50 protein-coding genes and 1 riboswitch (2 of these 51 cut by a window edge) are annotated in these 57,671 nt (G+C 71.2%); of the genes, 32 read left to right on the top strand and 18 right to left on the bottom strand.

Translation table 11 applies throughout. The features are described from left to right. Both gdhA and B5D66_RS01545 read right to left on the bottom strand, forming a co-directional pair. Positions 1-295, bottom strand: partial view of an NADP-specific glutamate dehydrogenase gene (gdhA, locus tag B5D66_RS01550; RefSeq protein ID WP_078759741.1) — the 5' end (the start) only. It extends 1,061 nt beyond the left edge of the window; 295 of the gene's 1,356 nt are visible here — the first part of the coding sequence; the start codon lies at positions 293-295; the stop codon falls past the left edge of the window. A 190-nt stretch (positions 296-485) separates the two neighbouring features. Then, positions 486-1,991 (bottom strand): LCP family protein, encoded by a 1,506-nt coding sequence (locus B5D66_RS01545; protein WP_078759740.1) that lies wholly within the window; start codon positions 1,989-1,991, stop codon positions 486-488. A 356-nt stretch (positions 1,992-2,347) separates the two neighbouring features. Here B5D66_RS01545 and B5D66_RS01540 point away from each other — a divergent pair, with 356 nt between their 5' ends. From B5D66_RS01540 to B5D66_RS01530, 3 genes are all read left to right on the top strand, one after another. After that, positions 2,348-3,253: an Lrp/AsnC family transcriptional regulator gene (locus B5D66_RS01540; protein ID WP_078759739.1), complete on the top strand. Its 906-nt coding sequence runs from the start codon at positions 2,348-2,350 to the stop codon at positions 3,251-3,253. Then, entirely contained in the window at positions 3,246-4,175 is a 930-nt protein-coding gene (gene folP / locus B5D66_RS01535; protein ID WP_200813475.1) for a dihydropteroate synthase, read from the top strand. The genes B5D66_RS01540 and folP overlap by 8 nt, the downstream gene beginning before the upstream one ends. A gap of 112 nt (positions 4,176-4,287) precedes the next feature. Beyond that, the gene (locus tag B5D66_RS01530) at positions 4,288-5,400 is read left to right on the top strand and encodes a sialidase family protein (RefSeq protein WP_078759738.1); all 1,113 of its coding nucleotides are present in this window, start codon (positions 4,288-4,290) and stop codon (positions 5,398-5,400) included. A 171-nt stretch (positions 5,401-5,571) separates the two neighbouring features. Here the strand turns inward: B5D66_RS01530 and B5D66_RS01525 are convergent, their stop codons facing one another. The 3 genes from B5D66_RS01525 to B5D66_RS01515 form a co-directional block, all read right to left on the bottom strand. Continuing rightward, entirely contained in the window at positions 5,572-6,543 is a 972-nt protein-coding gene (locus B5D66_RS01525) for an ABC transporter ATP-binding protein (protein ID WP_200813474.1), read from the bottom strand. 23 nt (positions 6,544-6,566) lie between these two features. After that, positions 6,567-7,316 (bottom strand): ABC transporter permease, encoded by a 750-nt coding sequence (locus B5D66_RS01520; RefSeq protein WP_078760020.1) that lies wholly within the window; start codon positions 7,314-7,316, stop codon positions 6,567-6,569. 85 nt (positions 7,317-7,401) lie between these two features. Further along, complete coding sequence (locus B5D66_RS01515) at positions 7,402-8,199, bottom strand: ABC transporter permease (protein WP_078759737.1); 798 nt, start codon at positions 8,197-8,199, stop codon at positions 7,402-7,404. A gap of 300 nt (positions 8,200-8,499) precedes the next feature. Here B5D66_RS01515 and B5D66_RS01510 point away from each other — a divergent pair, with 300 nt between their 5' ends. Beyond that, on the top strand, positions 8,500-9,156 hold the full coding sequence (locus tag B5D66_RS01510; RefSeq protein ID WP_159457189.1) for a TetR/AcrR family transcriptional regulator: 657 nt from the start codon (positions 8,500-8,502) through the stop codon (positions 9,154-9,156). A gap of 17 nt (positions 9,157-9,173) precedes the next feature. Here the strand turns inward: B5D66_RS01510 and B5D66_RS01505 are convergent, their stop codons facing one another. After that, positions 9,174-9,851, bottom strand: coding sequence for a FadR/GntR family transcriptional regulator (locus tag B5D66_RS01505; RefSeq protein WP_078759735.1), 678 nt, complete (start codon positions 9,849-9,851; stop codon positions 9,174-9,176). A gap of 158 nt (positions 9,852-10,009) precedes the next feature. On the opposite strand from B5D66_RS01505, the gene B5D66_RS01500 reads away from it, so the two are divergent. Further along, positions 10,010-11,266 (top strand): CynX/NimT family MFS transporter, encoded by a 1,257-nt coding sequence (locus B5D66_RS01500; RefSeq protein ID WP_078759734.1) that lies wholly within the window; start codon positions 10,010-10,012, stop codon positions 11,264-11,266. Positions 11,267-11,282: 16 nt separating this feature from the next. Here B5D66_RS01500 and B5D66_RS01495 read toward each other — a convergent pair whose 3' ends face one another. The 3 genes from B5D66_RS01495 to aceA form a co-directional block, all read right to left on the bottom strand. Further along, positions 11,283-12,143 (bottom strand): CPBP family intramembrane glutamic endopeptidase, encoded by an 861-nt coding sequence (locus tag B5D66_RS01495; RefSeq protein ID WP_078759733.1) that lies wholly within the window; start codon positions 12,141-12,143, stop codon positions 11,283-11,285. 80 nt (positions 12,144-12,223) lie between these two features. Beyond that, the gene (locus B5D66_RS01490) at positions 12,224-12,445 is read right to left on the bottom strand and encodes a hypothetical protein (protein WP_144290648.1); all 222 of its coding nucleotides are present in this window, start codon (positions 12,443-12,445) and stop codon (positions 12,224-12,226) included. 215 nt (positions 12,446-12,660) lie between these two features. Then, complete coding sequence (gene aceA / locus B5D66_RS01485) at positions 12,661-13,959, bottom strand: isocitrate lyase (RefSeq protein ID WP_078759731.1); 1,299 nt, start codon at positions 13,957-13,959, stop codon at positions 12,661-12,663. Between the two features lie 214 nt (positions 13,960-14,173). Between aceA and B5D66_RS01480 the strand changes: the two genes are divergently transcribed. From B5D66_RS01480 to B5D66_RS01470, 3 genes are all read left to right on the top strand, one after another. Further along, positions 14,174-15,610, top strand: a complete 1,437-nt coding sequence (locus B5D66_RS01480) for a helix-turn-helix domain-containing protein (RefSeq protein WP_078759730.1) — start codon at positions 14,174-14,176, stop codon at positions 15,608-15,610. Between the two features lie 161 nt (positions 15,611-15,771). Beyond that, a complete protein-coding gene (locus tag B5D66_RS01475; protein ID WP_078759729.1) occupies positions 15,772-17,007 on the top strand; it encodes an acyl-CoA dehydrogenase family protein in 1,236 nt (411 codons plus the stop codon). 637 nt (positions 17,008-17,644) lie between these two features. After that, the gene (locus tag B5D66_RS01470) at positions 17,645-19,804 is read left to right on the top strand and encodes an insecticidal delta-endotoxin Cry8Ea1 family protein (protein WP_159457188.1); all 2,160 of its coding nucleotides are present in this window, start codon (positions 17,645-17,647) and stop codon (positions 19,802-19,804) included. Positions 19,805-20,195: 391 nt separating this feature from the next. Here B5D66_RS01470 and B5D66_RS01465 read toward each other — a convergent pair whose 3' ends face one another. Beyond that, positions 20,196-20,975: a class I SAM-dependent methyltransferase gene (locus B5D66_RS01465; RefSeq protein WP_159457187.1), complete on the bottom strand. Its 780-nt coding sequence runs from the start codon at positions 20,973-20,975 to the stop codon at positions 20,196-20,198. A 238-nt stretch (positions 20,976-21,213) separates the two neighbouring features. On the opposite strand from B5D66_RS01465, the gene B5D66_RS01460 reads away from it, so the two are divergent. The 6 genes from B5D66_RS01460 to B5D66_RS01435 all read left to right on the top strand — a co-directional run bounded on the left by B5D66_RS01460 (position 21,214) and on the right by B5D66_RS01435 (position 26,087). After that, positions 21,214-21,966, top strand: a complete 753-nt coding sequence (locus tag B5D66_RS01460) for a hypothetical protein (protein ID WP_078759726.1) — start codon at positions 21,214-21,216, stop codon at positions 21,964-21,966. A gap of 169 nt (positions 21,967-22,135) precedes the next feature. Continuing rightward, positions 22,136-23,281, top strand: coding sequence for an acyltransferase (locus tag B5D66_RS01455; RefSeq protein ID WP_078759725.1), 1,146 nt, complete (start codon positions 22,136-22,138; stop codon positions 23,279-23,281). A gap of 4 nt (positions 23,282-23,285) precedes the next feature. Continuing rightward, positions 23,286-23,909: a TetR family transcriptional regulator gene (locus tag B5D66_RS01450; protein ID WP_078759724.1), complete on the top strand. Its 624-nt coding sequence runs from the start codon at positions 23,286-23,288 to the stop codon at positions 23,907-23,909. 43 nt (positions 23,910-23,952) lie between these two features. Then, positions 23,953-24,348, top strand: a complete 396-nt coding sequence (locus B5D66_RS01445; RefSeq protein ID WP_078759723.1) for a MerR family transcriptional regulator — start codon at positions 23,953-23,955, stop codon at positions 24,346-24,348. Then, positions 24,348-25,331, top strand: coding sequence for an aldo/keto reductase (locus B5D66_RS01440; protein ID WP_078759722.1), 984 nt, complete (start codon positions 24,348-24,350; stop codon positions 25,329-25,331). Before B5D66_RS01445 ends, B5D66_RS01440 begins: the two co-directional genes overlap by 1 nt. Before the next feature lie 93 nt (positions 25,332-25,424). Further along, entirely contained in the window at positions 25,425-26,087 is a 663-nt protein-coding gene (locus B5D66_RS01435; RefSeq protein ID WP_235000627.1) for a sulfotransferase family protein, read from the top strand. Between the two features lie 53 nt (positions 26,088-26,140). Here B5D66_RS01435 and B5D66_RS01430 read toward each other — a convergent pair whose 3' ends face one another. Then, positions 26,141-28,426, bottom strand: coding sequence for a HelD family protein (locus B5D66_RS01430; protein ID WP_078759720.1), 2,286 nt, complete (start codon positions 28,424-28,426; stop codon positions 26,141-26,143). Positions 28,427-28,719: 293 nt separating this feature from the next. Here B5D66_RS01430 and B5D66_RS01425 point away from each other — a divergent pair, with 293 nt between their 5' ends. From B5D66_RS01425 to thyX, 4 genes are all read left to right on the top strand, one after another. Beyond that, positions 28,720-30,936, top strand: a complete 2,217-nt coding sequence (locus B5D66_RS01425) for an anthranilate synthase component I (RefSeq protein ID WP_200813473.1) — start codon at positions 28,720-28,722, stop codon at positions 30,934-30,936. Positions 30,937-31,038: 102 nt separating this feature from the next. Beyond that, positions 31,039-31,842, top strand: coding sequence for an NAD-dependent epimerase/dehydratase family protein (locus tag B5D66_RS01420; protein WP_078759718.1), 804 nt, complete (start codon positions 31,039-31,041; stop codon positions 31,840-31,842). A gap of 196 nt (positions 31,843-32,038) precedes the next feature. Continuing rightward, positions 32,039-32,182: a GPGG-motif small membrane protein gene (locus tag B5D66_RS25615; protein ID WP_200813472.1), complete on the top strand. Its 144-nt coding sequence runs from the start codon at positions 32,039-32,041 to the stop codon at positions 32,180-32,182. A 182-nt stretch (positions 32,183-32,364) separates the two neighbouring features. Next, entirely contained in the window at positions 32,365-33,162 is a 798-nt protein-coding gene (gene thyX, locus B5D66_RS01415; protein ID WP_078759717.1) for an FAD-dependent thymidylate synthase, read from the top strand. 126 nt (positions 33,163-33,288) lie between these two features. Here the strand turns inward: thyX and B5D66_RS01410 are convergent, their stop codons facing one another. The 3 genes from B5D66_RS01410 to B5D66_RS01400 form a co-directional block, all read right to left on the bottom strand. After that, complete coding sequence (locus B5D66_RS01410; protein WP_078759716.1) at positions 33,289-33,678, bottom strand: DUF2267 domain-containing protein; 390 nt, start codon at positions 33,676-33,678, stop codon at positions 33,289-33,291. 153 nt (positions 33,679-33,831) lie between these two features. Continuing rightward, positions 33,832-34,077: a YbdD/YjiX family protein gene (locus tag B5D66_RS01405; RefSeq protein ID WP_078759715.1), complete on the bottom strand. Its 246-nt coding sequence runs from the start codon at positions 34,075-34,077 to the stop codon at positions 33,832-33,834. A 2-nt stretch (positions 34,078-34,079) separates the two neighbouring features. Then, positions 34,080-36,290: a carbon starvation CstA family protein gene (locus tag B5D66_RS01400; RefSeq protein WP_235000625.1), complete on the bottom strand. Its 2,211-nt coding sequence runs from the start codon at positions 36,288-36,290 to the stop codon at positions 34,080-34,082. Positions 36,291-38,001: 1,711 nt separating this feature from the next. Here B5D66_RS01400 and B5D66_RS01395 point away from each other — a divergent pair. From B5D66_RS01395 to B5D66_RS01355, 9 genes are all read left to right on the top strand, one after another. Beyond that, the gene (locus tag B5D66_RS01395) at positions 38,002-38,706 is read left to right on the top strand and encodes a gamma-glutamyl-gamma-aminobutyrate hydrolase family protein (protein WP_078759714.1); all 705 of its coding nucleotides are present in this window, start codon (positions 38,002-38,004) and stop codon (positions 38,704-38,706) included. Between the two features lie 344 nt (positions 38,707-39,050). Continuing rightward, a complete protein-coding gene (locus tag B5D66_RS01390) occupies positions 39,051-39,752 on the top strand; it encodes a cardiolipin synthase ClsA (protein WP_078760017.1) in 702 nt (233 codons plus the stop codon). Positions 39,753-39,807: 55 nt separating this feature from the next. After that, a complete protein-coding gene (locus B5D66_RS01385; RefSeq protein WP_078759713.1) occupies positions 39,808-42,306 on the top strand; it encodes a mannose-1-phosphate guanyltransferase in 2,499 nt (832 codons plus the stop codon). A gap of 440 nt (positions 42,307-42,746) precedes the next feature. Continuing rightward, on the top strand, positions 42,747-43,292 hold the full coding sequence (locus B5D66_RS01380; protein ID WP_078759712.1) for an FHA domain-containing protein: 546 nt from the start codon (positions 42,747-42,749) through the stop codon (positions 43,290-43,292). Positions 43,293-43,564: 272 nt separating this feature from the next. Next, a complete protein-coding gene (locus tag B5D66_RS01375; RefSeq protein WP_078759711.1) occupies positions 43,565-44,035 on the top strand; it encodes a bifunctional nuclease family protein in 471 nt (156 codons plus the stop codon). Positions 44,036-44,229: 194 nt separating this feature from the next. Then, positions 44,230-44,829, top strand: coding sequence for a MerR family transcriptional regulator (locus B5D66_RS01370; protein WP_078759710.1), 600 nt, complete (start codon positions 44,230-44,232; stop codon positions 44,827-44,829). A gap of 249 nt (positions 44,830-45,078) precedes the next feature. Then, a riboswitch (glycine riboswitch) is annotated at positions 45,079-45,167 on the top strand. Positions 45,168-45,274: 107 nt separating this feature from the next. Then, positions 45,275-48,181 carry an aminomethyl-transferring glycine dehydrogenase gene (gene gcvP, locus B5D66_RS01365; protein WP_078759709.1) on the top strand — a complete coding sequence of 969 codons (2,907 nt, stop codon included), beginning with the start codon at positions 45,275-45,277 and terminating at the stop codon, positions 48,179-48,181. A 248-nt stretch (positions 48,182-48,429) separates the two neighbouring features. Beyond that, positions 48,430-49,602, top strand: a complete 1,173-nt coding sequence (locus tag B5D66_RS01360) for a tetratricopeptide repeat protein (protein WP_078759708.1) — start codon at positions 48,430-48,432, stop codon at positions 49,600-49,602. Between the two features lie 44 nt (positions 49,603-49,646). After that, on the top strand, positions 49,647-50,249 hold the full coding sequence (locus B5D66_RS01355) for an alpha/beta hydrolase family protein (RefSeq protein ID WP_078759707.1): 603 nt from the start codon (positions 49,647-49,649) through the stop codon (positions 50,247-50,249). Positions 50,250-50,292: 43 nt separating this feature from the next. Here B5D66_RS01355 and B5D66_RS01350 read toward each other — a convergent pair whose 3' ends face one another. Both B5D66_RS01350 and B5D66_RS01345 read right to left on the bottom strand, forming a co-directional pair. Further along, a complete protein-coding gene (locus B5D66_RS01350) occupies positions 50,293-50,490 on the bottom strand; it encodes a DUF5999 family protein (protein ID WP_078759706.1) in 198 nt (65 codons plus the stop codon). A 220-nt stretch (positions 50,491-50,710) separates the two neighbouring features. Beyond that, positions 50,711-51,418 (bottom strand): endonuclease V, encoded by a 708-nt coding sequence (locus B5D66_RS01345; RefSeq protein WP_078759705.1) that lies wholly within the window; start codon positions 51,416-51,418, stop codon positions 50,711-50,713. Positions 51,419-51,595: 177 nt separating this feature from the next. Between B5D66_RS01345 and B5D66_RS01340 the strand changes: the two genes are divergently transcribed. From B5D66_RS01340 to B5D66_RS01330, 3 genes are read left to right on the top strand one after another with little or no spacing between them, the layout of a single operon-like run. Continuing rightward, positions 51,596-52,330, top strand: coding sequence for a (Fe-S)-binding protein (locus B5D66_RS01340; protein ID WP_078759704.1), 735 nt, complete (start codon positions 51,596-51,598; stop codon positions 52,328-52,330). Positions 52,331-52,333: 3 nt separating this feature from the next. Continuing rightward, a complete protein-coding gene (locus B5D66_RS01335) occupies positions 52,334-53,833 on the top strand; it encodes an LUD domain-containing protein (protein WP_078759703.1) in 1,500 nt (499 codons plus the stop codon). Positions 53,834-53,837: 4 nt separating this feature from the next. After that, positions 53,838-54,494: a LutC/YkgG family protein gene (locus B5D66_RS01330; protein WP_078759702.1), complete on the top strand. Its 657-nt coding sequence runs from the start codon at positions 53,838-53,840 to the stop codon at positions 54,492-54,494. Between the two features lie 17 nt (positions 54,495-54,511). Here the strand turns inward: B5D66_RS01330 and B5D66_RS01325 are convergent, their stop codons facing one another. Further along, positions 54,512-55,132, bottom strand: a complete 621-nt coding sequence (locus tag B5D66_RS01325) for a hypothetical protein (protein WP_235000624.1) — start codon at positions 55,130-55,132, stop codon at positions 54,512-54,514. 89 nt (positions 55,133-55,221) lie between these two features. On the opposite strand from B5D66_RS01325, the gene B5D66_RS01320 reads away from it, so the two are divergent. Continuing rightward, positions 55,222-56,487: a sensor histidine kinase gene (locus tag B5D66_RS01320; protein ID WP_078759701.1), complete on the top strand. Its 1,266-nt coding sequence runs from the start codon at positions 55,222-55,224 to the stop codon at positions 56,485-56,487. A 163-nt stretch (positions 56,488-56,650) separates the two neighbouring features. Here the strand turns inward: B5D66_RS01320 and B5D66_RS01315 are convergent, their stop codons facing one another. Beyond that, positions 56,651-56,947 carry a hypothetical protein gene (locus B5D66_RS01315; protein WP_078759700.1) on the bottom strand — a complete coding sequence of 99 codons (297 nt, stop codon included), beginning with the start codon at positions 56,945-56,947 and terminating at the stop codon, positions 56,651-56,653. 85 nt (positions 56,948-57,032) lie between these two features. Between B5D66_RS01315 and B5D66_RS01310 the strand changes: the two genes are divergently transcribed. Beyond that, positions 57,033-57,671, top strand: partial view of a response regulator gene (locus B5D66_RS01310; protein ID WP_235000620.1) — the 5' portion only. The gene runs 42 nt beyond the window's last position; 639 of the gene's 681 nt are visible here — the first part of the coding sequence; the start codon lies at positions 57,033-57,035; the stop codon falls past the right edge of the window.

Genomic DNA, 57,671 nt, shown 5'->3' with positions numbered 1-57,671 from the left:
GCAGGCCGCCCTTGTAGGGGCCGAGGGCACTGTTGAACTCCACCCGGAAGCCGCGGTTGACGTGGATGTCGCCGGCGTCGTCGGTCCAGGGGACACGGAAGATGATCTGGCGCTCCGGTTCGCAGATCCGTTCGATGAGCCGGGCCTCGACGAACTCGGGGCGCTGCCTGAGGACGGGGGCGAGGGTCTCCAGCACCTCGCCCACGGCCTGGTGGAACTCCCGTTCACCGGGGTTGCGTTCCAGGATCTGGGCGTGCAACGCCTCGATGCGCTCGTCTCCCTGGAATGTTGACATAGGTATGCCTCCGCGTCGCTGGGCGTTCCTCGCGCGACGCGCGTTCACGGCGCGTCGGCGGAAGACGCCGGATGATCGTCCCTGAGGTGCCCGGCGCCGTTGCCGACCCTGACGGGATCGTCCCGGAGCCGATCATAGGAGGCGGTCAGCGGGCGGTGGACATCGCCTTCCGCAAGACGGAAGAGAGGGATCAGGGGCAGATGCTGTCCAAGGAGGTGGCCTCGTCGCCGACCTGACGACCCGGAGTGGTGGGGGAGGGGTCGGCCTGACCGGTGTAACGCTGCCATTCGGTGCCCTGCGCGGACGGGGAGGGCTGAACCCCCGGGGAGGGGGACGGCTCGACCGCGTTGGCGCGGTCCTCCTCGGCGTCGCCGGAGGTCTGGGCCTCCTCCTGCTCGCGTACCGCGCCGTCGACCAGGCCGCGGATCTCCTCCCAGTCGGGGTAGGCCGTGTCGACCTGCGGCGGGGAGAGCTGCAGCGTCTCCATGGCCCCCTCGGTGACGGTCTCGGCGAGGTCGAGGAAGTGGGGCACCTTCGACTGCGGGATGTCGGTACGCAACGTCCGCTTGGTCGCCCCGGCCAGTTCCTGGAAACTCGCCAGGATCGTCGTGGGGTCGGCCTGCTCGGCGACGTATTTGACCAGGCACCCCTGGCGGCCCATGCGGGTGTAGTCGTCGCTGTTGACCCGGCTGCGGCCGTACCACAGCGCCTCGTAGCCGTCGAGGTGCTGGTGGCCGGGTTCCAGTACGTCGCCCTCCAGTCCGTAGGGGATGGGCTCGTCGATGTAGACGTCGACGCCGCCGATGGCGTCGATGAGGTCCTGGAAGCCGCGCATGTCCACCAGCGCGTAGTAGTCCATGTCCAGGCCGATGGCGTAACCGATGGTGCGCTTGAGGGTGTCGGCCGCGGGGTCCGGGGCGGAGGGGTTGACGGCGAGCGCGGCGGGATCGTCGGCGACGGTCTGGTAGACCTCGTTGAGCAGGTTGTCGAAGCCGTCGGGAGCGGGGTAGAGCTCGGCGAGCGCGCTGCCCTCGGGGAAGGGGACGTTCTCCAGGTTGCGGGGCAGGCCGATCAGCACCATGTCGCCGTGTTCGACGTCGATGCTGGCGACCATCATCGAGTCGGTGCGCATGCCGTAGCGGTTGTCGCCCGAGTCGCCTCCCAGGAGCAGGACGTTGATCCGGTCGCGACCGGCCCACGGGTCGTTCTCGTCGTGCGGTTCGTCCGGGTGCTCGGCGCCGAACACCGAGCTCAGCGTGTCGTAGGCGGTGTAGGAGGTCCGCATGATCGCGGCGGCGGGGAGGGCGACCACGGCGCACAGGGCGACCACCACGATTCCCGCGAGCATCCGCCCGCCGACTCCACGCCGGGAGGGACGGGTGATGACGTAGGAGTGGACGATGACGGTCATCCACAGCACCGCGATGGCGAACGCGATCGCCGCGGCGGTGAACAGCCACCGACCCTGGACCGCGATGCGGGCGCTGCGGGCGAGATCGCCGCTGAGGAGCAGGACGCCCACGACGGCCGCGCCGACGAGCAGAAGGTAGCCGCTGAGGATCACCGCACCCGCTACGCGATGTCCGTTACGGAGGTGGGCGATGCCCGGAACCAGGGTGGAACCCGCGGTCCACAACAAGGCCCGTCCCATCCCTCGGGGACGATCCTGGATCTCCTCGTCCCGTTGTTCGGCCATGGGGTTCCCTTCTGCTGCCCATCCCGAGGCGGAGCCCGGCACAGCCGGTGCGATATCAACGCTTAGCGGCCCGTCGCCGTTCCCTGGCGTGGGCGCGCCGTTGATCCGTATACCAGTGTGGCGCTTTGCCGGGGTTGTTCGAACACCTGGGGCATCGTACGACCGACTCGCCCTCTGTCTGATATGTCCCTTTGAGTGAGATGATGTCTTGTTCTCGGGCCTTCGCGAACCAAAGTCAGGCTTGTTTCTTTCGTGATCAGTAGTTAACCGCCGCCGCAACTGCCATGATCTGGCCGCAGGAGGGGGCGGCGTCCAGGGGGAGACGGGCGCCGTCATGGGAATGAAAGGCATTCATCGTGCTCGATGCGGTCGATGCCGCGCTCGTCAGGGCGCTGCAGGGGGACGGAAGAGCGACCTACCAGGCACTGGCGGATGGGGTGGGGCTTTCGCGCACAGCGGTGCGCGCTCGGATCCGCCATCTGATCGGTGCCGGAGCGATCCGGATCGTGGGGGTCCTCCACGCCGGGGTCATGGGGAGGGAAATTTTTGGACACATTTCATTGCGTGTTTCCGGTCCGGTTCGGCCGGTGATGGAGGGGCTGGCCCGCAGGGAGGCCGTGACGTTCGCGGCCCTGACCGCGGGGCGCTTCCCCGCCGTCGCCCACGTGCGGGTCGGCGATGACGCCGAGCTGGCCGCCGAGCTCGCCGCGGTGCGCGCGCTGCCGGGGGTCACCACGGCCGAGGTCTTCCGCGGCGGCCTGATCGTCAAGGACGCCTACTCCAGCGTGCGCGAGCTGCGCGATGTGACGATCGACCCCCTGGACTGGCGGCTCATCCGCCACCTGCAACACGACGGCCGGGCCTCCTACGCGGAGCTCGCCCGTCTGGTCGGACTGTCGCAGGCGGCGGCGCGCTCGCGGGTGGTCCGCCTCATCGAGGCCGGCGTGGTGCACGTGACCGCGCTGATCGAACCCTCGGCCCTGGGCGCCGACGAGCACTTCGGATTCGGCCTGTGCTGCCGTGGGGACGTCGACGCGCTCGCCGCACGGCTGGCCACCCTGCCAGGGGTCTCCTTCGCGGCCACCGGATTTGGACGTTACGACCTCGTCGGCACCGCCACCGCGGGGGACCGTCCCGCGTTGGTCGAGACCCTGGAGGCGATCCGCTCCATCCCCGAGGTGACCCAGACCGAGACGTGGGAGCATCTGGCGGTGGTCAAGGAACGCCACCGGGGAGACGGGGAGGGGAGGACCGATGGGTGAGGACGGATCCGCCGCGACGGCGGCACCGAAGCCCACGGGGACGCTGCGACTGGGACGCAGGACCTTTCCGCCGGGGGCCCACGCGGTGATGGCGGTGGTCAACCGGACGCCGGACTCCTTCTACGACCGAGGGGCGACGTTCGCCTTCGACGCGGCGCTGAAGGCCGTGGACGCGGCGGTGGAACAGGGCGCCGACATCATCGACGTGGGCGGGGTCAAGGCGGGGTACGGCGATCCGGTGCCACCGGAGGAGGAGATCCGGCGCACCGTCCCCTTCGTGACCGAGCTGCGTCGCCGCCACCCCGACGTCGTCATCTCGGTGGACACATGGCGGGCCGAGGTCGGCGAGCAGTGCGCGCGGGCCGGCGCCGACCTGATCAACGACACCTGGGCCGGCGCCGACCCCGATCTCGCCCGGGTGGCCGCCGAATTCGGCACCGGCCTGGTGTGCAGTCACAGCGGGGGCCTCGCGCCGCGTACCGACCCGCACCGCGTCGCCTACGCCGACGTGGTCGCCGACGTCGTCGCCACGGTCACCGGCCTGGCCGAACGCGCGGTGACGCTCGGCGTCCACCCGGACCGGATCCTCATCGACCCCACCCACGACTTCGGCAAGAACACCTACCACTCCCTCGAACTGACCCGAAGACTGGGCGAACTGGTCGCGACCGGCTGGCCGGTGCTGGTGGCGGTCTCCAACAAGGACTTCATCGGCGAGACCCTCGACGCGCCGGTCTCCGACCGCCTGTCCGGCACGCTCGCGGTGCTCGCGGTCTCGGCCTGGCAGGGCGCGCGGGTCTTCCGGGTGCACGACGCGGCGGCGGCGCGCGCGGCGCTGGACACCGTGGCGCGGCTGGGGCCGACGATGGCCGATCGCCCGCCCGCGCTGGAAGGCGCGGCCCGGGCCGACGGGGGAAGGTAGTCCCCGGCCGGGACGGGCGGGGACCCGGGGACGGCCCACGCCCGTTCCCGGGTCCCCGAAAATGTCACAGGGACGTGCCACAGTGTCGTGGAAGCCGATTCTGGGAGCCGTCATGCCGTTCCTTCTGCTCATCGGGACCCGCAAGGGGTTGTTCACCGCGACGAGCCACGACCGCCGTGTCTGGGAGGTGAGCGGCCCGCGATCGGTCGGCGCCGCAGCCCAAGGCGGCAGCGAGGCCGTCTACGCGATCGGTGTCGACCCGCACGACCACCGGATCCTGGTCGGGGCCGACAGCCCGCACTTCGGGCCGAGCGTGTGGTTCAGCGACGACCTCGGGGTCACCTGGCGGGAGCCGGGACGCGCGCCCATCTCCTTTCCCCCCGACTCCGGCGGCTCCCTCACCCGGGTGTGGCAGTTCGCCTTCGGCGACGAGCCGGGCACCGTCTACGCGGGGGTGGAGCCCACCGCCCTGTTCCGCTCCCACGACGGGGGCGAGTCCTTCGAACTGGTACGGGCGTTGTGGGACCATCCCCACCGGCCCGGATGGCTGCCCGGCGCCGGTGGGGCCGCGGTCCACACCGTGCTGCCCGGACGGGTGGACGCCGGGCGCACGGAGCGGGGGCTCATCACCGTCGCCATGTCCACCGGCGGGGTCTACCAGTCCCGTGACGACGGTGTCACCTGGACGCCCGCGAGCCGTGGCATCCGCGCGGGCTTCCTCCCCCAGGAGTACCCCGAGCACGGGCAGTGCGTGCACAAGGTGACGGTCGCCGCCGACGGCGTGTTCTACGCCCAAAACCACCACGGGGTCTACCGCAGCGCCGACCCCGCCTCGGGCTGGACCTCCATCACCGCGGGGCTGCCCTCCGACTTCGGCTTCGCCATGGTCGCCCACCCGCACCGTCCCGGGACGGTGCTGAACTTCCCGGTGATCAGCGAGGCGTGCCACCTGCCGCCGGACCACCGCCTGCGTCCCTACCGCACCGACGACGGTGGCGACCTGTGGCGGCCGGCCGCCGACGGACTGCCCACCGAGCCCTACTACGGCATCGTGCTGCGCGACGCCGCCTGTACCGACGGCGCGGAGACACCGGGGTTCTACTTCGGCACCCGTAGCGGTGACGTCTACGCCCGCGTCGGCGACGACACGCCCTGGCGGCCGGTCACGGCCCACCTTCCCGACGTGCTGTGCGTCCGCGCGGCCCACGTTCCCGACCGGGGGTAGACGCGCGGACAGCGGCGCGCCGCCGTTCCCGCGCGGGCGCCATGGGCCGCGCGCGGCCGTTGCCGGTCCCGCGCTCCACCGAAGAGGGCGGGGCGCCGTGCGGTCTTCCCGGCCGCTACGCCGGGGTATCGCGCGCGGGGGCCGGTCCCGGCGGCGGGGACGAGGCCGTCCTCAGCCGTCCTTGCCCAGGGACGCGGTCCTCTCGCGCCGGTACAGACGCGCGACCACGTCCTCGATCTCCGGTTCACGCAACATCAGGTCGGCGATCCGGTGCGTGGCGCTCACCGCCGCGATCACCTCGGCCGGGTTCGCGCTCAGCTCCAGCCACTGGCGTGGTCCCTCGACCCGGGTGGCGGTGGCCCCGGCCACCTCGATCGGGGGTGCCGGCGCGGTCAGGTCCACGATGAGGGTGCGCGGGGAGGGGGCGGTGGCGCGCAGGGCGGACAGGTCCCCGTCGAAGGCCAGCCGGCCGTGGTCGATCACCATCACGCGGCGGCACAGCCGCTCCACGTCCCCGAGGTCGTGCGTGGTGAGCAGGATCGTGGTCCCCTGCTCGGAGTTGAGGCGTAGCAGGAACTCCCGGATCGTGGACTTGCTGACGACGTCCAGCCCGATCGTCGGCTCGTCCAGCACCAGGAGCCGCGGGGCGTGCAGCAGTGCCGCGGTCAGGTCCCCGCGCATACGCTGCCCGAGACTGAGCTGGCGTACCGGGGTGGCGAGGAAGGGGCCCAGCTCCAGCAGCTCGGTCAGCTCGGCCAGCCGTCGCGCGTGGTCGGCGGCCGGCACCCGGTACAGGTGCCGGGTCAGCGCGAGACTGTCGCGCAGGGGCAGGTCCCACCACAGGGTCGTGCGCTGACCGAAGACCACGCCGATCCGGCCGGCGAGCCGGGTGCGTTGTCGCGACGGCTCCAACCCGGTCACCCGAAGGCGGCCCCGGCTCGGACGCAGGATGCCGGTCAGCATCTTCATCGTCGTGGACTTTCCGGCACCGTTGGGACCGAGGTAGCCGACGATCTCTCCGGAGGCGACCGAGAAGGTCACGTCGCGCACCGCTGTGACGGTGCGCCGGACGCGGCGCAGCGGCCGGCCGGAGGAGACGGTGAACTCCCGGCCGAGGTCCTGCGCCTCGATGATCGGGGACATGGCGGTGTTCTCCTTCGCGGTGGTCAGCTTCCGGTGGAGCGGTAGTGGCGCAGTCCGCTTCGCCACAGGAGCGCGGCGACCAGGGCCAGCGCCACGGCGACGCAGGGGGAGGCGTGGCGCAGCCCTTCGGGCAGCCCGAGCGGATCGGGCCGGTCCAGCAGGTAGAGGGCGGGCTGCCAACTGACGAACGCGAGGGGCACGATGTAGGTGGCCGTGCGCACGATGTCGGCGCCGTAGATGGCGAGCGGGTACTGCGTCATGGCCTGCCCGCCGTAGGTCACCGAGTTGGCGAGTTCGCGGGCGTCGGCGACGACGAACTGGATGCACGCCCCGATCGTCCACACCGAGGCGCAGATGACGAAACCGGAGCACAGGAGCACCGGGACCAACAGCACGCGCTCGGCGGTCCAGTCGATGTCGGCTTCCCCCAGGGCCCACACCAGCGCGGCCAGGTTCGGTACCAGCTTGCCGAGCCGGCGGGGCGAGAAACCGTCCGCCGCCAACTGCGCCAACGGTGAGACCGGCCGCACCAGCATCGTGTCGAACGAACCGAGGCGGATGTGCTCCCCGAGGCGCTCCACCGCTCCCATGAACAGGTCCGCCAGGCTGAAGGCGACGCCCGACAGGCCGTAGATCAGCAGCGTCTCGTGGAGGCCGAAACCGGCCAACCGGCCGGCATGGGAGAACACGAAGAACAGCGCCGCGAGTTCACTGAGCGAGATGAGCGCCTGCGCCAGGGACAGGGTCAGCAGCGATGCCGGGTACTGCGCCATGGCGCGGGTCCAGACCCAGACCAGGCGCGGGTAGACGAGCAGGGCGGAAAAGCCCCGCAGGGAACGGGACGGCGCCGTGTGGATCTCAGCCACCCTGGACCACCACCCTGCGGGTGGCGCGGGCGGTCAACGCCGCGCACAGCCACAACAGCGCCGCCGCCCAGGCCGCCTGGAGGGCCAGCCCGCCCAGCGGGCCGCCGAGCACCCCCTCCTTGCCGAGGAAGACGTCGGCGGGGACCTGGACCATCGACGCCCACGGCAGCAGGCGCAGCGACGATCCCAGGAGGTCGGGAAAGAACGCCAGCGGGAGGAGGAGACCGGAGCAGAAGCTGCCGAGCAGCGCGGCGGCGGTGTTCACGCCGCGGGTGTCCAGCAGCCAGAATCCGGCCAGGGCGTACAGGTAGCGCAGGGCGAAGCCGACCAGCATGGCCAGCGCCACCGAGACGGCCGCCATCCCCCAGTGGGCCGGCCCCTGTGGCAGGCGCAGCGTGAAAACCAGGGCGCCGACGGCGAAGGTGGGCAGACTGCGAAAGAGCAGGGAGAACGCCGAGCGTCCGAGGTCGTGTGCCAGCCACCACGGAGCGAGGTGGGCGGGACGCAACAGGTCGACGGCGACCTCGCCGCTGCGGACGCGCTCGCCGAGCCCCAGGGGAGGGCCGAACGCCGCGACGGGCGCCAGGAGCGCCTGGGCGAGGAAGACCTGGGTCACCGCGTCGGTGGCGTCATAGCCGTTGACCTCTGGACGCGCGGCGAACACCGCCAGCAGGATCGTGGCGTTGATCAGACCGAACACGCTGTTGGTGACCAGGCCGGCGAACGTCGCCGCGCGATAGGTCGAATAGCGGCGCAGCCCGCAGGCGAACACCGCGAGATGGAGTCGCACCGTGCCGTGGCTCCTTTACCGGATGTGACAGTGAAAGAGGCACGGCCCTGCGCGGTGCAGGTCCGGGACGCCGGAGAGGAGAAGCTACCACGGTCACCGGTCTGCCGTGGCTGGAACGCCGAAAACGTGCCGCGCGCCCGAAGGGGGAATGGAAGGGGGAAGGCGGGAATTTCCGGTTACCGCCAGACGCGGGTGGCTTCATGGCGGCAGACTTTGCGCGGAAGGGCGCCCGGCAGCGATAAGGGGGACCCGCCGCAGGGGCGCGGTCCGCGCCGTGCGACCTGTTTCGGTGGAGGACGCATGAGTCAGACCGCGAAGCACCCGGCCCCCTCACCACGTGAGCGGGGCCAGGCCGCGGGCCGGCGCCCGAGGCTGTCCTCACGGGGGATGGCGACCCGGCGCCGGCTGCTCACCGCGGCCCGGCAGGAGATCCTCTCGGGGGACGGAACGCTGGAGGTGGCCGATGTCGCCGGACGTTCCCAGGTCTCGGCCGGACTGCTCTACCGCTACTTCGGCAGTAAGGACGGCCTCATCAGCGCGGTCGTCGACGAGTTCTACGACGCCTACGACGCGGCGGTGTTCACGACGCGGATAGGGGCGGGCGGCTGGCTGGCATCGGAGTACGAGCGGATCCGCAGGGAGATCGACTTCCTCTGCGACGACCCGCTGGGCCGTGTCATCGTGGGGCGCAGGTTGCGCGAGCCCGCGGCGGCGCAGACCGACGCCGAGCGGTTGGCCCGCCAGGTCGGTATCGCGGCGCGCGGCATCGAACGGGGACAGCGCAGCGGCGAGCTCGACGCCTCGGTCGATCCCAGGTACGCGGCGGCGGCGATCCTGGGAGCCTTCCGCGAGCTCATGGCGGAGGCGCTCAGCGGAGAGGGAGAGCCTTCACGCGAGGAGCTGCTGGACGTCATGTGGCGTACCGGGACGAGCCTGCTGCTGCCGGTGAAGGGGTGAGGCGGGAGGAGTCGGGGTCACTCCTTGGCCTGGGTGAGCAGGTCGTCGATGTAACAGGCCGCCTCGCGTAGCGCCCGGTCGGGGTCCCCGTCCCGGATGGCCCTGCTCAGGTTCGCGTGGTTCATCCCTTCCTCCTGGTCGGGTTCGCCGTAGGCGGTGTGGGCGATGCTGTCGTAGACGACCTGGGCGATGTCGTCGTAGAGCTCGATGAGCAGGGAATTGTGGGTGGCCTTGACAACTGCGCGGTGGAAGCTGAAGTCCGCCTCGACGAAGGCCGCCATGTCGCGTTGGGCCCAGGCGGTGTCGCGTTGGGCCAGGGCGGCCTCGATCTCGGCGATGTCGTCCTCGGTGTGGCGCAGGGCGGCCAGCCGCGCGGCCTCCAGCTCCAGGGCGCGACGCACCTCGAGGTTCTCCAGGAGCCGGGAGCGTTCCAGTCGGCGTCGCAGCGCTCCGCCCAACTCGCTTGAGGCGCGGACGAAGGTGCCGGCGCCCTGGCGGATCTCCAGGAGGCCGGCGTGCGCGAGGGCGCGCACGGCTTCGCGGACGGTGTTGCGCCCCACCTCAAGCTGTTCGGACAGCTCGGTCTCGGTGGGGATGCGATCGCCGACGGTCCACTCGCCGGAGTCGATCTGGGTACGCAGTTGGCTGATGACCTGGTCGACGAGGCCGGTTCGACGGGTTGAGGCGAGAGGCATACGCCTACCTCCTACGGGTGGGGGCCACTCCCGTGGGCCGTGCGATGCGGAGTTGGTTAAAGCCGGAGCTTAGACCAACCAGCCGACGACATGACCCCGCATGCCCAATGCGTTACCCTAATACACTACATCCTGTCATCCTATGATTGTGGGCGGAAGTGACGAGCGTGTCAGCGCCGATCGCGGGCGGATCGGAAAGAACCGGGGCGACGGCCGGCCGTAGGCCGCGACATGTCACGTGGCTGCTGGTCGCGGGCGTGGGCCTGGCGGCGATCAACCTGCGCACCGCGATCACCAGCGTCGGACCGGTGCTCGACGAGATCAGCGCGGATCTCGCCATGACACCGACGGTGGCCGGCGTGCTCACGACCCTGCCGGTGCTGTGCTTCGCCCTGTTCGGCGCGCTGACCCCCGCGCTGATCCGCCGGCTGGGGGAGCACCAGGTGCTTCTCGGGGCGCTGCTGGCCCTGGCCGTCGGGTTGGGCGTGCGGGCGCTCGCCGACGACCAGTGGCTCTTCCTGGCCTTCAGCGTGCTGGCGCTGTCGGGTGGGGCGGCCGGCAACGTGCTGATCCCGACGCTGGTCAAACAGCACTTCCCCCACCGGGTCGGCGCGATGACCACCCTCTACACCACCGCGCTGGCCCTGGGCAGCACGATGGCCGCGGCCGGTACCGTTCCCATGACCGAGGCCACCGGGGGCAACTGGCATGTGGCGGTCGGTTCCTACGCGTTGTTCGGACTGGTCGCCGCGCTCCCCTGGGCGCTGCTGCTGCGGCACGGCCCCACCTCCGCCGAGCGGGGTGAGACGCTCGGGCTGACACGGGTGCTGCGTACCGCGATGGGCTGGCAGAGCGTCGTCTTCTTCGGAACCCAGTCCATGGTCGCCTACATCATGTTCGGCTGGTTCGCCTTGATGCTGCGCGACCACGGGATGAGCGCTGCGGGGGCGGGGCTGGCCCTGTCCTATCTGACGGCGCTGTCCGTTCCGGTCTCGCTGGTGCTGCCCGGCCTGATGGCGCGGACCCGCGACCACCGCTGGTTCGTGGTCCTGTTCTTCCTGAGCTACCTGGCCGGCTTCACCGGGCTGCTGGTGGCCCCGGTCTCGGGGGTGTGGGCCTGGACGACGCTCATCGGCATCGGCATGAGCACCTTCCCGCTGGCCCTCACCTTCTTCGCCGTGCGCACCCGGACCGCTCCCGGCACGGCCGCGATGTCGGCCTCCAGCCAGAGCATCGGCTACCTCATGGCCGGGGTCGGCCCCTTCCTCTTCGGGCTGTTGCACGAACTGACGGGGGCCTGGCACGCGCCGATGGCCATGCTGATCGTCGTCGCGGCGGTCAACCTGGGCGTGGGCCTGTTCCTGGGCCGGCCCGGTCATCTGGAGGACGTGCTGCCCGCCCCGAAGGCCCCCTGAGCCGTTCGGGGCCGGGTCAGCCGCCCGGCAGCCACGACACGTTGCCGATGAGATACACCGAACCGATGAACGCGACGATGTCGATGAGCGAGTGGGCCACCACCAACGGCATCACCCGGCCCCAGCGGCGGAACACCCAACAGAACACCAGTCCCATCACCAGGTTGCCCAGGAACATCCCCAGTCCCTGGTAGAGGTGGTAGAAGGCGCGGAGCACCGATCCGGCCAGCGCGGCGCGCAGGGGCGACCAGCCCAGCTGGCCCAGCCGCAACATCAGGTAGCCGACCACGATCACCTCCTCCAGCACGCCGTTCTTCACGGCCTGGAGAACGAGGACGGGCGTCTGCCACCAGTGCCCGTTGAGCGCGCTCGGCTCGACCGTGACCGTCAGGCCGAGCCGCCATGACACCAGGTAGACGGCGAGCCCGCCCAGCCCGATCAGCGCGGCCAGGCCGGCGCCGGCCGCCAGGTCGAAACCGGGCCGGCGCAGGTCGAAGCCGATCGGCCGGGCCGATTCGCGGGTGCGGTGCAACAGGTAGACGACCAGCGCCACCGGGGCCATCGAGAACGCCAGCGAGTAGAGCTGCCGGGACAGATCGAGCCACGGCCGGTCGGCCGCGGCCTGGGATCCCACCAGGCTGGCCGTCTGCTGGGACAGCGCCGCGGGCGCGGTGAGCGAGCCGACGAAGGAGATCGTGGCGGAGACCGCCGCCGCGCCGAGCGACAACGCGAGCACGCACGCGATCTCCCCGGCCAGCAGGCGCGGGCTGAGCGGAGCGGTGCCGGGCAACGGGACGGACGGGGCCGCAGAGCCCCTGGCCTCGTCGGGAGCAGGGATGCCGGCCGCGTCCACCGGCCCGGATTTCTGTTCGGCCATGCAGGCGATTGTTCCATCCCCGGGCCGCCGAACGGCCGAGGCCGGCGCGCGCCGGGGTGACGGCGCGCGCCGGCCCCGGGTCAATCGTCGCCTTGGCCGTCGTCCTGGTCGTTGTCCTGACCGTCGTCCTGGCCCTGGTCGCCGTCCTGGCCCTGGCCGTCGTCTTGACCGTCCTCCTGGACGATCTCGTCGTTGTCGTCGTCGGTGTCGTTGCAGGCGGTCAGCGGTCCGAAGGTGAGCAGTGCGATCAGGCCGGCCCCGGCGAGGCGGCGGAGAAGGGGGGAACCGTCATGGAGCGACACGGTGCTACTCCCGTGGTCGGTGTCAAGGTGGTGCTCCGGCACCCGTGGGCGGCCGGGCACCCCCTCCCTACCCCGAAAGTCCCCGACACACCAAAGAGGCCGCCGGCCCCACGGGTGACACGGTGACCGCGGAGCCGGCGGCGCAGGGGCGACGTCCCGCCGCGCCCCAGCCACGAAAGCGGGGCGGGCCGTCGCCCGGGGATGAGGAACCAGGGTCAGTGAGCCGCTGAGAACTGGTCCTCTTCGGTGGATCCGGTGAGCGCGGTGGTGGAGGCGTCCGGCGTGATCGCGGTGCTGATCTGGTCGAAGTAACCGGTGCCGACCTCGCGCTGGTGACGGGTCGCGGTGTAGCCGTCGGTCTCGGCGGCGAACTCCGCCTCCTGGAGCCGGACGTAGGCGCTCATGCCCGTCTGCGCGTAACCCTTGGCGAGCTCGAACATCGAGTAGTTCAGGGAGTGGAATCCGGCCAGCGTGATGAACTGGAACTTGTATCCCATGTGGCCCAGTTCGCGCTGGAACTTCGCGATGGTGGCGTCGTCGAGGTGGCGCTTCCAGTTGAACGAGGGCGAGCAGTTGTAGGCGAGCATCTGGTCGGGGTACTCGGCCTTGATCCGCTCGGCGAACTGGCGGGCGACCTCCAGGTCCGGAGTCGAGGTCTCCATCCACAGCAGGTCGGAGTAGGGCGCATAGGCCAGGCCGCGGGCCACGCAGGCGTCCAGGCCGTTGCGGACCCGGTAGAAGCCCTCACCGGTGCGCTCGCCGGTGACGAAGGGCTGGTCGCGCTCGTCGATGTCACTGGTGATCAGGGTCGCGGCCTGGGCGTCGGTGCGCGCGATGACGAGCGTGGGGACTCCGGCGACGTCGGCGGCCAGCCGGGCGGCGTTGAGGGTCTTGATGTGCTGGCCGGTGGGGATGAGGACCTTGCCCCCCAGGTGGCCGCACTTCTTCTCGGAGGCGAGCTGGTCCTCCCAGTGCACGCCCGCGGCGCCGGCCGCGATCATGGCCTTCATCAACTCGTAGGCGTTGAGGACGCCGCCGAAGCCGGCCTCGGCGTCGGCGACGATCGGCGCCAGCCAGTGCGGCGCGTCCTCGTCCCCCTCCGACCAGGTGATCTGGTCGGCTCGCAGCAGCGCGTTGTTGATGCGGCGCACGACCTGGGGAACGGAGTTGGCCGGGTACAGGCTCTGGTCGGGGTAGGTCTGGCCGGCCTGGTTGGCGTCGGCGGCGACCTGCCAGCCGGACAGGTAGATCGCCTTGAGGCCGGCGCGGACCTGCTGGACGGCCTGGTTCCCGGTGAGGGCGCCGAGGGAGTTGACGTAGTCCTCGCTGTGCAGCAGCTGCCACAGCCGTTCCGCTCCGAGGCGGGCCAGCGTGTGCTCCTCGGTGACCGAGCCGCGCAGCCGGATCACGTCCTCGGCGGAATAGGTGCGCTCGATGCCCGCCCAACGGGGGTCGGTCTCCCACGCGCGCTGAAGTGCCGCGCTGGCCTCCTGCTGACGGCCGGTGATGCTCATGTGTGATCCCGCCTTCGTTCGTCCCCTGGAAGATGCTCCGGCTGGAGAGCCCCCACCGGCCCGAGGTCGGGTGGGCTCGATGGTTTGTTCCCCGCCGGTAACTATGATTGTTCGCAAAGATCCAGAGTTTTTCGAGAAGAATTCCGGCGAAGATGTGCGTTTCTTTCTCTAAGATGAAGCCATGGCGTACTTTGGGACCGAAGAAATAACGACTTTGCCCGGGGATCTCGACCTCGTGACCTTCGGGCAGCGGCTGCGTCACCTGCGCCGTACCCGCGGAATGACCCTGGCCGACCTGGGCGAACGCGTCGGGCGGGCCCCCTCCCAGCTCTCCCTGTTGGAGAACGGCAAGCGCGAACCCAAGCTCTCCCTGCTCACCGCGTTGGCCAAGTCCCTCGGCGTCTCGGTGGAGGACCTGCTCTCCCGGCAGCCGCCCAGCCGGCGCGCCCAGCTGGAGATCGCCGTGGAGGAGGCGCAGCGCGACCCCGTCTACCGGTCCCTGGCCCTGCCGCACCTCAAGATCGGCAAGCGGGTCCCCAACGACGTCCTCGAACACATCGTCGGGCTCTACGAGGAGCTCAAGCGGCGTAGCGCCAAACCCACCGCCACCCCTGAGGAGGCACGCCGCGCCAACGCCGACCTGCGCCGGCAGATGCGCGAGCGGGGGAACTACTTCGAGGCGATCGAGAAGGCCGCGCAGGAGACCCTGGACGCGATCGGATACCGCGGCGGCGCCCTGTCGCAGGGACAGATCCTGGCGATCGTCACCCACCACGGGTTCACCCTGCGCTACGTCCAGGACCTGCCGCGCTCGGTCCGTTCGGTCACCGACACCCGTAACCGCCGGCTCTACCTCAAGCGCGAGTCCCTGGGCATGCACAGCCCGCGCACGATCCTGCTGCAGACCCTCGGCCACTTCGTCCTGGGCCACGCCCAGCCCCGCGACTTCGCGGACTTCCTGCGCCAGCGGGTCGAGGCCAACTACTTCGCCGCCGCGGTCCTCATCCCGGAGTCCACGGCCGTGCCCTACCTCCAGGAGGCCAAGGCCGCGCGGGACCTGTCGGTCGAGGATCTGCGCGACGTCTACTCGGTCTCCTACGAGATGGCCGCCCACCGCTTCACCAACCTGGCGACCCGCCACCTCGACCTGGTCTGCCACTTCATCCGCAACGACGAGACCGGCATCATCTACAAGGCCTACGAGAACGACGGGCTGATCTTCCCCACCGACGACACCGGGGCGATCGAGGGGCAGCGGATGTGCCGCTACTGGTCGGGGCGTCAGGTCTTCGCCTCCCCGGACCGCTACTCGATCTACCACCAGTACACCGACAAGCCCAACGGGACCCACTGGTGCGTCGCCCACGTCGATCCCAGCCGCGAGCGCAACTTCGCCATCACCCTGGGGGTGCCCTACAAGGAGTCGCGCTGGTTCCGGGGGCGCGAGACCACGCACCGCACGAAGTCGGAGTGCCCCACCGGCGAGTGCTGCGTGCGTCCGCCGGCGGATCTGGCCGCCCGATGGGAGGGCAACGTCTGGCCGTCGGCGCGCGCCCACTCCCACGTGCTCGCCGCGCTTCCTCCCGGCACCTTCCCCGGGGTCGACGAGACCGACGTGTACACCTTCCTGGAGCGGCACGCCGTCGAGTGAACGCGGCCTCTGTCCGGGGCGGCGGGCGGTCCGTCGCCCCGGTGGGGCGGGGGTGCTGTGTTACCGTTGGTAACACATAGGTGGCCGCTCCGGCCGCCCTGTTTCGATGACCGCCACCCCACGCCCTCCCAAGGGCGTCAATCATCGAAGGACGTGCCCCCATGACGGACAGTGCCGAGACCGGCCCCGGATTCAGCCTCGACCTGGGCGAGGACCTGCGTGAGATCCGGGACTGGACCCACGCCTTCGCCCGCGACGTCATCCGCCCGGCGGCCGCCGAGTGGGACGAACGCGAGGAGACCCCCTGGCCGATCCTCCAGGAGGCCGCCAAGATCGGCCTGTACTCCCTGGACATGTGGGCCCAACAGTGGCTGGAGCCCAGCGGCGTGGGGGTTCCGGTGATCATCGAGGAGCTCTACTGGGGCGACCCCGGCATCGGGCTGGCCCTCACCGGCACACTGCTCGCCGCGGTCTCGGTCGCCAGCAACGGCACCCAGGAGCAGCTGTTCGAGTGGGTGCCGCAGATGTTCGGCACCCCCGACGACGTCAAGCTCGGCGCCTTCTGCTCCTCCGAGCCCGACGCCGGCAGCGACGTCGCGGCGATCCGCACCCGCGCCGTCTACGACGAGGCGACCGACGAGTGGGTCCTCAACGGCACCAAGACCTGGGCCACCAACGGCGGCATCGCCGACGTCCACGTCGTGGTGGCCAGCGTCGACCCCGAGCTCGGCTCGCGCGGTCAGGCCAGCTTCGTGATCCCGCCCGGCACGCCGGGGCTGTCCCAGGGGCAGAAGTTCAGCAAGCACGGCATCCGCGCCTCTCACACCGCCGAGGTCGTCCTCGACGGCGTCCGCGTCCCCGGCCGCTGCCTCCTCGGCGGCAAGGAGCGCCTTGACGAGCGTCTCGCCCGGGCCCGTGAGGGGCGGCGCTCGGGGGGCCAGGCGGCCATGCGGACCTTCGAGAAGTCACGGCCCAGCGTCGGCGCGATGGCGGTGGGGTGCGCCCGGGCCGCCTTCGAGTACGCCCGCGACTACGCCGGGCAACGGCACCAGTTCGGCCGGCCGATCGGTGAGAACCAGGCGGTCGCGTTCACCCTCGCCGACATGGCCACCCGCATCGACGCCGCCCGCCTGCTGGTGTGGCGTGCCGCCTGGATGGCCCGCAACGACAAGGAGTTCGCCCAGGCCGAAGGGTCGATGAGCAAGCTCTTCGCCAGTGAGACCGCCACCTGGGTCACCCAGCAGGCCGTCCGGCTCCTCGGCGGCAACGGCTACACCCGTGAGTACCCGGTGGAGCGCTGGCACCGCGACGCGACCATCTTCACCATCTTCGAGGGGGCCTCGGAGATCCAGCGGCTCATCATCGGCCGCGCGGTGACCGGCCTGCCGGTGCGTTGACGCCCGTGCCGGCGGCGTTGTCCCGGTAGACGTGTTCCGGGACCCGAACGGGGGCGAGCAGGTGGGGACGGCCGGTTCCCACAGGCTTGCCCCCGTGGTCCTGTACGGGTGTCGCCGCTGCGGCGGCAGCGACGGAACCACGGATCATCCGAGGGGCCGGGAACGTGGTGCGCGGGGCGGCGGTGCCACGGCGGTAGGACACCTGGTGCCGGAGGTGACGAGAGCCGGGCGGGGAGCGACGGCGGATTCGCGTGAGGGGAGCGCCACCGAAGCCCGACGAACCGCGCGACGCTTGGACCCTCTCGGGCCTGTGCCGTGAGGGGTGACGCGCGCTAGGCCCGTCTCTCCTTCACCGGTCGGCCGCCGTGGGCGTGGACTCGTGGTGGCACCGTTCCCCTTGCCCCGCGCCACGCCCGCCCCATGCCTGCTTCAAGGGCGTTTGCCCTGGCCGAAGCGATCCGCCGTGGGCCTCCCGTTCCCTCCAAGGATGCGTTGTCCGCGCATGGGCCGGCGGAGCCGTCGGGTAGCGGGCTCGGTGGCCCACGTGGGAGTGCGTCTCCTACCGGCGCCGCTTCGTCGTGGGCCGTGGCGGCCGGATCCGGCGGCCGTCACGCACGCCGATCCTCTGGGGGAGAGTATGAACCAGTACGGGCAGGACCGGGCCGGCGCCGCCGTCACGAGGGAGCGGGCCGTGCGGGCCGTGGTGCCGCAGCAGTACACGCCGGGCGCTCCGGGGGGAGGCATCCTCGATCCGGAGAGCGTCACCAAGGCGATCATCCTGTACGGGGTCAAGAAGGTCCCCTTCGCCGGCAACGAGATAGGGCTGATCGCGGGTCTCCTTCTCGACGAGCTCTTCCCCCAGAGACAGCCGAAGACCAACGTCTGGGAGGACATCAAGGGACGTGTCGAGGCCCTCCTCAAGGAGAAACTCAACCAGGGGATCTGGAACAGGTGCAAAGCCGATCTCCGCGGGGTCTTCAACACGTTCAACGACTACGAGAACGCGGCCAAGAAGATCACGTTCTTCTCCTCCGACAAGGAGAAGGCCGAGGTCCGGACCCGCTGGGGGCACGCGCACAGCGCCGTCATCTCCGCCTACCCCCGGTTCCAGGAGGACGAGGCGGAGGCGCTGCTGCTCCCGATGTTCGTCCAGGTGGCCGACCTGTACATCTCCCTGCTGCGTGACATGGCCATCCACGGGAGGTTCCTGGGCTGGGACGAGACCGTGGTCAACGAGCGTAAGGAGAGACTCGCGGAGATACTGACCTACAGCAATGCCTACAACAAGGACAGGTTCCCCTCCTACGTCCACCAGATCTACTACTCGGAGTACGCCAAACGGGCCAAGGAGGCGGTCGACGGCAAGGGCCATGCCGACCACGACAAGCAGTGGCAGGTCGTCGAGTACGACCGCGAGACCGAGACCAACTGTGTCCAGGTCGCCCTGGAACTGTGGCCGTACATGAACCTCAAGAAGTACCCCAACGGGGCGAACGCCGCTTTTTGGCGCCAGGTCTTCATCGGGCCCTACGGAACCCCCGCCGATATCAACAAGCTGCCTCCCAAGAAGAGGAGCCCGCACTTCCTCAGCGAGGTGGCGATCTGGAGCCACGACCGGGTCGACGCCCTCCAGTGCAAGAACGGGGAGACCTGGGGCCCGAAGAACGGAACCGGCGGTGGCACCCGTCGCACCATCGTTCTCAACAGCGGCGAGGACATCCACGCCTGGAAGGTCCGTTGGGACCCCTTCCGGCCGAGGGGGCTGCCTCCGAACTGGAAGGAGTACGGCGTTTTCCAGCTCGGCCTGTCCAAGAAACAGAGCGACCACGACTTCGTGATGCACGGCACGGACAACCGTTACACCCGGGAGGCGGTTCATGAGGTGATCCCGGGCTACCGGGTGACCTCGCTGACCGTCACCGGCGCCAACCCCGCGGGGAAGGCCGCGGCGTGCCTGTACGTCGGGATGATCGCCCACAAGCTCAAGGACATCAAGAGGAACTCGACGTACACGATCGTCGGCGACCACGACCGCCGCAGGCTGGACCTGGCCTCCTACAGCGCCCGCGACGGCGTTCCGGCGATATTGGCCGATCCCGACCTCACCTCCAGCCAGCAGTGGCGTCTGGTCAGTGTGGGTGACATCGGTCCCGGCGTGTTCGCCGAAGGGGAGCGGTTCCGGATCGTCAACGCCTGCACCGGCGCGTGCCTGAGCCGCGACGCCGAGGGCCGGGTCTTCCAGTCCGGTGACAGCTCCTCCGCCGAGACGCTGTGGGAGCTGGAGCAGCACGGCCCGGCCACATGGCGGCTGCGCGCCTGCGACGGCGGTGTCCTGTCCGTCACCGGGCGGCGCCTGGAGGTGTCCGCGTCCGATGACGACGGCGAGGCGTGGTGGCTGTGGGAGGTCCCGCGGCGCGCCGCCTCCGCGTCGAGGGGCACCGGTGCGGAGACGTCGCTGGAGTGGGAGAGCACCGGACACGACGGCGAGGGGTTCACCGCGCGCCTGACCCTGACCGCCCCGCGCGGATCCGCCACCGCAGACGCCTGGGAGCTGTCGTTCCACCTGCCATCCGAGGTCGACCGGGTGGAGCTCGCCGAAGCCGACGGCGTGCTCCTGGACACGGAGGCCGACGACAAGGGGGTGCGCGTCAGGCTCGCACCCAGCAGTGCGACACCCGCCCGCCTGGATCCGGGGGCCGAGGTGACGTGCACGCTCACCGGCCGTACCCGACCCGGAGCGCCCGAGCGGATCCGACCGATCGGGGTCCTGCTCGACGGCACCCGGGTGATCGACTGAGCGGACCACGACGGGAACGCGATTCCAGAGCTGTTTCGCCTCGGGGGAGAGCACGGCCCCGACCGGCGGGGAGGTCCCACCGAAGACTCGGCGAACGGTGGTGAGCGGGGCGGAAGAGCGAGGAGCGGGTCCCGCGCCCTCAGGCGCGGGACCCGCCCGTGTCCGGGGCGGCGCCGGTCGTCCCGGGCGGTGTCGGCGTGGAGCGACGATCCAGAACCGGCCCCGTACCCGTCGGCGGCGAGGCGGGAAGGTCCGGTGGGGTGCCGGAGGCGATGGGATCGTCCCTCAATTCCGGCCCGTCCCGCCGCGCGCGGCGAAGCGATGGCGTCTCCTCCAGCGAAGGCCGGGGAGCCGCCCCGGTGTCGGTGCGGCCGGGCCGGTCCCGCCGGAGTCAGAGCGAGGCCGTGAGGAGCGCGCAGGGCGGTATCCGGTGTTCGGCCGTCCAGGTGTGACCGGCGATCAGGTCCGGGTCGGCCACGCCGTGGGCGTCGTCCGGGGTGGGCAGCTCGCGTTGGATCTCGCCGAAGCCGGCCTCGGCCAGCAGCTCCTCATAGACCTCCAGGGGCCAGAAGGTGTCGACGATGTCCAGCCAGGAACCGTCGGTCTGGCGGAGCCGGACGGGCAGGGGGTCCCCGGGGGAGTAGCGCTCGCCCTTCCTGCCGATCATGAAGGTCGAGAACGGGGTCCCGATGCACGCGGGATTGGGGTTGAGGACGGCGAAGCGGCCCTCGGGACGGAGCAGGCGGTGGACCTCTCGGAAGAGCCGCAGGATCCGGGCCTTCTCGGGAACGCACACCAGGACGAAGTTGCACATGGCGCGGTCCACCGACGCGTCGGCCAGGCCGGGGATCTGGTCGTCGGTCACGAGGTGGTGCTCCACCAGGGGGCCGGTCCTCCTCCGGGCGAGAGACAGCATGGCGGGTGAGACGTCGGCCGCCACCACGTGGACACCGAAACGGCGCGCCACGTGGTCGGCGACGACGCCGGGGCCGCAGCCGAGGTCCAGCAGGCGTCCTCCCCGGAGCCGTTCCAGTCCCAGGGCCCGGAAGACGAAGGGGTATCCCAGTACCCACTCCACCGAGGGGGTGAGTCTTTCGTATCCGCCGGCCACCTGTTCGCCCGACCAGTCCGTCACCGGGGGCAGGGGGTCGGGTCTACCCGTCTTCTCCACGCCGATTCCTCCTTGCTCCGGCGGGAACCGCCGGGTCTCGTCGCGGTGGGATCCGGGCGGCCGTCGTGCCCCCGGCCCGCCCATGCCCGGCCCCGTTCCGCCAACCGGCGCGACGCCAGGCGCTCAGGGTAGTGGCATCATTGCATAGGGTGGTGGTGTTGTGGGGCGGGATTCCGAAGCGGCCGTGCCCTTCCTCCCGGCTTCTGGCGGCCGGGGGGGCGCGTCCTAGCCTGTCCGCATGAGTGATTCGGGCATTCCCGCCAGAGAGCGGGAACTCACCGTGGCCGGCCGCTTCAACGGTCCGCCGGCTTCGGCCAACGGCGGTTACGTGGCCGGGCTGCTGGCCGAGCCGGAGATGGAGGAGACCGTCGAGGTGACGTTGCGCCTCCCGCCGCCGTTGGACACCCCCATGCGGGTGGTGGTCGGGGAAGGGGGCGTCCGGTCGCTGGTGCGCGGCGCCGAGACGGTGGCCGAGGCGGTGCGGGTCACCACACCGCTCGAACCGGCCGGTGGCGTTGTGCCGGTCGTGGCCCGCGAGGCGCGGGGAAGGTTCCGGGGCGCCCTCGCCCACCCCTTTCCGACCTGCTTCGCCTGTGGAACGGAGCGCGCGCCAGGGGATGGGTTGCGGGTGCACGCAGGTCCGGTGAGCGACGCCCCGGACGAGCGGGTCGTCGCCTGCGACTGGACACCGGACGCCTCACTCGCGCCCGGGGGCGCGGGGCCGGTTCCGATGGAGATGGTCTGGGCCGCGTTGGACTGCCCGGGAGGGTGGTCCAGCGACATCACCGGCCGTCCCATGGTCCTGGGGCGCATGACCGCGTGGGTGCGGCGACGTCCCATCATCGGGCGGCCATATGTGGTCACGGGCCGGCTGCTGGGCGAGGAGGGGCGCAAAGTGCTCACCGCCAGCGCGATCCACGACGAGGAGGGGCGGGAGGTGGCGCGCGCCAACGCGATCTGGATCCGGCTGCGGGAGGAGACCGTGGTGTGACCCGGGAGGCGCGGGGTAGTGAGGGGCGGCAGCCGCCGTTCCCGACCTTGTGCATCAAAAGCCGCATGTCAGGACATTCAGGGCTTCCTGTGAATACTTTGAGAATCTGATAACAGCGTGATATCACTTGGAGTAGTTCAGCCGTCGCCGACTGGATGAGGACAGCGCCATGACCGCCACCTCCCCCGTGCCTTCTACTGCCGCCCAGGCGGCGCACAGGACGGGGCGCGGCCCCGAGGCTCCGGCCCGGGTGGCGACTCCGGCAGCCACCGCCTGGCTCGACATCACTCGTGTCCTGGCGATGCTGGCCGTCATCGTCGTCCACGCTTTCGCGCCGATCGTCACCACCCGCTACACCGACTACGGCACCGCCACCTGGTGGGCCGCCAACGCGGCCGACTCCCTGGTCCGCTGGTGCGTCCCCGTCTTCATCATGATCAGCGGGGCCCTGCTGCTGAAACCGCGCGAGGAGGGGCTCCGTTCGTTCTACCGCCGCAGGTTCTCGCGCATCGGCATTCCGCTGGTGGTGTGGACGGGGATCTATCTGGTCCTGGAGCACACCCGCTGGGGCGGCATCACGCTGTCCGAGGCCATCGGCACGGTCCTGTCGGGCGACCCGGCCCTCCACCTGTACTTCCTGTTCGTGCTGGCCGGTCTCTACGTCCTCACGCCGTTCCTGCGCATCATCACCCGCTACGCCACCACGCGGATGCTGTGGTGGTTCGCGATCATGATGTCGGCGCTGGGCATGGTCGACCAGGCCGTCACGGTCTTCGACGGCGCCGGCGGACCCAACGCGGTCACGCGCTTTCTGCCCTATGTGGGCTACTACGTCATGGGCTACCTGCTGCGCGAAACCGATCTCACCCGTCGCCAGACGTGGGGGGTGCTGGGCGCGTTCGCGGGCTCGATCCTCGTCACCGGGCTGGGCGCGGGGCTCATCGGCCACGCCACGGGCGGCTGGACCGCCGAGGCCGACTACCTCTACACCTACCTCTCGCCCAGCGTCATGGTCATGTCGGTCACGGCGTTCCTGCTCCTGCGGGCCTTCGGGCGGAACTGCTCCTCGTTCACGGCGTCCCACCGCGACACCGAGCCGGCCCGGCGCCGTCTCAAGACGTTGTCGGATCTCAGCTTCGGGGTCTTCCTGGTGCACGTCGTGGTCCTCTACGAGCTGCGCGGCCTCACCGGTGTTCCCGACCACCCCATCGCCATGCTGGCCATGGCCTCCTTCCACATCCTCGCCGTCCTTACCGTCAGCCTGGCCGTCACCGCCCTGTTCAAGCGGATCCCGGTGCTGCGCGCTACCGTGTGACGGTGTGGCCTTCGACCCCGCACCGAGCACCAGCACCCCGCCCGCCGCGGGCCGCGTCTCGCGTGGGCGCAGCCCCGAACGCCGCCGAGCGATCCTGGACGCCGCCGACCGGGTCATCCAGCGTGATGGCCCCGGCGCTTCGATGGCGGCGATCGCGGCCGAGGCGGGCATCGGCAAACCCGTCCTCTATCGCCATTTCGGCGACAAGAGCGGGTTGTACCGGGCCCTGGCCCGGCGCCACGTCGATCCGCTGATGGAGCGGGTCCGTTCCGAGCTGCGCGAGCCGACCTGCCTGCGGGCGCGTACCCGTTCGACGGTGGCCGCCTACCTCGGCATGATCGGGGCGAACCTCAACCTGTACCGCTTCCTGATGCACCGCGCCACCGCCGAGGACCCGCCCACCCGCGGTGACCTCGGCATGATGGTGCGCAGGCTCGGCGAGGAGATCGCCGGGATGCTCGTGGCCGAGGGGTACATCCCCGATCCGGTGCGTGCCCAGATCGTGGCCCACGCCGTGGTCGGGATGGTGCAGGCGGCGGGGGAGTGGTGGCTGGAGCACCCCGACATGCCCGCCGGGACCGTGGTCGATGACCTGACCACGGCGGTCGTCGGAGCGATCTCCGGCTGAGAGGACTTGACCTGGAGCGCACTCCAGGTAGCAGGCTCCTCCCATGAGCGAGTACTACACGCCCAAGGAGGTCTCGGCCCGGTTCGGGTTGAGCCTCGACACCTTGCGCTACTACGAACGCGAGGGATTGCTCGGCCTGGTGGAGCGCGCCCCTGGTGGGCAGCGGCGTTACCGGGCTCATGACGTGGAGCTTTTGGAGCTCGTGCGCTGCCTGCGCGACACCGACATGCCGATCGCCCGCCTGAGGGAGTTCGCCGAACTGGTCCGCGAGGGCGACGCGACCATTCCCCGCCGCCTGGACGTCCTGGAGACCCACGAGGGGCGGCTGGCCGAGCGTATCGCCGAGCTCCAGCGCCGCCAGGCCGCGATCCGGCACAAGATCGACTACTACCGTTCCGTTCTCGCCGCGTCCGCTGCCACGGAAGGACGGGTTCTCTGATGCGCCGTCACACGCTGGGAACGGGGCCGGCCGCGCGCGGGGTCGGCGAGATCTGTCTGGGAGCGCTCCCGTTCGGCACCCTGGTGGGGGAGGAGACCTCCTTCGCCATTCTGGACCGCTTCGTCGAAGCGGGCGGCAGGTTCATCGACACCTCGAACAACTACGCCTTCTGGGTGCCGGGCTTCGCGGGGGGCGAGAGCGAGCGGGTCCTCGGCCGCTGGCGGGCCTCCCGCGGGGTCGGCGACGAGGTCGTCATCGCCACCAAGCTGGGAGCGCAGCCGCGCACGCCCGGCCGAGGGCTGGAGGACGCCGAAGGGCTGTCCGCCTCCGCGATCCACGCGGCGGTGGAGGACAGTCGGGAACGTCTGGGGATGGACCGCCTCGACCTGCTCTACACCCACATCGAGGATCGTTCCGTCCCGATGGAGGAGACCCTCGACGCGCTCGGCGCACTTCGCCGGGCCGGCGCCATCGGCCTCGTCGGCGCCAGCAACCACGCGACCTGGCGGCTGGAGCGGGCCCGTTCCCTGGCGGCGGTGGGCGACCGGCCCCGGTACGAGGTGCTGCAGTACCGCTACAGCTACCTCCAGCCCCGCTTCGACATCGCGCTGCCCGAGAGCGGCCACGTGCACGCGAGCCCCGAGCTCCTCGACTTCGTCCAGGAGGAGAACACGGCGGGACGCGCCACCGGGCTGGTCGTCTACAGCACCCTGCTGTCGGGCGGCTACACCCGTTCCGACCGACCGCTGTCCGCGCCCTATGACCATCCGGGGACCCCGCGCCGTCTGGAGGCGCTGCGCGAGGTCGCGGCCAAGGTCGGGGCGACCCCCAACCAGGTGGTGCTCGCCTGGCTGCTGGGACGCGCCCCCGCGATGATCCCCCTGGTGGGCGCGAGTTCCGTGGAGCAGCTGGAGGAGACCCTTCAGGCGACCCGGCTGGTGCTCGACGAGGAGGACCGGGCCCGCCTGGACGCGGCCGGCTGAACCGCCGTCCCCGGAAGAGGTGGGACGGCCGGCGGTGCGGGCGCGGTCCGGCGCCCGCACCGGTCGACTGTCGTCGCGTTGTGCGATGATCTGGTGACGTCGCGTGGCGACTGGGAGGGGTGGGGCCGCATGGACGTGATCGGTGCCGGTTTCGGACGAACCGGGACCCTGTCCCTGAAGTACGCGTTGGAGCGGCTCGGGTTCGGCCCCTGCTACCACATGGCCGAGATCGTCGAACGGCCCGAACGGGCCGAGGCCTGGCTGGCCGCGGCCCGGGGGCGGGCCGACTGGGGCCGCCTGCTCGCCGGCTACCGCTCCATCGTGGATTGGCCCGGCTGCTACTTCTGGCGTGAACTTCTCGATCGCCACCCCAACGCCAAGGTCGTGCTGAGCGTGCGCGACCCGCGCCGTTGGTACGAGAGCGCCGCGCAGACCATCTTCGACACGCCGCCCGCGAAGGAGGTCGTCCCCCGTTACCGTCCCCTGCTCGAACTCGCGGAGGAGATCGTCCACCAACGCACGTTCGGGAACCGCGTGGACGACCCGGAGGCGGCGATCCGGGTCTATGAGGAGCACAACGCCGCCGTCCGCGCGGCCGTCCCGCCGGAGCGGCTGTTGGTGTTCGAGGTGGGGCAGGGGTGGGAGAGACTGTGCGGGTTCCTCGGGGTGGAGGTTCCCGACGAACCCTTCCCCCAGACCAACGACCGCGCCTCCTTCCACCGGATGTTCGCGGCGCGGTGGCAGGAGAGGGGCTGATCCGGGTGCCGGCGTGCCCGGGCCGCCCTCACGAGCGGCCCGAGCCCGCCGGCTCATCCCCTGACGCGGCGCAGCCGGCCCAGCATGGACGGGAGCTCGCCGTGGTGGACGACGGTGAGCCGGCGGGTGGCCCGGGTCACCGCCACGTACAGATCGTGTCCCCCCTTGGGGGAGTCGGCGACGATCCCGTCGGGGTCCACCACGATCACCGCGTCGAACTCCAGCCCCTTGGCCTCGGTGGTCGTCAGCGTGGTCGCGGGGGAGTCCAGCGCCTCGGGGGTCGCCCCCGACGGCAGGTCGGGCAGGGCCGCGCGCACCTCGGCCACCCGGGAACGCGCGGTGATGACGGCCACGCGCCCCTCGCCGATCGCGGCCCGCTCGGCCTCCACCAGACGCGGCAGCCCCTCGGGCAACTCCGCCGTCGCCATCCGCACCGCGCGCGGTGGCGTCCCGCCGTCGCGCACGGACTCCGGCGGCTGCTGTCCGGGCGCCACCTCCGCCAGGACGTCGGCGGCCACCTCCATGATCTCGGCGGGCGTACGGTAGTTGACCAGCAGCCGGGTCTCGCGCCAGCGCCCGCCGACGTAGGGGTCGAGCATCTCGGCCCAGGAGCGCGCCCCGGCCGGGTCACTGGTCTGGGCGACGTCGCCCACGATCGTCAGGGAGCGGGTGGGCACGCGACGCATCACCATCCGCCAGGCCATCGCCGACAGCTCCTGGGCCTCGTCCACGATGACGTGGCCATAGGCCCAGCGCCGGTCGGCCCAGGCCCGCTCGGCGGTGGTGAGCCGCGCTCCGGGGTCGCGATGGCGTTCGGCGAGGGCGCGCGCGTCGAGGAAGCCCTGTTCGGACAGGCCGGTCAGTTCCAAGACGCCCTGGGCGTAGCGCTCCTCGGCGCGGCGCTCCTCGGCCGCGACCCGTTCCAGCGCCCGCGCCGCGCTGTCGTCCTCACCGAGCAGCTCGGCGGCTTCGTCGAGGAGGGGAACGTCGGAGACGGTCCACCGGGTTGTGGCCGGCCGCAGCAGCGTCCGCGCCTCATCGGGCCCCAGTCCGGCTCGGCGCGCCACCCGCTGTAGCGCCGCGGGGTCGGCGAACAACTCCGTCAGCAGCCGTTGCGGTGTGAGGTAGGGCCACAGCCGGTCGATCGCCGCGCGGACCGTGGGCTCGGCCCACAGGGAGGCCCGGGCGTAGCGCACGTCCTCGTCGTCGAGCGGGGGGCGACCCAGACGGCGGGCCTGGTCGAGCGCGAGGTCCTTGAGCACGTCGTTGACGTAGAGCTTGCGCGCGATGTTGTGCGGCTTGCGCAGGCCACGGGCGCGGTCGCGGGCCCGCCGGCAGACATCCTGGCCGACGCGCAGTTCCATGTCGTCGACCTCCACGCGCAGCCCGTCGCCGTCACGGGGGGTCCGCTGCCGGTCCCGCACCGCCTCGGCCACCAGGCGCGCCATGCGCGGGTCGCCCTTGAGCAGCGCGGCGGAAGGTTCCTCGGTCTCGGTGGCCCGTACGCCGGGGAAGAGCTCGCCGACCGTGGCCGGCACCGCGTCGGTCTCGCCCAGTGAGGGCAGGACCTGGCCGATGTAGCGCAGGAACGTCGGGTTGGGGCCGATGATGAGGACGCCCCGGCGGGCCAGCGTGTCGCGGTGGGTGTAGAGCAGGTAGGCGGCGCGGTGCAGCGCGGCGACGGTCTTACCGGTTCCGGGCCCGCCCTGGACGACCAGGACGCCGGCCAGACCGGAGCGGATCACCTGGTCCTGTTCGGCCTGGATGGTGGCGACGATGTCGCTCATCCGGCCGGTGCGTCCACGCCGGAGCGCGGCCAGGAGGGCGGCCTCGCCGACGAGGGTCCGCCGGTCCTCCTCGGTCAATCCGTCGAGGTCGAACACCTCGTCCTCCACGCCGACGACCGTGCGATCCCGGGTGTGCAGATGGCGCCGGCGCACCAGACTTCCGGGGGTCTGGGGGGTGGCGGTGTAGAAGAGGCGGGCGGCCGGAGCGCGCCAGTCGATCAGCAACGGTTCGTGCTCCTCGTCGCGCAGCCCGATCCGGCCGATGTGGAAGCTCTCGCCGTCACGGTGGTCGATGCGGCCGAAGCACAGTCCTCGTTCGACCGAGGAGAAACGGGCCACCAGGCGGGCCTGCTCCTCCGCGGTGACCTCCCGTTCGATGAGGGCCTGTCGGGTGCCTCCGCCGCCGCGCCCATGGGCTTCCCGCAGTGCGGTCTCGGCACGTTCCCTGACAGCGTCCAACCGGGTGTAGAGCCGGGTGAGGTGGGCCTGCTCCTGGCGGAGCGCAGCCCTGCGGGCCTCTTCCCGCGAGGAGGTGGATTGACAGGGATCCATTTATCTAGTATCCTTGTCTATTAGAGCTGTGTATATTTTCCGCTAGAAGGACATACTCTAGCAGGGTCCCACCGGGTAGCGCGGTCTTGCCCGCCTCCTGGTCCTCAAATGAGGGAAAACGCTGTCGGGGTGTTCTCCTCGCGCTAGAATTCCCTTCGTGCGAACCGATCAGGCTCTCCAACGGTGGTGGCGCCGCTCCTAGGCGGCGTATCTGTTCGTGTTCCGTTCGATCAGCGGCCGCTCGCGCAGGCGGCCGTTCTGTCTTCCCTCGGCTCCCGGCGCGGGTGTGGCGCATGACACCCAGCGCGAAAAGGACCGGTCCCGTGGACGACAGCAGCACCTCCTACCACACCGCCGGCGGCATCGCCGTGCGCCGTACCGTCCGTCCCTGTGCACCCGAGGCACTCAGCGAACTCGTCCGCTCGGTCGAGCATCGCCGTGGCGGCGTGCTGTCCTCGGGAATGGAGTATCCCGGCCGCTACAGCCGCTGGCACCTCGGCTACGTCGACCCCTGCCTCGAACTGGCGGCGCGGGGACGCGCCGTCACCGTCACCGCGCTCAACGAGCGCGGCCGGGTCCTCCTGCCCGTCGTGGCCGAGGCGTTGCGCGCCCACGGCGAGACCGTCGAGCAGTCCCCCGACACGTTCGGGATCGTCATCCCCGAGCCGGACGTGGAGGTGTTCCTGCCCGAGGAGCAGCGCAGCCGCCGCCCCGGCGTCTTCTCCGCGCTGCGTGAGATCGTCGCGCTCTTCGCCGCGGAGGACGATCCCCACCTCGGACTGTACGGCGCCTTCGGATACGACCTGGCCTTCCAGTTCGAACCCATCGAACAGCTCCTGCACCGCGATGCCGCCGACCGCGACCTCGTCCTGCAACTCCCCGACGAGATCATCGTCCGTGACCGCAAGCGCGAGACCTGCCTGCGCTTCTCCTACGACTTCACCGTTCCCGCCGGACCGGGGCGGGACGAGGCGTCGACCGACACGCTGCCGCGCGCCACCGAGCCCACCCCCGAAGTCGTCACGGCCCAGACCCCACCACAGCCCGAGCCCGGCTCCTACGCGCGTGTCGTCGCCGAGGCCAAGAAGCGCTTCGTCCGGGGGGACCTGTTCGAGGTCGTACCGAGCCACCGCACCTACGGCTCCTGCTCCTCGCCGGCACGGTTCTACGAGCGCCTGCGCGAGCGCAACCCCGCCCCCTACGAGTTCTTCTTCAACCTCGGCGAGGGGGAGTACCTGGTCGGGGCCTCCCCGGAGATGTTCGTCCGGGTCAGCGGCCGGCCCGGCCGGGGACAGCGCGTCGAGACCTGCCCGATCTCCGGCACCATCCGCCGCGGCGACGACGCGCTGGGCGACGCCGCCAACATCCTCGAACTGCTCGGCTCCGCCAAGGAGGAGTCGGAGCTGACGATGTGCACCGACGTCGACCGCAACGACAAGTCCCGGGTGTGCGAACCCGGCAGCGTCCGGGTCATCGGCCGCCGCCAGATCGAGCTGTACAGCCGGCTCATCCACACGGTCGACCACATCGAGGGCACGCTCCGTCCGGAGTTCGACGCGCTCGACGCCTTCGTCACCCACATGTGGGCGGTCACCGTCACCGGTGCTCCCAAGACCTGGGCCATGCGCTTCATCGAGGCCCACGAGTCCACGCCGCGTCGCTGGTACGGCGGCGCGGTCGGGGTCGTCAACTTCGACGGCTCCATGAACACCGGGCTCACGCTGCGCACCGCCCACATCCGCGACGGTGTCGCGGCCGTCCGGGTCGGCGCGACCCTGCTGTACGACTCCGACCCCGAAGCCGAGGAGCGCGAGACCTTCCTCAAGGCCCGCGCGCTGCTGGAGACGCTGGCGGAGGAGGGCGAGGACGCCTCTCCCGCGACCGAGGCGTCCGCGCCGCCGAAGGCGGGAGAGGGGATGAGGGTGCTGCTCGTCGACCACGAGGACTCCTTCGTCAACACCCTCGCCGACTACGTTCGACGCCACGGGGCGCAGGTGACCACCCTGCGCCACGGCTTCGACCCGCTCCTGCTGGACCGGTTGGCCCCCGACCTGGTCGTCCTTTCGCCCGGGCCGGGCCTGCCGGCCGACTTCGCGATGAGCGCCCTGCTCGACGAGCTGTACGCGCGCGACCTGCCCACCTTCGGCGTGTGTCTCGGGCTCCAGGGGATGGTCGAGCACGCCGGCGGGGAGCTGCTCACCCTCGCCGAGCCCGTCCACGGCAAGCCCAGTCGGATCCGGGTGACCGGCGGACGGTTGCTGGAGGGGGTGGCCGACCCCGACATGACCTTCACCGCGGGCCGCTACCACTCCACCTACACCACCCCCGACCGGGTCAAGACGTTCGAGGTGACCGCGGTGGTCGATGACGGTGCCGAGCCCGTGGTCATGGCGATCGAGGCTCCTGAGTCCCGTCGCTGGGCCGTGCAGTTCCACCCCGAGTCGATCCTCACCGCGAAGGTCGGGGAGCGGATCGTGGAGAACGTGCTGCGGATGGCCCGCCGTCCCTGACACGTGCCCGTCGTGCCCGCGGACCACGGCCCGCGGGCACGACGCGCCGGGGCACCCGCCGGAATCCGTGAACAACGGACCGGTGGCTCATAGGCTCCGGGCATGGACGCGAATCTAGGCAGAGTCGTCATCACCGGAGTGGCCGGCAGGGTGGGCCCCACCGTCCGGGAGGGACTGCGTGGCGAGGTCGGTGATCTGGTGCTGGTGGACCGCCGCCGGCTGACCGCGGGCGAGGGCGAGACCGTCATCGAGGGGGACGTCACCGATCCCGACGTGGCGCGGAAGGCCTTCGAAGGGGCTGACGCGGTGGTCCACCTGGCGGGCTGCTCCGACGAGGCCCCCTTCCGGGAACTGGTCGACGCCAACATCACCGGTACCTTCACCGTCTTGGAGGCGGCGCGCCGCAGCGGGGTGCGCCGGGTCGTCCTGGCCGGCAGCAACCGGGTGACCGGCGCCTACCCCATCCACCACCACGTCTTCCCCGACGAGCCGCTCCGGCCCGACGGCCTCTACGCCGTCAGCAAGGCGGCCGTCGAGGCGCTGGGGCAGATGTATGCGGACAAGTTCGGCCTGGAGGTCGTGGTTTTGCGGCTCGGCTCGTTCGAGGCCGAGCCGACCGAGACACGTCACCTGGCGACGTGGCTGAGCCCGCGTGATTGCGTCGGGTTCGTCCGCGCCGCGCTCACGGCCTCGGGTGTCGGTTACAGCGCGGTCTACGCGGTCTCGGCCAACGCGCGCAGGTTCTGGGATCTCACGGCGGGGGAGAGGGAGCTGGGCTACCGGCCGGTCGACGACGCGGCCCGCTTCGCCTCACGCTTCCCTGACGACGATCCGTTCTGGCAGGGGGGACCCCAGAGCGGCGAGGCGGCCACGGCGGAGTTCACGCTGCCCTACCTGGCGGAGTGAGGACCACGGCCGGCGTCCATGTGGGTGAGACGTGGAGGAGCGGGTAGGAGGGCAGGTCTGTACAGGGAATACGGCTTTCCGGGAACGGGGTCGCATCCTCATTCGTTGGATTTTTTTCTCCCGTTTTGACCTGCATTGTTGTTGCTCATGGCGCACCGCAGCGTTTTCCCCCGACCTCCGGGGGCAGGCGAAGGTCATGAGTATTCTGCTGCTGATCCTGGGAATCATCCTCATCATCGCCGGCGTCTTCGCCCTGTTGCGCCGCCAGATCCTGTGGGGCGTCGTCTTGATCGTCATCGGCCTCATCGTCAGCCCCAGTGGTACGTTCCTCGGCTTGTAGCCCGAGTGCGTCCACCCTCAGCCGCCAGCCCACTGCGATCTCCCTCACGTTCCGGGCGATGCTAGGTTCGAACGCGGCGGAGGGCCCGTTCCTCGTCGAGGACGCGCCCACCAGCCGCGATGACGGACCGATGAGCCCTCGGCGCCCGGCCGGGCCCGGGGCGTGGGGGAGAAGAACACACGGTGAAGAGCGTCGAGCCCGAGGTACATCTGATCGCGCGCCCGCAGCTGGACTACGGCGAGGTCGCCCGCTACCTCGCCGACGTCGGCGGGCAGAGCTGGCTGGAGCGGTTGGACAGGGGAGAGCTCGACAACGAGCTCAATGATCCCCAGAACCTCGCCGAGTTCGCCGGCCGGCTGTGCTACCGCTCCTGGGAGCCGGGGCTCAACCCCAACGTGACCCGGGTGCGCACCGACCAGGACGCCTACCTCACCAATATCCTGTCCAGCCTGCACGGTTCCGTCCTGGAGCACGTCAGCTTCAGCTTCGTCCTGCACAACGTCAGCCGGGTGCTCACCCACGAGCTCATCCGGCACCGTCCCGGCGTCGCCGTCTCCCAGGAGTCGCTGCGCTTCGTCCGCCTCACCGATCTGCCCTTCTGGTTCCCCGAGTGGGCCCAGGAGGATCCCGAGCTGATGAAGCGGGCCACCGAGATGCTGGAGAAGATGGAGGAGTTCCAGCTGTGGATGGCCGACCACTTCGGGCTGGACGAGGAGGGCGTCCCCTTCGCGGTGAAGAAGCACCGCACCTCCTTCATGCGCCGCTTCGCCCCGGAGGGGGTGGCCACCGGCCTGGTCTGGACGGCCAACGTCCGGACCCTGCGTCACACGCTGGAGGCCCGCACCGCTCCCGGCGCCGAGGAGGAGATCCGGCTGCTGTTCGGCAAGATCGGCGAGGTGCTGAAGAAGGAGGCCCCCGCGCTGTTCGGAGACTACGAGGTCACCGACGGCGCCTGGATCCCCAAGTGGCGCAAGGTCTGATTCGCCAGCGGCGCCCGGCCCGTGCCGGGTCCGCGAAGTCTTGAACAGCCGTTTCCGCTATGGGAAACGGGGCGTCCATGGGAGCCCGTCACCGCGCTCCCATGGACGCCGGATGGGGCGCGCCCCTCAGTCGGCGAGTTCGGGTTTGCCGAACAACGGCGCGTACCCCGACGGCAGCTGACTGAGGATCTGGTTGAGCTGGCCGCCGGTGACGGCCTCGGCGAGCGTGGTCAGCACGGCGCTGGCGTCCCATTCGGCGGTACGGGGCCGGGCCCCGGTCGCCTGGGCGACCCGGTGGCAGAACTCCTCCACGCCGAAGGACTCACCCCGCCCGTCGGCCTCCCGTAGCGCCTCGTCCAGGGTCTCGGGCACCTGCGCGGCCACGTCCTCGACCTCGTCGGGACGCAGCCGGGTCGCCAGCACGCCCAGCACCGCCCTGGTGACCCGTTCGGCCTCCCCGGCGTCGGAGTACTCCCCCAGCTCGCGTACCCGGGCCAGGAACTCGTGCTGCTGCATCACCGGCCTCCTTAACAGATCGGGATCTGTGCCGAAGACGACACACTGCCCCGGAGAGGCCCGGTCCAATCCCGGAGAGCCGTGAAAACGTGTCCTGCCCGTCGCGGCGTCCCCGCCCCGGGAGGCGTGCCGGGCGGCCGCTTGGGGCCGGGGTCAACAGCAGCGTGTCCCCGGGTCGGTGTCGCCTTTGTCGATGTGACGGCGCCAGAACTCGCGTTCGCCCATGGGAGGGACGCCCGGATGGACGCGCCGGTGGTGCTCCAGGTAGATCTCGTAGGCCCGCTCCCCGGCGATCCCCCGGGCGATCTGCCAGGCTTCACGCAGGCCCCGCAGCACTGCCGCGCGCAGGCGGGCCGGGCCGCTCCCCTCGGGAACGGCCCGGCCGGAACCGGTGGGCACGCCTAGTCCTTCCCGACGGTTCCGGATCCGTCGGCGCCCACGCCCGTGGCCTGGAGCTGCCGGGCGTGCTCGCGCTCCTCCTTGGTCGGGATGAGGCCCGAGGGCGCCCACAACCGGGAGCGGACGTAGGGTTCCTCGGTGGTGGGCAGCTGCCCGTTGGCCCGCAGCGCCTTGACCCACACTCGGCAGGCGTCCACCAGGATCACCACCACCAGCAGCGCGAACAGCGCGGCCAGCACACCGTCGACGGTGGTGTTGGTGATGACCTGGCGCATCTCCTCCACGCTTCCGGCCGCTCCCAGGCTCGTCTGGCCGTCCTCCAGCGCGGCGACGTACTGGGCGCGTTGGGCGAAGAAGCCGATCGCGGGATCGTCGGAGAAGACCTTCTGCCAGCTCGCGGTCAGGGTGACGGCCACGTCCCAGGCCAGCGGGATCAGGGTGATCCAGACGTATTTGGTCCGTCCCGACTTGATCAACAGGGTCGTGCAGACCGCGAGCGCGACCGCCCCCAACAGCTGGTTGGCGATGCCGAAGAGCGGGAACAACTGGTTGATGCCGCCCAGGGGGTCGTTGACACCGGCCCACAGGAAGTATCCCCAGCCGCCCACGATCAGCGCGCTGGTCAGCCACAGTCCCGGCTTCCAGCTCACGTCACGCATCGGCTTGTAGACGTTGCCGATGGTGTCTTGGAGCATGAAGCGCCCCACGCGGGTACCGGCGTCGACGGTGGTGAGGATGAACAGGGCTTCGAACATGACGGCGAAGTGGTACCAGAAGGCCATCATCGCCTGGCCGCCGAACACGGTGGAGAAGATCTGCGCGGCGCCCAGGGCGAAGGTGGGCGCGCCGCCGGTGCGGGCGATCACGCTCTCCTCCTCGATCTGCTGGGCGACCGTCTGAAGGGTCTCGGGGGTCACCGTGAACCCCAGTTGGGTGACCGCGGCCGAGGCGCTCTGCACGGTGTCACCGAGCGCGCCGGCCGGCATGTTCATGGCGAAGTAGACGCCGGGGTCGATGATGCACGCCGCGATGAGCGCCATGATCGCGACGAACGACTCGGTCAGCATGCTGCCGTAGCCGACCATCCGGACCTGGGACTCCTTCTCGATGAGCTTGGGAGTGGTTCCGGAGGCGACCAGGGCGTGGAAGCCCGAGAGCGCGCCACAGGCGATCGTGATGAACACGAACGGGAACAGCGAACCGGAGAAGACGGGCCCCTGGCCGTTGAACGCGAAGTCGGTGAACGCCGGCAGGCGCAGGGACGGCATCGCGACGAGGATGGAGACGGCGAGGAGGACGACGACGCCGACCTTCATGAACGTCGACAGGTAGTCACGCGGGGCGAGCAGCATCCAGACGGGCAGTACCGAGGCCACGAAGCCGTAGATGATCAGCCCGAAGGTCAGCTCGTTTTGGGTGAAGTGGAAGACCTCGGACAGCACGGCGTGCTCGGCGACCCAGCCGCCGCCGGCGATCGCCGCGAGCAGCAGGACGACGCCGATCGCGGAGGTCTCCATGACCCGTCCTGGGCGTAGATAGCGCAGGTAGAAACCCATGAACAGCGCGATGGGGATCGTCATGATCAGGGAGAACGCGCCCCACGGCGAGTCGGCGAGCGCGTTGACCACGACCATCGCCAGCACCGCCAGCAAGATGACCATGATCGCGAGCACGGCGATGAGCGCCGCGACGCCGCCCACCGGACCGATCTCCTCGCGGGCCATCTGTCCCAGGCTCTTGCCGTTGCGGCGCATGGAGAAGAACAGCACGACCATGTCCTGGACGGCCCCGGCGAAGATGGCGCCGATGATGATCCAGATCGTGCCCGGCAGGTATCCCATCTGCGCGGCGAGCACCGGGCCGACGAGGGGACCGGCGCCGGCGATGGCCGCGAAGTGGTGACCGTAGAGCACCCGGCGGTCGGTGGGGTGGAAGTCGGCGCCGTTGTTGATCCGCTCCGCGGGGGTGGCCCGGGTGTCGTCCACCCGCAGCACCTTGTAGGAGACGAAGCGGGAGTAGAAGCGGTAGCCGATGGCGTAGGAGGCCAGGGCGGCGAAGATGAGCCAGGCCGCGGAGATCTCCTCGCCACGCGCCAGCGCGATGACGCTCCACGCGCCTGCCCCCACGACCGCCACCGCGACCCACACGAGGATGCGGAGCGGCGTCCATTTGGGGGTGGTGGGTGGTCTGATGCCGACCGTGCTCTCGGACACGGGCGCTCCCTTCCGTCCTGGCGTCCGCGGGCATGCTGCGCCGCAGCCGCTTCTTGCCGATTGTGGCCGTCCGGTATCCGTTGAGGTGGCGGCCGTCAAGCGGCTGATTTAATCACGGCTCACCATCAGAAACAGAGACCACTTACATACCGATTTGATGATCGATCAGTTTGAAAGTGGCAGAAGTGGTTTTTTCCCTTATTGTTCCTTTTAGGGGTATTAGCGAATAGGGGTGGCCGGATGGCGTCACCTCGGCCGCCCACCGGACGGCCTCCAGGAGACGCCCGACGTGGCGTTACCGCCTGAGATCTCCCCTCAGGACTTCTGTGGACCACGGGAACCTCGTCGACGCCCTGGCCGCCCGATCACCCGCGGCGGCAAGCCGTATGGCCTCCGGTCGTCCCCACCGCGGCGGGTCGGGACCGCGTCGGCTCGACCGGCATGAGTCGTGTCTTTTCTTTCAGGGTGGCCGAAACGGCCGATGACGTCGGGCAGAGGGCCGTGCAGGGCCCCGCCGGTGGGGACCTGCTCGGACGCCGACGGGTTTGACGAGGCGGCGGAGTCTCATCCCTCTCCGCGACCGCCACGACGCGCACGGGTGTGCCACGGTCATCGCGGACAGGCCGGCGGGCTGGCTCGGTTCGGTGCGCTCTTCGGCCCCGTGCAGGGGACGGGGCCGGTCCCGAGAACCTCGCCATCGGTCACAGCCGCCCCGATCGGGGCCGGGACTGCGCCGTCGGGGACACGGATCAGGGCGTGGCCCGACTCGGCGTCCAGCGTCATCGAGCCCGTGGGCGGGCCGAGGGAGCCGATCCCCCGGACGGGTGGGGGAGGCCGGGGCGCCGCTCATTCGGCCTCCGGGGCCGTGCGCGCCAGCGGCCGTGGCAGGTCGCCGCTGCGCGGAGCGCCGGCGATCGGATAGGGGCATCGGTCCCGGGGCCGGCGTGTCACCTGGAGGGCAGGCGGTGGCCCGGCGGATACGGGTGCGGGCGATCCGGGCGGGCCCCTGGCGGGGACGCTCCAGGACGACCACCTCGGTGCGCCACCAGGTGATGCCCAGACCTGTCGCGACTCGGTGCCCCGGGCAGGGGCGGCGAAACGGCCCGGCGTCGCGATCAGCGCGTCTGTGCCCGCGAACCGGCGGTGGCCGTGGCCGAGCCGGCAGAGGGAGCGCTGAGCGCACGCGGGTCCTCAAGGTCGCGCACGATCCGGATCGGCGCGACGAACAGTCGCTCGCGCTGGAGATCCGTCGCGGGCGGCGACATCGCTCCTTCGTGAGGAGTTCGAACGTCTCCGCCGCCAGGCGCGGGCTCGTCCGCGTGGAGCCGATGCGTCCCCTCCGGATCGCGCAGGTGGCGCCGGCACCGCGTCCGCGCGGTGGTGGCGGCTCCGATGCGGGTTCGCCACCGGCGCCCGGTCGGGTTGTCCTGGGGCGAACATTCCCTTGTCCCGAGGGACGACAACCGATTCCGAATAATTGCTGCTTCGTTTACCTGAAGGACGGTTGTCGCGGTTGTGGATGTCCGGGGAGAGGGGGCGCGGAGGGCCGTGTGCCCGGAGGCGGGAACGATGGCGGAACGGGTGTTTCGACCTTCCGTTGTTAACGTATTTATCGGTTCAATTACGACAACCCGCTCGTAAGGCTTGGTGCGCCATTATGAGCGCAGCCGACCCCGCGGTGGCCGGCACCGTCTCCTGAGGAGGACGCACCATGCCCCGCCCGCTCATCGGAATCACCAGTCACCTGGAAGCCGCGCGCTGGGGGGACTGGGTCCGTGAGGCAGCGGTCGTCGCCGCCCCCTGGCTGCGGGCGGTGGGCAGGGCGGGAGGGCTGCCGGTGGCGATCCCGCCCACCCCGCCGAGCGGGGTGGGCGACCTGGTGGAGCGATTCGACGGTTTCATTCTCACGGAGGGCGCGCACGTCGATCCGGCCGAGTACGGCGAACCCCCGCACCCCCGCACCCAGGATCCCGACTCCCGGCGGGATCGGTTCGAGCTCGCTTTGGCCCGCGCCCTGATCCGGGCGCGGCGTCCCTTCCTGGCGGTGGCCCGGGGAGCCCAGGTCCTCAATGTGGCCGCGGGGGGAAGCCTGCTGCAGTACCTGCCGGAGACGCTGGGGCACCATGAGCACGCTCCCACGACCGGCCGTCCGGCCTCCACCGACATATCGGTCAGTGTCACCAGCAGACTGGGACGGGTCCTGGGCGATCGCGCGACCGTGCTGGAGTCGCACACCCAGGGTTTCAACCGGATCGCTCCGGGGCTGTCGCCGGTCGCCTGGGCCGCGGATGGCACGGTCGAGGCGGTGGAGGTCGTGGGCCACCCCTTCGGAATCGGCGTGCTGTGGCATCCGCACGAGGGGAAGGACCCTCGTCTCTTCCAGGCGTTGACCGCGGAGGCGGCCGGACCGGCCTGACCCGCTAGGCCCGGATACGGGGCGCGCACGCGGAAACTTCTCCACCGCCGGATCGTTGGATCGGGTGGGTACCCCGATGCGGCCTGGAGTGGCCAGGTGCCTGGGGACGCGGCCGGTGAGAGGTGCATCTCCTGGGATGTTGCGGGCAGGGGGACGGGTGGCTGTTCGCGTATCTTGGGCTTTTGTCTGTTATGTACTGATTTGCCGCTGAGAAGGTGCGCGTCTGCCACGGCGCGCTCTTGGGCTGCAATGGGTAGGCTCGACAACGGGTACAGGGAGGTGGGGTGGCGATCCAAACGAACGCGACGGGCCCCGTGGGAGACCGCGTCTGGACGATCCCGAACTTGCTCAGCATCGTTCGGCTGCTGGGGGTTCCCCTCTTCCTGTGGCTGGTGCTCGTGCCCCAGGCCGACTGGTGGGCGCTCGGTGTGCTCGCGTTCGCGGGGATCTCCGATTGGCTCGACGGGAAGATCGCGCGCGCCTGGAACCAGACCAGCCGTCTCGGCGCGGTCCTGGATCCCATGGCCGACCGTCTCTACATCTTCGCGGCGCTGCTCGGTCTGGTCATGCGCGACATCGTTCCGTGGTGGCTCATGGCGATCCTCGTCGTGCGCGACGTCCTCATCGTGGTCGCGCTTCCCGTCCTGCGCTACTACGGGTACGGAACGCTCCCGGTCAACTTCGCGGGCAAGGCGGCGACCCTGTGCCTGCTGTATTCGTTTCCGTTGCTGTTCGTGGCTGGATATGACGGAATTGTCGGCGAAGTCGCACAAATTGTGGGTTGGGCGTTCGCGATCTGGGGAACGGCTATCTATTGGTGGGCCGGACTGCTCTACGCGGTCCAAGGTCTGCGCCTGATCGGGCAGAGCCGACGGGCCGACCGCGCGGTCCAGGCGGGTGAAGGGCCCGCGACGTGCCAGGCGGCCACACGGCAGGATCCCGATACCACCGAGGACGGCCGTCCCTCAGGACGGCTCTCCCACCGGCGCGCCGGTGAGTCCGGACCACCGTCCAGCGACAGGAAGGGAGCGACGTCCCCACCATGAGAACGCGCCCAAGGGCGTTTCGCCGAAACATGAGCGGGCTTCGGGGGTGGCGGCGATGAAGGCCGTCGTGATGGCCGGGGGCGAGGGCACGCGCCTTCGCCCGATGACCGCCAACCAGCCCAAGCCCCTACTGCCGGTCGTGAACCGGCCGATCATGGAACACGTGCTGCGGCTGCTCAAGCGGCACGGATTCGACGACACGGTCGTGACCGTCCAGTTCCTCGCCACGCTGATCCGCAACTACTTCGGCGACGGCGAAGAACTCGGCATGAACCTCCACTACGTCGCCGAAGAGGTTCCACTCGGTACCGCGGGAAGCGTCAAGAACGCCGAAGAGCACCTGCGCGGAGAGCCGTTCATCGTGATCTCCGGTGACGCGCTCACCGACATCGACCTCAGCGACATGGTCCGCTTCCACCGCGAGAACGGCGCCATGGTGACGATCGGGCTCAAGAGGGTGGCCAACCCGCTGGAGTTCGGCATCATCATCGTCGACGAACAGGGGAGGGTCCAGCGCTTCCTGGAGAAGCCCACGTGGGGGCAGGTGTTCTCCGACACCGTCAACACCGGTATCTACATCATGGAGCCCGAGGTCCTCGACCACGTGGCGGCCGGCGAGGTCGTCGACTGGTCCGGTGACGTCTTCCCCAAGCTCCTCAAGGACGGCGCGCCGCTCTACGGTTACATCGCCGACGGCTACTGGGAGGACGTGGGAACCCACGAGAGCTACGTTCGCGCGCAGGCCGACGTGCTCTCCGGCAAGGTCGACGTCGAGATCGACGGCTTCGAGATGTCCCCGGGGATCTGGGTGGCCGAGGGAGCCGAGGTCGATCCCGACGCGGTCCTGAAGGGGCCGCTCTACATCGGCGACTACGCCAAGGTCGAAGCGGGCGCGGAACTGCGCGAGTTCACCGTCCTCGGCAGTAACGTCGTCGTCCGCTCCGAGGCATTCCTGCACCGGGCGGTCATCCACGACAACGTCTACGTCGGGGCCAGCACCAACCTGCGCGGCTGTGTCATCGGCAAGAACACCGACGTCATGGCCAGTGCCCGGATCGAGGAGGGCACGGTCGTCGGTGAGGAATGCGTCATCGAGTCCGAGGCCTACCTCGCCAACGACATCAAGGTCTACCCGTTCAAGACGATCGAGGCCGGAGCGGTCGTCAACACCAACGTCATCTGGGAGTCGCGCGGCCAGCGGTCGCTGTTCGGTCCCCGGGGCGTGTCCGGTCTGATCAACGTCGAGATCACACCGGAGCTCGCGGTCCGGTTGGCCAGCGCCTATGCCACCACCCTGAAGAAGGGGACGGTGGTCACCACCTCGCGCGACGTCTCCCGCGCGGCGCGTACGCTCAAGCGCGCGGTCATCAGCGCGCTGACCGCGGGCGCCATCAACGTGCAGGACCTGGAGGCGGTACCGCTCCCGGTGGCGCGCTTCCACACCAGTCAGACCGGTCTGGGGGGCGGTATTTCGCTGCGCACCACGCCCGGCGACCCCCAGTCGGTCGACATCATCTTCCTCGATGAACGGGGAGCCGACCTGTCGCCGGCCGCCCAGCGCAAACTGGAGCGGGTGTTCACCCGGCAGGAGTACCGCCGGGCCTTCCCCGGGGAGATCGCCGAGCTGTCCTTCCCGTCGCGCGACATCGAGAACTACGCGCACGAACTGCTGCGTCGCATCGACACCTCCGGTGTCGCCGAGGCGGGGCTGAAGGTCGTCGTCGACTGCGCCGGAGGCACCGGATCGCTCGTCCTGCCCTCGCTGCTGGGCCGGATCGGCGTGGAGGTGCTCACCGTCAACAACCGGCTCGACGAGGCGTCGCCGACCGACACGCTGGCCAAGCAGATGCGCGACCTGCAACGGCTGGGGGAGCTCGTCGGCTCCTCTGGGGCGGATTTCGGGGTGCGCTTCGATCCCGTCGCCGAGCGGCTGTCGATCGTGGACGGCAACGGGGAACTGGTCGACAACGAGCGGGCGCTGCTGGTGGTCTTGGACCTGGTGGCCGCGGAGCGCCGTGGCGGCCGGGTCGCGCTGCCGGTGACCACCACCCGGGTCGCCGAGCAGGTCGCCCGGTTCCATGGTGTCGAGGTCCAGTGGACGCCGACCGCGACCGATGAGCTCACCAAGGCGGCGATGGCCGACGACATCATCTTCGCCGCTGACGGCCGTGGCGGGTTCGTCCTTCCGGAGTTCTCCCGTACCAGCGACGGGATCGCGGCCTTCGTCCGCCTGCTGGGTCTGGTGGCGCGGACCAAGCTGTCCCTCAGCCAGATCGACGAGCGGATTCCGCGGGCCCACCTGATGCGGCGCTCGGTCCCCACCCCGTGGGCGGTCAAGGGCAGCGTCATGCGCGAGGTCGTCGAGGCCGCCGGAGAGCGCGAGATCGACACCACCGACGGCGTCCGGGTGATCGAGGCGGACGGGAGCTGGGCCCTGGTCCTGCCCGACACCGCCGAAGCCGTCACCCACCTGTGGGCCGAGGGGCCCGACAACGACGCCGCCCAGCGGCTGCTGGAGGAGTGGGCGGCCGTGGTCGAGCGGGCCGAAGGCTGAGTCGTCGCCGACGGCACGGGCGTGTGGGGGGCCTTGGCGCCTCCCACACGGCCGGATCGCCGGCCCGTGGGGCTGTGGCCGGGGCACAGAGCGCACGGTGGCACCGCCACGTCCCCGAGGGCTTCAAGGCGCCGCGAGCGCGAGGAGCGCAGAGCGGCTCTGGCCGAGGCGTGGGCGTGACGCAGATATGGTTTAGAGTCGAGTGTTCCCGGCGGAACCGCGCCGCCCGTATCCACCGGGATGTGCGAACGGTCGGGGCGGAGGACGGGAAGCGAGCCGACCATGGGGGAATGAGACCGTAGGAGGAAGCGAGCGGCGGGGCGACGCCGTGCCGTCCCCGCTTCCGGCAGCAGGGCCGGTTCACACCGGGCACCCTGGCAGCAAGAAGATGACCAGCCGAATCAAGCACCGCCCCGTGCGGTAGGAGGCCGAGCCGACCTATGTCGAGCGTTTACTGCACGCAGTGCGGTCACGCCGTTGCGGATGATGCCCGTTTCTGCTCCAACTGTGGTGTCCCCCTCCGCAGGCCAGGACAGGACGCGCCGCAGCCCCGGGAATACCGCGACTCCGTCGGCGAGACCACGTCCACGATCTCGATCTCCAAGATCCAGGCCATGGACGCCGAGGCCGACGCGCGTGACGAGCCCGTCGCCGATTCCGCCGCCGTCGAGGCGTTGCCCCCCGGCACCGCGCTGCTGGTGGTCAAGCGTGGCCCCAACGCCGGCAGCCGCTTCCTGCTGGACAGCGACCTCACCACGGCGGGACGTCACCCCAACAGTGACATCTTCCTGGATGACGTGACCGTCTCGCGTCGCCACGTGGAGTTCTTCCGGCGCGGCTCCTCTTTCGGGGTGCGCGACGTCGGGAGCCTCAACGGTACCTACGTCAACCGTGAACGGATCGACGAGGCCGAGCTCAACGCCGGTGACGAGGTCCAGATCGGGAAGTTCCGCCTGGTTCTGCTGACCGGCCAGCGGCGCGGCTGACCGAGGGCCGGCCGTGGACACGGCCGGCCGTACGGATGTTTGCGCCACCGCCGAGCCGGAGAGCTTTCTAACGAAGACCACCACCGATGGCGCGACGTGGAACATATCCGGAATATCCGGTTTTGAGGTACGGGAGCGATGCGGTTCCCGCAGATCACCGCACGTTTCCCGCCTCGACGCGCTCGGGCCTTGGCGGTGTACCGTGAAAGACGGAGCAGAGCACAGCTTGGCGAGTGCCCCTCCGGCACGACAAGTCGTGGGACGGAGCCGCAGTGAAGCACATGGAGGTTGTCGGCGTCCGGGTCGAGATGCCCTCGAACCAACCGATTGTCCTGCTGAAGGAGTCGGACGGGGAGCGTTACCTCCCCATCTGGATCGGCGCGGTCGAGGCGACCGCGATCGCCTTGGCGCAGCAGGGGGTCATGCCGGCCCGGCCGCTCACGCATGATCTCTTCCGTGACGTACTCGACGCCCTGGACGCCACGCTCACCACGGTGAACATCACCGCGCTGCGCGATGGCATCTTCTACGCCGAGCTGGTGTTCTCCAACGGGGTCGAGGTGAGCGCGCGCCCCTCGGACTCCATCGCGCTGGCTCTGCGCACGGGTGCGCCCATCTACGCGCGAGATGACGTGATCGACGAGGCGGGGGTGCCCATCCCCGACGAACAGGAGGACGAGGTCGAGAAGTTCAGGGAGTTCCTCGACAACATCACACCCGAGGACTTCGGCCGAACGACCTGAGACGGTCCCGGTCCCGCCGTCGACGGCCGCCCTCGGGCCGGGCCGTCGGGTGGAACAAAGGGAGCCGCGACGCGCCGACCGGCTTCGTTGACGCTCTGCATCCCCCCGGCTTACCGTCTTGTCGAAACAACCTGCGGCGTAACCCTTATCTCCCCCTGTCGAACCGCCGCAGGTCGAGGAGCCGGAGGTTCGGCGTGGCGGTTACGAGCGGTAAGCAGCAAGCCTCCGACCACAGGCGATCAGCGTTACGGCGAGCTGGAGAGCAGGGCCTGCTGTGTGAAGAGGACGTGGTGGCGCTGCCGATGGACGTCGGATACCGTGGCCCCGCGGCGTGTACCGCCGCGGGGATCACGTTCCGTCAGCTCGACTACTGGGCGAGGACCCGGCTCGTCGAGCCCAGCATCGAGCCCGCGCCCGGAGCGGGCGGCCAGCGCCTGTACAGTTTCCGCGACGTCTTGATCCTGAAGGTGGTCAAGCGTCTGCTGGACACGGGGATCTCCCTGCAACAGATCCGGACCGCGGTCCATCACCTGCGCCGTCGCCCCACGGCCGATCTCGCTCAGATCACCCTGATGAGCGACGGGGTCAGCGTTTATGAGTGCACCTCGCCCGATGAGGTCGTCGACCTCCTCCAGGGCGGGCAGGGCGTGTTCGGCATCGCGTTGGGGCGTGTCTGGCGCGAGCTGGAGGGGTCGTTGAGCGAGGTGCCGGGCGAGCGGCTCGCCGAACCCCTGCAGGCCGACCCCCATCCCGCCGACGAGCTGGCGCGCCGGAGACGGCGCCGCACCGGTTGAGCCCTCCGGGCGTCGCCCGGTTCGCCGTCTGGCTTCCCGTTCTCCCGATGTCTCTGCTACGGCCGAGGTGGTCCGGATCGGCCACTGGGCGCCCTGCTAGGCTCCCCGGCGCGGGATCCCGCTTAAGGGATCCCGCGCCGTTGTTCGTATCGGGTGGATTTCGCTCCGACAAGGTGGAACAGGGCCGTTTCCAGCCCTGTTTTATGGCGAAGAGCCCGATAAGGGATAATCCGCTTGAACGACCGCCGTTGATACCACACGGGAGAGACCCCTCCACGGGGCGCCGACGGGGCAACACTCCCCAGTAACCTCTCAGGCAAAAGGACCGTGTGGAGAGGCACTCTGGAGCACAGCGGGCGACACAGCCCGCGGCGCGGCCAACGTGGGTGACAGAGGGGGAGACCAGGAGCACGCCGCCCGCCGGCCCAGCGACCAGGAGGTCTCCATGTCCGTCCAGCCCACGCCCGCCCATCTCCCGGCCGGCGAGCCGGCACTGGACTTCGCCGACCGGCACATCGGCCCCGGCCCGTCGGAACGCGACACCATGCTGAAGACCGTGGGGTTCTCCTCCACGGCCGAGCTGATGGCCGCGGCCCTTCCCCAGGACATCCTCAGCGCCCCCGGCCGACCCGCCCCTCTGTCGCTGCCCGAGGCGGCGAGCGAGGGGACCGCGCTCGCCGAACTGCGCGCGCTGGCCCGACGCAACCAGGTGCTCACCTCGATGATCGGCCAGGGGTACTACGACACCGTGACCCCGCCGGTGATCCTGCGCAACATCATGGAGAATCCGGCCTGGTACACCGCCTACACCCCCTACCAGCCGGAGATCTCCCAGGGACGTCTGGAGGCCCTGCTCAACTTCCAGACCATGGTCGCCGACCTGACCGGACTGCCGGTCTCGGGCGCCTCCCTGCTCGACGAGGCCACCGCCGCGGCCGAGGCCATGACCCTGGCCCGCCGGGCCACCAAGGCCAAGAGCTCCACCTTCGTCGTCGACTCCGACATCTTCCCGCAGACCCTCGCCGTGCTGCGCACGCGGGCCGAGCCGCTGGGGATCGACGTCGTCGTGGCCGACCTTGACAAGGGGCTTCCCGCGGGCGACGCCTTCGGCGTGCTCGTGCAGTACCCCGCGGCGAGCGGGGCCGTACGCGATCCGCGCGCCCTCATCGAGGCCGCCCACGAGCGCGGCGCCCTCGCCGTGGTCGCCGCCGACATCCTCGCGCTCACCGTGCTGCGCTCCCCGGGAGAGTTCGGCGCCGACATCGTGGTCGGCTCCACCCAGCGTTTCGGCGTCCCCATGGGCTTCGGCGGGCCGCACGCCGGTTACATGTCGGTGCGGGAGGGCCTCCAGCGCCAGCTTCCCGGACGCCTGGTGGGGGTCTCGGTCGACGCATCGGGCCGGCCCGCCTACCGCCTGGCCCTACAGACCCGCGAACAGCACATCCGCCGGGAGAAGGCGACCAGCAACATCTGCACCGCCCAGGTGCTGCTCGCCGTGATGGCGGGCATGTACGCCGTCCACCACGGCCCCCAGGGACTGCGCGCGATCGCCGAACGGGTGCACGGCCACGCGACCCGGCTCGCCGCTGGGCTGCGCGCGCAGGGCGCCGAGGTGCTTCACGCGGAGTTCTTCGACACGCTGCGGGTCCGGGTCCCCGGTCGGGCCGGGACGGTCGTCGACGCCGCCCGCGAGCGGGGAATCAACCTGCTGCGCGCCGACGACGACACGGTCGGGCTCTCCTGCGACGAGGTGACCACCTCCGAGCACGTCGACCTGGTGCTGGAGGCCTTCGCGAGCACGGCCGCCGAGCCGGTCGCCGAGGTGGCGCAACCCCCGGCCGCCGCGGACGCGCTGCCGGCGGCCCTGCGGCGCGACGTCGACTACCTCACCCACCCCGTGTTCACCACCCACCGCAGCGAGACCTCGCTGCTGCGCTACATGCGCCGTCTCTCCGACAAGGACCTCGCGCTGGACCGCACGATGATCCCGCTGGGCTCGTGCACCATGAAGCTCAACGCGACCGCGGAGATGGAGCCCATCACCTGGCCGGAGTTCGCCGGACTCCACCCGTTCGCGCCGCTGGACCAGGCCGCCGGGACCCTTGAGCTCATCCGCGACCTCGAGAGATGGCTCGCCGAGGTCACCGGCTACGACGCCGTGTCCCTGCAGCCCAACGCGGGCTCCCAAGGAGAGCTCGCCGGATTGCTGGCCATCCGCGCCTACCATCGCGACCGCGGGGAGGAGGGGCGCGACCTGTGCCTCATCCCCGCCTCGGCGCACGGCACCAACGCCGCCAGCGCGGTCATGGCCGGTATGCGGGTACGGGTGGTGGCCTGCGACGAGGACGGCAACGTCGACCTGGAGGACCTGCGGGCCAAGATCGACGCCGACCGCGACCGGCTGGCCGCGATCATGGTGACCTACCCGTCCACCCACGGTGTCTACGAGGACACCATCACCGAGGTCTGCCGCCTGGTGCACGAGGCCGGTGGGCAGGTGTACGTGGACGGGGCCAACTTCAACGCCCTGCTCGGCTGGGCCAAGCCCGGCGAGTTCGGCGCCGACGTCAGCCACCTCAACCTGCACAAGACCTTCTGCATCCCGCACGGGGGCGGCGGCCCCGGGGTCGGCCCGGTCGCCGTACGGGCCCACCTGGCCGCGTTCCTGCCCAACCACCCGGCGCAGCCGGAGGCCGGCCCCTACACGGGGGTCGGCCCGGTCTCGGCCGCGCCGTTCGGTTCGGCGGGGATCCTCCCGATCTCGTGGGCCTACATCCGGATGATGGGGGAGCGGGGCCTGCGCGCGGCCACGGAGGCCGCGGTGCTCGGCGCGAACTACATCGCCAAGCGGTTGGCGGCCCACTACCCGGTGCTCTACACCGGCGCCGGCGGGCTGGTCGCCCACGAGTGCATCATCGACGTGCGGGCCCTGAGCAAGCGGACCGGTATCAGCAACGAGGACATCGCCAAACGGCTCATCGACTACGGGTTCCACGCGCCGACGATGTCCTTCCCGGTGGCCGGGACGCTCATGGTCGAGCCGACCGAGAGCGAGAACCTGGAGGAGCTGGACCGTTTCATCGACGCGATGATCGCCATCCGCGGCGAGATCGAACGGGTCGCCGAGGGCGGCTACGACGCCACCGACAACCCGCTCAAGAACGCGCCGCACACGGCCGAGGCGGTCAGCGCCGACGAGTGGACGCACGCCTACCCGCGTAGCGAGGCCGCCTACCCCGTGCCGGCCCTGCGGCTGAACAAGTACTGGTCCCCGGTCGGCCGCATCGACCAGGCCTACGGCGACCGCAACCTGGTCTGCTCCTGCCCGGCCCCCGAGGCGTTCGAGGACTGATCCGCTCCCCACTCGGCCGCCTTCCGGGCGGATCTCCGGAAGACGGCCGGGTGGGCTCGACGAGGGCGCCGTCCCGGGGCCGAGGCGACGGTGGGCAGGGCGGGAAACGCGGGGGCCGCGCAACGGTCCCCGGGACGCGCCGCCGGTCCCGTCCCGGATCCGGGACGCGCCGCGCTGCCCCAGGGGGACCGGGCCGTGGCACCCGCTAGTCTCCGAGTGCAACCACCCCCGCGTGAAAGTGGCCGCAGATGACCGCGACCCCCGGTGTGCCCGCCTCCAGCGCCATGACCGACGATCACGACCCCGCGCTCCTGTGCGAACAGGCCCGCGACCTCGCCCGCCAGGGACGGCTTTCACCGGCCGCCCGCCTCTACGAACAGGTCGTGGCCCAAGGGGACGGGCCCCACCGCGCGCGGGCCGCGTTCGGCTTGGCCGTGATCCACCGCGACCTGGGCGAGGTGGAACGCGCCCGCGACCTCTGCCGGACCGCCATGGCCACCGGCGATCCCGAGTTCGCCCCGCGGGCCGCCTGCCATCTCGCGCTGTCCTACGAGGAGGAGGGCGCCCACCGGGAGGCGGGCGAGGCGTGGCGGCAGGCGTTGGAGTACGACGCGGGACGCTACGCCCCGGTCGCCCACCACGGGCTGGCCCGGCTGGCCGAGGCGCGCGGTGACGAGGCGACCGCGCGCGAGCACTGGGGGCTCGCCCTGCGCGGCGGCGCGGCCCCGGCGGTGGTCGAGGCGGCCTTGGACTACGCCGGACGGCTGCTGTCCCGCGGCGAGGTCGAACAGGCCGAGCAGGTGGTGCTGCGCGGCCTGGAGGAAGGCGAGCACACCGGTTTGCGCGTCCTGCTCGGCGCGGTGCACGTGGAACGCGCGATCGCCCAGTTCGGCGCGGTCGCCGCGGCGGCCGCCGATGGTTCCGCGGTGACCCCGCGTCCCGATCCGGGAACGGCCGGCGTGGCGTTCGAACTACTGGCCCGCCTGCTCGCGGTGCGCGGAGACACCACCGGCTCCGCCGAGACCTGGGAGCAGGGGTTGGACCACCCCGACCCCGCGGTCGCCCAAGAGGTGCGCGCACGGCTGCGGAGGGGGTTCCTCCACCCCGTCTCCGAGCCGGGGGACGGCTTCACGGCGGAGACGGAAGCGGACCCCGGCGCGCAGGCCGGCGCCTGGTGGGACCCCTACGTCGAGACCGCGGCCGTCCAGAACAGCACCCCGATGCTGACGGGAGAGCTGTTCGTGGCGATCACCCGGATGCGTGACCTGCTCGCCCCGCCGCTCGCCACCGGGGCCGCGCGTCCGGCGGAGCTGCGTCGGGCGATGGAGGAGGCCGTCGCCGTACCCGACGACTACGTGTGGGGTCCGGCGCTCCGCGACGACCTGCGCGAGCGCGCGTCACAAGGGGACCGGACGGGGTGAACGACCCCGGTCCGCGCGAGGCGTCGCGGCACTAGCCTGGCCGTATGCAGATCGACACGCCCCGAGGCCCGGCCCGGGTGGACCTCGACGAGCCCGAGGGCCCGCCCACCCTCCTGTTGGTCATCACCCACGGCGCGGGCGGCGGGGTGGACGCGCCCGACATCCTCGCGGTCCGCGACGCCGTCGTCGCCTCGGGCGGCGCGGTGGCACGGGTCACCCAGCCCTACCGGGTGGCCGGGCGCGCCATGCCGGGGTCGGCCACCCGTCCCCAGGACGAGGCGTGGAGCGCGGTGGTCACCGCGGTGCGCGCCAGGTTCCCCGGCGTCCCGCTGGTGCTCGCGGGACGCAGCAACGGCGCCCGCGTGGCGTGCCGCACCGCGAGGCCGCTGGGGGCCGACGCGGTGGTCGCCCTGGCCTTCCCGCTGCACCCACCGGGCCGCCCCGAGAAGTCCAGGGCGGACGAACTGCGTGCCACCGGGGTGGCGACCCTGGTGGTCAACGGGGACCGTGATCCGTTCGGGGTGCCCGACCCCGCCGACGCGACACGGCTCGTGGTGCGTCCCGGGGAACGCCATGACCTCGCCAAGGACCCGGCCGCGGTCGCCGACGCGGTGGTGGCCTGGCTGACCTCGGCCCTGGGCGGGTGAGACGAGGGGGCGGGTCGGCGCCGCCCCCTCGGGGGCCCTGTTGTTAAGCCGCCGCGCGGACGTCGGTGGGACGGCGCGGGGCGATGACGCGGCCGTCGGGCAGCAGCTCTCCGGTGTCCTCGAAGACGACCACGCCGTTGCACAGCAGACTCCAGCCCTGCTCGGGGTGGCTGGCGATGACGCGCGCGGCCTCGCGGTCACGGTCCTGGGAGGACGGGCATTCGGGGTGATGACGGCACATCGTCGTGCCTCCGGTTCGGTCGTTCGTTGCCACTTCGGCGTGTGACGCCTACGCGAACTCTAGTGGTGGACGTCACATCGCACTGCCCATTCTGAGGGATCGACCGTTCTCGCGGGGACGGCTGGATCGGGCGATTTCGGAACCGGCCGGAACCGGCCCGACCGGGAACCGCCGACCGCGCGACGGCATCGAAGGGCGAAGGCCCGTGCCGGGCCCGCTCTCAGCCCGACGACGCGGTCCGCCCGGCCAGGACGCCACGGGAGAGCTGGTCGGCCCGGCGGATCGGTTCGGGCAGCCGGTAGCGCGGGGTCAGCCGCAGCACCAGGCGGGTCGCGCCCTCCAGGTCCACGCGGTGTCCCACGGAGACGTAGACCGGTTTGACGCCCTCACGGGTGCGCAGGGCGCGACCAAGGACCTCCTCTCCCTCGCGCAGTTCGCTCCACGCCCCCCGCTGTGCCGCCGGGGCCTCGGTCCGACCGACGAACGCCGACTTGGCCACCCCCAGGGCGGGCCGGTCCAGCAGCACCCCCAAGTGGCAGGCCAGACCGAAGCGGCGTGGATGGGCCAGCCCGTACCCGTCGCAGACGTAGACATCGGGCCGCACCCGCAGCCGGTCCACGGCCTCCAACAGGGGCGGGAGCTCCCGGAACGCGAACAGGCCGGGCACGTAGGGAAAGCGCGGCCGGGCGGTGACGACCGAGGTCTCGACCACCTCCAAGGTGTCCGCCGTCATGACCACGGCGGCGGCCACCAGGCGTTCCTCGTCCACCGCGTAGGTCACGTCCAGGCCCGCGACCACCGACACCGCGTCGGCCTCCAGCGCCTCCGGCCGGACCCGCCCGGCCAGACGCTCCTGGACGGCGCGCGCCGCCTCGGGGTCGGCCGGCCAGGGATCCCCGACACCGGGGACGATGAGATCTCCGGACACGCCGCCTGTCCTCCTCGTGGTGACGGCACCACGCCCTCGCCCCGACGGCCGGTTCGAAAGTGCCGGGGAAAGGCTGCGGTGCCGGAAGTGGCATGTCTACTATGGCGCAAGCGGTCTGACCGAGGACCGGGCGGGTCGCGCCGCCGGGGCCCGGCACGAGGAAGGACGGGGAAACCGTTGCGCATCGGGCTGTTCGTCGCCTGCGTCACCGACTCGCTCTTCCCCGCCACCGCGCGCGCCACCCTTCACCTCCTGGAGCGGCTCGGCCACCAGGTGCTCTTCCCGCAGGGACAGACCTGCTGCGGCCAGGTCCACCACACCTCCGGTTACCGTCGTGAGGCCATGACGCTGGCGGCCCGCTTCGCCGACGTCTTCTCCGGGTGCGACCTCGTCGTCACCCCCTCGGCGTCGTGCGCCGCGATGGTCCGGCGCGCCTATCCGCGCTTTGCGACGCGCGATCCGGCCGTGGCGAGGGCCCCGCGGGTGCTGGAGCTCACCGAGTTCCTCGTCGACGTCGCCGACACCGTCGACGTCGGCGCCTACTTCCCCTATCGCGTCACCTACCAGCCCACCTGCCAGGCCCCGCGCTCCCCACGGGGGGACGAGCGTCCCCTGCGCCTGCTGCGCGCGGTGCGCGGCCTCGAACTGGTCGAACTTCCCCGAGCGGGGGAGTGCTGTGGTTTCGGCGGGGCCTTCGCCTGGAAGAACGCCGACACCTCGGTGGCCATCGTCGCCGACCGCCTCCGCGACATCGGCCAGAGCGGGGCCGAGGTCGTGTGCGCCTCCGACGACGCCTGCCTCACCCAGATCAGCGGTGCCCTGTCACGGTTGCGCGGCGCCGTACGGGCCCTGCACATCGCCGAGGTCCTCGCCGCGACCGAGGCGGGGCCCGCGCCGGCGGGTGGGCGCTGAGCGATGCCGCGTCCCACCCATCAGCGCCTGCCCTGGGCCCAATTGCTGCGCCGCGGCGCCGAACGGCGTCCACCGGGCCCGCCCCGTTTCGCCGACGTCGCCCGCGAGACGCTTGAGGACACCCGGTCGCGTCGGTTGCGGGCCGAGGCGGGCGCGCGGCTGCGCGCCCGCAGGGCGCGGGGACGCGCCGAGGAGCCCGCCTGGGAGGCCATGCGGGCCGAGGCGGGCGAAGCCCGCGAACGGGCACTGGCCGACCTCGAACACCACCTCCTGTCCTTCGAGAAGGCGGCCGAGACCCGTGGTACCCGCGTCCACTGGGCACGGGACCCCGCGGAGGTCCGCGGCATCGTCACGGACCTGGTCGTGGGCACCGGAGCCCGCGACGCCGTGCTCACCTCCTCGGCCACCCTGCGCGAGACCGGTGTCGCCCGCGCCCTGGCCGGCGCGGGTGTCAGGCCGCACGAGTCCGCGTTGGCCGACCTGATCGCCGCGCTCGCCGACGACCCGCCCACGGCCGAGTCGCGGGCGTCGGGCCGGCACGACCGCGCCCGTGCCAGGGAGACGTTGCTGCGCCACCTGCCCGGCGCGCCCTCCGACCTCCCCGACGACCCGGTCGTCCTCGTCGAGGCCGCGCGCGACCATCTGCGCGACCGGCTGCTGGAGACCGCGGTCGCGATCACGGGGGCCAACTTCCTGGTCGCCGAGACCGGGAGCGTGGTGCTGATGGAGACCGAGGGCAACGCCCGCATGGCGGCCACGTCGGCGGACACGCTCATCGTGGTCGCCGGCATCGACAAGATCGTCGCCTCCCGCTCCGACCTGGGCGTGCTGCTGCGCACCTGGTCGCGTTCGGCCACCGGCGATCCGCTCGTCCCCGTTGTCACCGAATGGGGCGGGCCGGACCGCGACGGGGACGGACCACGCGACGTGCACGTCGTGCTCGTCGACGCCGGACGTTCGCGCGCCCTGGCCGCTCCCGCCGGACGCGACGCGCTGCGCTGTGTCCACTGCACCGCCTGCCTGGACGTATGCCCGGTGTTCGAGCGCGTCGGCGCGCGCCCCTACGGCTCGGTGCGTCCCGGTCCGATCGGCGCCGCGCTCACGCCCCTCCTGGAGGGGACGGCAACGGCGCGCACCGCGTCGCTGCCCTTCGCCTCCACGCTGTGCGGCGCGTGCGCGGATGTCTGCCCGGTCGGGGTCGACGTTCCCGAGGTGCTGCTGGAGCTGCGGGCACGTGTCGTCGACGAACGGCGGGCCAACCCGGTGCCGACACCCGAGTCGGTGGCGATGCGCAGCGCCGAGTGGGTGCTCGGCGACGAGCGCCGCTACGCCGCGGCCCAGGCGACCGCGATCCGCTGGGCGCGGCTGCTCGCCCGCGCCGGGCGCATCCGCCGGCTACCGGGGCTGCTCGGCCGCTGGACCGAGGCCAGGGACCTGCCGGCGCCGCCCACCGAGCCCTTCCGGGCCTGGTGGCGTAGACGGCGGGCCGCAGACGGGAGGTGAGACGATGGGCGACGGACAGGCACGGGCCGAGATCCTGGCGCGCGTCCGTCAGGCCGGCGTGGTCGCGGGGGCCGGACACGTCGAGACGTTCGGCCGTGAGCGGGCCGCCGGCGGGGGCGGTGCCGGCACCGCGTCCGGTGACGCGGTCGCGGGGTTCATCGAGCGCCTGGCCGCCCGCGGCGTCGGGGTACAGCACGTGGCGGACCCCGACGACCTGCCACGGGTCGTCGCCTCGTCGTTGTGGGCCAACGGCGTCCGGCGCATCGCGGTGCCGCGCGACCTGTCGGCGCTGTGGCTCAGCGAACTCGACGGGGTGTGGATCACCCGGGACGATCCCCCCGGAAGCCTGTCGGTGCGCGCGATCGAGGCCGCGGGGGCGGCGGTGACCGGCTGCGCGGTCGCGGTCGCCGAGACCGGGACCCTGGTGCTGGACGGAGGTCCGCGGCAGGGGCGCAAGGCTCTCGCCCTGCTGCCGGCCCACCACCTGTGCGTGGTGGAGTCCCGCAGGATCGTGCCCACCGTGGCCGAGGCACTGGAGCGGCTCGATCCGCTGCGCTCCACGGTGTGGCTCACCGGGACCACCCGCACCACCGCCATCGACCAGGCCGCGGTCGCGGGGCCGCACGGGCCCGCCCGCATCGACGTCGTCGTGGTGGACTGAGCCGGGGCGCGCTCGCCTCAGGAACGGCCGGCGACGTCGGGGGTCTGCTCCCGGGAGGGTTCGCCGCGGCCGGTACCGGCCTCCAGGCAGCCCCACACCGTCACCACGGTGTTGATCACGGTGAAGACGGCCAGGGGGTGGTAGAAGCGGTTCAGCGCCTCCGTCTGCGCGGGGTCGCCGGCGAAGACCGTCAACCCGTACAGCACGCCGGCGCCGATCGCGCAGGCCAGGATCCCGCGCCACCAGCCGACCAGCTCGTAGCGGATCCGCGCCCACCCGCGCTGCGGCGGCCGGGGCGGGAGCGGGGCGCCGGCGAAGCGGTGGGCGAACCTGGCGTCGGCCCAGCGGACCATCGAGTGTCCGTAGGCCACGGTGAAGCCCAGATAGAGCGCGCCGAGGCCGTGCCCGAACTCGGCCGTACCGCCATGGTGGAGGTGCAACGCGATCGCGGCGAGCAGCACCACGTCCAGCAGGGGCAGGCTCAGCAGCAGCGCCGAACTGAGCCGCCGCGCGCGCAGCAGGTAGCGGGCGGCCAGCCCTCCCAGGAGCAGCACCCAGAAGGCGGCCTCACAGGCCAGGATGAACGCGACGATCATCACGGTTCCCTTGTCCACGTTCGGTGTGTCGGCCTTCAGCATGGCCCGCGGGCCCCTCGTGGAGCATCGCCCGCGCTGAGGAGAGCGGCTACGACCTTCGAAGTAGGCGGGTGCGTCGCCGCCATGCTGAGATGGGAACCGTGTGGCGACTTCCGTGGCGTGAGACCCTGGACCGGCGGATCCTGGGCGGCCGCCTCTACCTTGGCAGTACGTTGTGGGCCGGCGCCCATCTAGGGCTCGGCCTGCTGCTGTGGGGGGTGGGCGCCTACGTCCACCGCGGTGGGGTCGATCCGCGCTGGCTGCTCGTGACGCTGCTCCTCGTCTGCGTCGCGCTGCTGGTACGCCGGGCGGCTCCGGGACGGGGGCTGCTGCTGGGCACGGTCGTCCTGGTGGTCGAGATCGTGTTCCTCGGCCCCTCCTCCTCGACGCCCATCATCTACGGCGACCTGCTCTACGCGGTCGGGGCGTGGGGGCGCCGGCGTCTCGCGCTGGTCGCCTTCGCCATCGTCCTCGTGGGCAACGCCCTGGTGGTCGTGGTGGCCGGGTACCTGCTGCTGCGCGGGTTCCTGGTGGGAGGGCTGCTCACCCTGTTGCAGCTGCTCGGGCTGTACGTCCTCATGTTCACCACCCCCGCCATCAGCGGGCTGAGCATCCGGGAGCACCGGCTGCGCGCCGACCTGGAACGCCAGCGGGCCCGCCAGATCGAGCGCATGGCCGAGCTCGACCGGATCAACGCGATCGCGGAGGAACGCGGGCGCATGGCCAGGGAACTGCACGACGTCATCGCCAACCACCTCAGCGCGGTCGCGGTGCAGTCGACCGCCGCGCTGTCGATGCGCGAGTTCGACCCCGAGGTGGTGCGTCGGGTCCTCGGGGTGGTGCGCGACAGCAGCGTGCAGGGGCTCGCGGAGATGCGCCGGATGATCGGCGTCCTGCGCTCCGACGACAATCCCGACCTGGAGCGGGTCACCCCCCGGCTGGCCGAGGTGGAACGTCTGGTCGACACCGTCCGCCGCGCCGGCCTGGAGGTCACCCTGACCGAGTCCGGCCCGTCCGTCCCGTTGCCGGTCCAGGTGGACGCGGCGGCCTACCGGATCGTGCAGGAGTCGCTGACCAACGCGCTGCGCTACGCCGACCCCAAACAGGTCGAGGTCACGGTGGAGCGGCCGAGCGTGGCGGCGGTGGCGGAAGAAGGGGGCCGGCTCGTGCTCACCGTGGAGAACGGCCTGCCGGCCGAAGGGACGGTCGTCGAACGCGGCGACCTGGGGGCCGGGACCGGCCTGACGGGGATGCGTGAGAGGGCGACCCTGCTCGGCGGGACCTTCAGCGCCGGACCGGTCGACGGGCGGCGTTGGCGGGTGCGCGCGGTCCTGCCGGTGGAGCCGTGGCAGGGCTAGCCCGGCCCGGGCGGCTTGCCGCCCCTCGCCGCCGGGGCCGGACGGGCCGGGGGACGCTGTCGGCGTTTCGCCGGCAGGACCGGCGGGCCGCCCGCCTGCGGCCCGGCCACGTCGTGGACATCAGGACGTTGGGAGGCGGCCAGGACGGCGGCGGAGCGCGGGGTCAGGGGCGTGGGGAGACGCGGCTCCAGCGGCGGCCCGGGCGCCGCCCCCCGGCCGCGGCGCGGCACCTGGGACACACCCGGCGGACCTCGTCGGCGGCCCCGCCCGACTCGGGGAAGACGTCGGGCCAGGGCACGTGGTGGAAACGGCGCAGCCGCGACCTGCTCAGCGCCAGCCCGCACAGTGTCTGGTTGGTACCCGGCCACCAGGCGTGCGCCTCGCCCGCGGGGAGGCGCACCCCCTCCTCGTCCCGCCACTCGCCGGATGCGGCGACCGACGGCTCACCTCGTGTCGGCATCCCCGCTCCCCTCAGGCCGTCGTTCCGCTGCGTCCTATCCCCCTACCCTCCCCGGCTCGCTGTCACGGCCTCGTAGGCTGCTGCCATGACGGAGGGGACGCAGATGGGGCCGACGGTCCGGGTGATCGTGGCCGAAGACCAGTGGGCGGTCAGATCGGGCCTGGTCATGATCTTGGACTCGGCCCCCGGCATCGAGGTGGTCGCCGAGGCGGCCGACGGCGAGGAGGCCGTGGCCGCGGCGTTGCGCCTGCGCCCCGACCTGGTGCTCATGGACGTGCGGATGCCGCGCAAGGACGGCATCTCCGCCACCCGTGACCTCGCCGGCAGTGGTGTCGACGTGCTGATCCTGACGACGTTCGACCTCGACGAGTACGTCTTCGGGGCGCTGCGCGCCGGCGCGGCGGGCTTCCTGTTGAAGAACATCGAGGCCGACGAACTCGTCGAGGCCGTGCGCCTGGTCGCGCGCGGCGAGGGGATGATCGCTCCCGCGGTGACCCGCCGCCTCATCCGGGAGTTCGCCGGGAGCCCGGTCGCCCCTCCGGCCCCACAGGCGGCCCAGCCCCCGGCGGAGCTGGCCGCGTTGACCCCGCGGGAGCTCGAGGTGCTGGCCTGTGTGGGGGAGGGGCTGTCCAACCAGCAGATCGCCCGGCGCCTGGGCATCACCGAGACCACCACCAAGACCCATGTCAGCCGTCTCCTGGCCAAGCTGGACCTGCGCAGCCGG

This window comes from Marinactinospora thermotolerans DSM 45154, assembly GCF_900167435.1.
GTDB lineage: Bacteria > Actinomycetota > Actinomycetes > Streptosporangiales > Streptosporangiaceae > Marinactinospora > Marinactinospora thermotolerans.
The sequence above is the reverse complement of the archived record's forward strand: the minus strand, read 5'-3'. Positions and strand labels throughout refer to the sequence as shown.

Excerpts from the sequence above, each read along its gene's own strand:
- B5D66_RS01545 (WP_078759740.1), bottom strand. The coding sequence starts at position 1,991 with ATGGCCGAACAACGGGACGAGGAGATCCAGGATCGTCCCCGAGGGATG.
- folP (WP_200813475.1), top strand. The coding sequence starts at position 3,246 with ATGGGTGAGGACGGATCCGCCGCGACGGCGGCACCGAAGCCCACGGGG.
- B5D66_RS01530 (WP_078759738.1), top strand. The coding sequence starts at position 4,288 with ATGCCGTTCCTTCTGCTCATCGGGACCCGCAAGGGGTTGTTCACCGCG.
- B5D66_RS01525 (WP_200813474.1), bottom strand. The coding sequence starts at position 6,543 with ATGTCCCCGATCATCGAGGCGCAGGACCTCGGCCGGGAGTTCACCGTC.
- B5D66_RS01520 (WP_078760020.1), bottom strand. The coding sequence starts at position 7,316 with ATGGCGCAGTACCCGGCATCGCTGCTGACCCTGTCCCTGGCGCAGGCG.
- B5D66_RS01510 (WP_159457189.1), top strand. The coding sequence starts at position 8,500 with ATGAGTCAGACCGCGAAGCACCCGGCCCCCTCACCACGTGAGCGGGGC.
- B5D66_RS01505 (WP_078759735.1), bottom strand. The coding sequence starts at position 9,851 with ATGCCTCTCGCCTCAACCCGTCGAACCGGCCTCGTCGACCAGGTCATC.
- B5D66_RS01495 (WP_078759733.1), bottom strand. The coding sequence starts at position 12,143 with ATGGCCGAACAGAAATCCGGGCCGGTGGACGCGGCCGGCATCCCTGCT.
- aceA (WP_078759731.1), bottom strand. The coding sequence starts at position 13,959 with ATGAGCATCACCGGCCGTCAGCAGGAGGCCAGCGCGGCACTTCAGCGC.
- B5D66_RS01475 (WP_078759729.1), top strand. The coding sequence starts at position 15,772 with ATGACGGACAGTGCCGAGACCGGCCCCGGATTCAGCCTCGACCTGGGC.
- B5D66_RS01470 (WP_159457188.1), top strand. The coding sequence starts at position 17,645 with ATGAACCAGTACGGGCAGGACCGGGCCGGCGCCGCCGTCACGAGGGAG.
- B5D66_RS01460 (WP_078759726.1), top strand. The coding sequence starts at position 21,214 with ATGAGTGATTCGGGCATTCCCGCCAGAGAGCGGGAACTCACCGTGGCC.
- B5D66_RS01455 (WP_078759725.1), top strand. The coding sequence starts at position 22,136 with ATGACCGCCACCTCCCCCGTGCCTTCTACTGCCGCCCAGGCGGCGCAC.
- B5D66_RS01445 (WP_078759723.1), top strand. The coding sequence starts at position 23,953 with ATGAGCGAGTACTACACGCCCAAGGAGGTCTCGGCCCGGTTCGGGTTG.
- B5D66_RS01440 (WP_078759722.1), top strand. The coding sequence starts at position 24,348 with ATGCGCCGTCACACGCTGGGAACGGGGCCGGCCGCGCGCGGGGTCGGC.
- B5D66_RS01430 (WP_078759720.1), bottom strand. The coding sequence starts at position 28,426 with ATGGATCCCTGTCAATCCACCTCCTCGCGGGAAGAGGCCCGCAGGGCT.
- B5D66_RS01425 (WP_200813473.1), top strand. The coding sequence starts at position 28,720 with ATGACACCCAGCGCGAAAAGGACCGGTCCCGTGGACGACAGCAGCACC.
- B5D66_RS01420 (WP_078759718.1), top strand. The coding sequence starts at position 31,039 with ATGGACGCGAATCTAGGCAGAGTCGTCATCACCGGAGTGGCCGGCAGG.
- B5D66_RS25615 (WP_200813472.1), top strand. The coding sequence starts at position 32,039 with ATGAGTATTCTGCTGCTGATCCTGGGAATCATCCTCATCATCGCCGGC.
- B5D66_RS01410 (WP_078759716.1), bottom strand. The coding sequence starts at position 33,678 with ATGCAGCAGCACGAGTTCCTGGCCCGGGTACGCGAGCTGGGGGAGTAC.
- B5D66_RS01395 (WP_078759714.1), top strand. The coding sequence starts at position 38,002 with ATGCCCCGCCCGCTCATCGGAATCACCAGTCACCTGGAAGCCGCGCGC.
- B5D66_RS01385 (WP_078759713.1), top strand. The coding sequence starts at position 39,808 with ATGAAGGCCGTCGTGATGGCCGGGGGCGAGGGCACGCGCCTTCGCCCG.
- B5D66_RS01380 (WP_078759712.1), top strand. The coding sequence starts at position 42,747 with ATGTCGAGCGTTTACTGCACGCAGTGCGGTCACGCCGTTGCGGATGAT.
- gcvP (WP_078759709.1), top strand. The coding sequence starts at position 45,275 with ATGTCCGTCCAGCCCACGCCCGCCCATCTCCCGGCCGGCGAGCCGGCA.
- B5D66_RS01360 (WP_078759708.1), top strand. The coding sequence starts at position 48,430 with ATGACCGCGACCCCCGGTGTGCCCGCCTCCAGCGCCATGACCGACGAT.
- B5D66_RS01355 (WP_078759707.1), top strand. The coding sequence starts at position 49,647 with ATGCAGATCGACACGCCCCGAGGCCCGGCCCGGGTGGACCTCGACGAG.
- B5D66_RS01350 (WP_078759706.1), bottom strand. The coding sequence starts at position 50,490 with ATGTGCCGTCATCACCCCGAATGCCCGTCCTCCCAGGACCGTGACCGC.
- B5D66_RS01335 (WP_078759703.1), top strand. The coding sequence starts at position 52,334 with ATGCCGCGTCCCACCCATCAGCGCCTGCCCTGGGCCCAATTGCTGCGC.
- B5D66_RS01330 (WP_078759702.1), top strand. The coding sequence starts at position 53,838 with ATGGGCGACGGACAGGCACGGGCCGAGATCCTGGCGCGCGTCCGTCAG.
- B5D66_RS01325 (WP_235000624.1), bottom strand. The coding sequence starts at position 55,132 with ATGCTGAAGGCCGACACACCGAACGTGGACAAGGGAACCGTGATGATC.
- B5D66_RS01320 (WP_078759701.1), top strand. The coding sequence starts at position 55,222 with ATGGGAACCGTGTGGCGACTTCCGTGGCGTGAGACCCTGGACCGGCGG.
- B5D66_RS01315 (WP_078759700.1), bottom strand. The coding sequence starts at position 56,947 with ATGCCGACACGAGGTGAGCCGTCGGTCGCCGCATCCGGCGAGTGGCGG.